Consider the following 57,671-nt stretch of genomic DNA (forward strand, 5'->3'; position numbering starts at 1 on the left):
TGGAAGCCGACCGGGACCGTGCTGATCACCGGTGGCACCGGCGGACTCGGCGCACGGGTCGCCCGCTGGCTGGCAGGCAACGGGGCCGAACACCTCGTGCTCACCAGCCGCCGCGGCGCGGAAGCACCTGGGGCCACCGAACTCCGCGACGAGCTGATCGCACTGGGCGCCAGGGTCACCCTGGCCGCCTGCGATGTCGCGGACCGGGACGCCCTGGCCGCACTGCTGGCACAACACCCGGTCAACGCCGTGCTGCACACCGCGGGCGCGGTGGAATTCGCCGCACTCATGGACACCACCCCGGCCGCCATCGCGAACGTGTTGCGCGCCAAGGTCGACGGCGCCCGCAACCTGGACGAGCTGACCGGCGACCTGGACGCGTTCGTGCTGTTCTCCTCGATCGCGGGCACCTGGGGCAGCGGCCACCAGGGCGGTTACGCCGCGGCGAACGCCTACCTGGACGCGCTGGTGCAGCGCCGCCGTGCCCAGGGCAAGACCGGCACCGCGGTGGCCTGGGGTCCGTGGGACGGCGGCGGCATGGTCGCCGACGGCTCCGCGGCCGAACAGCTGCGACGGCTAGGCCTGCCCGCGATGGCGCCCGAGCTGGCGATCTCGGCGTTGCAGCAGGCATTGGACGCCGACGACGTCACGGTGACCGTGGCCGAGGTGGACTGGGCCCGGTTCGCACCCGGCTTCACCGCGATGCGGGAGCGCCCGCTGATCAGTGAGATCCCCGAGGTCAAACTGTTGCTGGCGGCCGAAAAGGTGGTTGCCGAGGCGCCGGTGGACCGGTTCGCTGGACGCACCGCCGCCGAACGCGAACGCGCCTTGCTGGACCTAGTGCGCACCGAGGTCGCCGCGGTGCTCGGCCACGCCACCACCGAGGCCATCGAACCCGGACTCGCCTTCCGGGAACTGGGTTTCGACTCGCTGACCGCGGTCGAACTGCGCAACCGCTTGGCCACCGCCACCGGCCTCACCCTGCCCACCACGCTGGTCTTCGACCACCCCAACCCGGCCGCACTGGCCCGTCAGCTCGACGCGGAACTCACCGGTGACTCGCCAGTCGAGGACCGGCCGACCGCGATGTCCACTGTGGACGACGAGCCGATCGCGATTGTCGGCATGGCCTGCCGCTTCCCCGGCGGCGTCGACTCGCCGGAAGCCCTGTGGCAGCTGGTCGACGGGGGCGTGGACGCGATCACCACGTTCCCCGAGGACCGCGGCTGGGACCTGGACCAGCTGCTCGGCACCGCCGGACGGCCGGGACTCTCCGCCACCGACTCGGGTGGGTTCGTCACCGACGCCACCGAGTTCGACGCGGCCTTCTTCGGCATCTCCCCGCGCGAGGCCACCGCGATGGACCCGCAGCAGCGCCTGCTCCTAGAGGCCTCCTGGACCGCGGTGGAGCGGGCGGGCATCGACCCGGGTTCGCTGCGTGGTGGCCAGACCGGCGTGTTCGTCGGCGTGTCCGCACAGGGCTACGGCGCGGACCTGGTGAACGCGGGCACCGGCGCCGAGGGCTACTTCCTCACCGGCAGCGCCACCGCGGTCGCCTCCGGCCGGGTCTCCTACGTGCTCGGCCTGGAAGGCCCCGCGGTCACCGTGGACACCGCCTGCTCCTCCTCGCTGGTCGCCCTGCACCTGGCCGCGCAGTCCCTGCGACAGGGCGAGTGCACCCTCGCGTTGGCCGGTGGCGTCACGGTGATGTCCAGCCCGGCCGCGTTCGTCGAATTCTCCCGCCAGCGCGGACTCGCCGAGGACGGGCGGTGCAAACCGTTCGCCGCGGCCGCCGACGGCACCGGCTGGTCCGAGGGCGTGGGCATGCTGCTCGTCGAGCGGCTCTCCGACGCCCAGCGCAACGGGCACCCGATCCTGGCCGTGGTCAAGGGCAGCGCGATCAACCAGGACGGCGCGTCCAACGGCCTCACCGCCCCGAACGGCCCGTCCCAGCAGCGGGTGATCCGCCAGGCCCTTGCCAACGCCGGACTGTCCACTTCGGACATCGACGTGGTGGAGGCGCACGGCACCGGCACCCGGCTCGGCGACCCGATCGAAGCCCAGGCCGTCCTCGCCACCTACGGACAGGACCGGGAAACCCCGCTGTGGCTGGGCTCGCTCAAGTCCAACATCGGACACACCCAGGCCGCCGCCGGTGTCGCCGGGATCATCAAGATGGTCATGGCCATGCGTAACGGGATCCTGCCGCGCACGCTGCACGTGGACGAGCCCTCACCGCACGTGGACTGGTCCGCCGGTGCGGTCTCGCTGCTCACCGAGGCCCAGCCGTGGCCGGAAGGCATCCGCCGCGCGGCCGTGTCCAGCTTCGGGGTGAGCGGCACCAACGCGCACACCATCATCGAGCAGGCCCCGGCCACCGAACCGGTGCCAGCCACCGAGGGTGAGCTGCCCTGGCTGCTCTCCGCCCGCACCCCGCAGGCACTGGCCGACTCGGCCGCCCAGCTGCTGTCCTTTGTGGACAACGGCGTCAGCTCGGCCGACCTCGGCGCGGCCCTGGCGACCAGCCGGGGCGTGTTCGAGCACCGGGCTGCCGTGCTCGGCGACCGGGACACCCAGCTGGACGGCCTGCGCGCACTGGCCCGCGGTGACCTGGCCGCCGAGCTGGTCACCGGCAGCGCGCGCAACGACAAGCTGGCCTTCCTGTTCAGCGGACAGGGCGCGCAGCGGGTCGGCGCCGGCTTCGAGCTGTACCGGGAGTTCCCGGTCTTCGCCGCCGCCTTTGACGCGGTGGCCGCCGAGCTGGACCAGCACCTGGACCAGCCGGTGCAGCGGATCGCCTTCGACGGCGGCGAGCTGATCAACGAGACCGGCTACACCCAGCCGGTGCTGTTCGCCCTGGAAGTCGCGCTGTTCCGCCTGGTCGAGTCCTGGGGCCTGCACCCGGACTTCCTGGCCGGGCACTCCATCGGCGAACTCGCCGCCGCGCACGTCGCCGGGGTCCTCGACCTCGCCGACGCCGCCACACTGGTCGCCGCGCGCGGCCGGTTGATGCAGGAACTGCCCGCCGGTGGCGCGATGGTCGCCGTGCAGGCCGGTGCGGAGGAAGTGCTGCCACTGCTGGCCGGTCGGGAAGACCTGGTCGGCATCGCGGCGATCAACGGACCGGCCGCGGTGGTCGTCTCCGGGGACGAGGACGCGGTGGCCGATGTCGCCGACCTGCTGGCCGCCCAGGGTCGCAAGACCCGCAGGCTCACCGTCAGCCACGCCTTCCACTCACCGCGGATGGCCCCGATGCTGGCCGAATTCCAGGCCATCGCGGAAGAACTGACCTACCACGAGCCGGTCATCCCGATCGTCTCCACCGTGACCGGCGCGCTCGCCGGACCCGAACTGACCACACCCGAATACTGGGTGCGGCACGTGCGGGACGCGGTGCGCTTCCTGGACGGCATGCGCGCACTGGCCGCGGCCGGGGTCGGCGTGTTCGTCGAACTCGGCCCGGACGGGGTGCTCTCCGCGATGGGCCAGGACTGCCTGGCCGAGGCCGAACCCGTGCTGGTCCCAGTGCTGCGCAAGGACCGCGGCGAACTGGCCGCCGCGCACACCGCACTGGCCACCGCGCACGTGCACGGAAACGCCCCGGACTGGGCCGCGGTGTTCGACGGGCAAGGCGGCGCACACGTCGACCTGCCCAGCTACCCGTTCCAGCGCAACCGGTACTGGCTGGCCGCCGCGGCCACCGCCGACGTCAGCGCGGCCGGACTGTCCGATGTGGACCACCCGCTGCTCGGCGCCGCGATCGCGCTGCCGGACTCCGGCGGCCTGCTGCTCACCGGACGGCTCTCCCGCCGGGCCCAGCCCTGGCTGGCCGACCACGTGGTGCACGGATCCGTTGTGGTGCCAGGCACCGCGTTCGTCGAACTGGCCATCGCCGCGGGCGACCAGGTCGGCTGCGACCGCCTGCTCGACCTGACCCTGGAAGCCCCACTGGTATTGCCCGAACAGGGCGGCGTGCGGGTGCAACTCACCGTCGGCGCGGCCGATGAGTCCGGGCAGCGCACGCTGGTCGTGCACTCCCGCCTGGACGAGGACGGCGCCGACTGGGTCCGGCACGCCGGTGGTCTGCTCGGCACCGGAACCACGCCCGCCCCGTCGCTGACCTGGCCGCCTGCCGGGGAATCCGTTGCGGTGGACGAGTTGTACCCGGGCATGAGCGAACGCGGCCTGGACTACGGGCCGATGTTCCAGGGGCTGCACGCGGCCTGGCGGGACGGCGACACCGTGTACGCCGAGGTCGCCCTGCCCAGCCCGGTCACCGGCTTCGGCCTGCACCCGGCACTGCTGGACGCGGCCCTGCACAGCCTCGGCCTGGGTGTGCTGCCCGAAGGCGGCTGGCTGCCCTTCGCCTGGGAAGGCGTGACCCTGCACGGGGCTGGGGCCTCGGCGCTGCGGGTCAAGGTGACCCCGGCGGGCCGGGAGACGGTGACCATCGAGGCCACCGACACCGCGGGCAACCCGGTGGTCACGGTCGACTCGCTCACCCTGCGACCCGTTGCGGCCGAGCAGATCCAGGCCGCCGGACGCACCCAGAAGGACCTGTTCCGGCTCGACTGGACCCCGGTGCCGGCCACCGCCCCTGGCAACTCGGTCACGCTGGTTCCCTGCCCTGAAGGCGAAACCGGCCCGGTCGTGCACGAAGTGCTCGCCCTGCTGCAGAATTGGCTCGCCGAACGGTCCGAGGAGCAGCGCCTGGTCCTGGTGACCCGCATCGGCGACCTGGCGGGTGCGGCCGCGGCCGGACTCGTCCGTTCGGCCGAATCGGAGAACCCCGGGCGATTCCAGGTCATCGAGACCGACGGCTCGGCCGAGCTGTACGCCGACGAGCCGTGGCTACGGATCCAGGACGGCAAGCTCTACGCCGCCCGCCTGGCCAAGGCCCTGGCTGGCGGTGTTGCGCCGCAGTGGGATCCGGCGCGGTCCGTGCTGATCACCGGTGCCAGTGGCAGCCTCGGCTCGCTGCTGGCCCGGCACGTGGTCACCGCACACGGCGTCCGCAACCTGGTCCTCGCCAGCCGACGCGGCCTGGACGCGCCGGGCGCGGCCGAACTGCGGGACGAGCTGATCACCTTGGGCGCCAACGTCACGGTGAGCGCCTGCGACGTCGCCGACCGTGACGCAGTGGCCGGGTTGATCACCGCACACCCACTCACCGCGGTGATCCACACCGCCGGGGTGCTCGACGACGGTGTGCTCACCGCGCTCACCCCGGCCAGGGTGGACGCGGTGCTGCGACCCAAGGTGGACGCGGCCCGGCACCTGGCCGAACTGACCGGACCCGAGGTCGACCTGGTGTTGTTCTCCTCCGCCTCGGCCACCCTCGGCCAGGCCGGTCAGGGCAGCTACGCCGCGGCGAATGCCTACCTGGACGCCCTCGCCCAGCAGCGCCGCGACCAGGGCAAGCCCGGGGTGTCGCTGGCCTGGGGACCGTGGGCCGGGGGAGGCATGGCCGCCGGGCTCGCCGAGGCGGACAAGCAGCGGATGGCCCGGACAGGGGTGACCCCCCTGACTTCGGAACTGGGGTTGCAACTCTTCGACGCGGCCCGCACCGTTGAGGCAGCAACGGTCGTGCCGATGCGCTGGGACACCACGGTGTTCCAGGGCGCGGCGCCGGCCCTGCTGCGCGGTCTGGTCCGGACCCCGGTCCGGCGGACCCTGGAAGCCGTATCCGCAACGGCGACCACGGGACCGTCGTTGCGGGACCGGCTGGCCACAGCCTCGGCCGTCGAACGCGGCCGGGTGCTGCTGGACCTGGTGCGCACCCACACGGCGGCCGTGCTGGGACACAGCGCCGCCGACGCCGTCGACGCCACCCGGGGATTCCTCGAACTCGGCTTCGACTCGCTGACCGCGGTCGAACTGCGCAACCGGCTCAACGCCGCCTCCGGGCTGCGCCTGCCGGCCACGCTGATCTTCGACTATCCGTCGCCGAAGGCCCTCGCCCAGCACCTGGACGAGGAGCTGGCCCCCGTGAGCGGGGGAGTCACCGAGGGAGCACCAGCGCCGGTGCTCGCCGAACTCGACCGGCTGGCCGCCGCCCTGGAGGCGCTGCCGGCCGACGAGGCCACCCGGATCAAGGCCACCGCCCGGTTGCAGGCGGTGCTGGCGAAATGGAACGAGACACCCGGTGTCGACCAGCACGCGGACAACGCGCTGGAGACCGCGACCGCGGACGAGCTTTTTGATGTGCTCGACCGCGAACTCGGTCTGCTGTAACGCAACAACAACCCGTATCGGCTTTGGGGGCTGAGGGCAGTGTCGAACGAAAACGAGCAGAAGCTCCTGGACTACCTCCGGCGGGCCACCGTGGACCTGCGCGACGCGCGGCGCCGGGTGGCCGAGCTGGAATCCAGTGACCAGGAGCCGATCGCGATCATCGGCATGGCCTGCCGGTTCCCCGGCGGGGTCACCAGCCCCGAGCAACTCTGGGACCTGGTCGCGGCGGGCGGGGACGGCATCTCGCCGTTCCCCGTCAACCGCGGCTGGGACCTGGATTCGTTGTACGACCCCGATCCGGACCGCTCCGGCACCGCGTATGTGCGCGAAAGCGGGTTCCTGCATGAAGCCGACGAGTTCGACCCGGACTTCTTCGGCATCTCCCCGCGGGAAGCCCTGGCCATGGACCCGCAGCAGCGGCTGCTGCTGGAGACCTCCTGGGAGGCGTTCGAGCGGGCCGGGATCAACCCGGAATCCTTGCGTGGCAGCAAAACCGGCGTGTACGCGGGCCTGATGTACCACGACTACGCGCCCCGCATGCACGAGGTCCCGCCGGGCGTGGAGGGCTACCTCGCCACCGGCAGCTCCGGCAGCGTGGTCTCCGGCCGGGTCTCCTACACCCTTGGCCTGGAAGGGCCTTCGGTCACCATCGACACCGCCTGCTCCTCCTCGCTGGTCGCACTGCACCTCGCGGTCCGCTCGCTGCGCAAGGGCGAGACCAGCCTCGCCCTAGCAGGTGGCGTCGCGGTGATGGCCACCCCGGCCGCGTTCGTGGAGTTCTCCCGGCAGCGCGGCCTGGCCCCCGACGGCCGGTGCAAGTCCTTCGCCGCCGCCGCGGACGGCACGTCCTGGTCCGAGGGCGCGGGCATGATCCTCCTGGAGAAGCTCTCCGACGCCCAGCGCAACGGCCACCCGATCCTGGCCGTGGTGCGCGGTACCGCGGTCAACCAGGACGGCGCGAGCAGCGGACTGACCGCCCCCAACGGTCCCTCCCAGCAACGGGTGATCCGCCAGGCACTGGCCGACGCCGGACTCACCGCCGCCGACGTGGACGCGGTCGAGGCACACGGCACCGGCACCAAACTCGGCGATCCCATTGAGGCACAAGCTCTGCTGGCCACCTACGGCCAGGAGCACAACGACGAACTGCCGCTGTGGCTGGGCTCGCTCAAGTCCAACATCGGGCACACCCAGGCCGCGGCAGGCGCCGGCGGCATCATCAAGATGGTCATGGCCATGCGGCATGGCCTGCTGCCCAAAACCCTCCATGTCGACGAGCCCTCACCGCAGATCGACTGGTCCGCCGGCGCGGTGTCACTGCTCACCGAGGCCCAGCCGTGGCCGGAGACCGGACGGCCGCGCCGGTCCGCGGTGTCCAGCTTCGGCGTCTCCGGCACCAACGCGCACGCCGTGATCGAAGCCGCCCCGGAACTCGAACCCGTTGAGCACTCAGCGGATCCGCAGGTGCTGCCCTGGCTGCTGTCCGCGCGCACCCCCGAGGCGCTGCGCGAGACCGCGCACCGACTCAAGTCCACTGTGGACAGTGAGTCGGACCTCTCGGTGCTCGATACCGCCTACTCGCTGGCCACCGGCCGAGGTGCCTTCGAGCACCGCGCCGTGGTCATCGCGGCCGAACGGGACGGCTTCAGCGCCGCACTGGAAGCCTTAGCTGAGGGGGGTAGTGCAGCAAACCTGGTGCAGGGCAACGCCCGTCCTAGCGACAAGGTCGCCTTCGTCTTCCCCGGCCAGGGCTCGCAGTGGGCAGGGATGGCCCTGGAACTGCTCGATTCCTCGCCGGTGTTCGCCGCCCGGATGACCGAATGCGCCGACGCGCTGGCCGAGTTCACCGACTGGTCCCTGCTGGAGGTGTTGCGCGGCAAGGACGGCGTACCCACCCTCGATCGGGTCGACGTGGTGCAGCCCGCACTGTGGGCGATGATGGTCTCCCTCGCCGCGGTGTGGGGCTCCTTCGGCGTCAACCCCTCCGCCGTGGTCGGCCACTCCCAGGGCGAGATCGCCGCCGCTGCCGTCTCCGGCGCACTGTCCCTTCAGGACGCCGCCCGGGTGGTGGCGTTGCGCAGCAAGGCGATCCGGGCGCTGGCCGGTAAGGGCGGCATGATGTCCCTGCCGCTGCCGCGCACCGAGGTCGAAACCCGCATTGCCTGCTGGGACGGCCGGATCTCGGTCGCCGCGGTCAACGGACCCGCCTCCGTGGTGGTCGCCGGTGAGCCCGGCGCGCTGGACGAACTCCTCGCCGAATGCGAGACCGAGGGCATCCGGGCCCGCAAGATCCCGGTCGACTACGCCTCGCACTCCGCCTACGTGGAAGAGATCCGGGACGACATCCACCAGGTGCTGGCCCCGATCCAGCCGCGGTCCGCCGAGATCCCGTTCCACTCCACGGTCACCGGCGAGCTGCTCGACACCGCCGCGCTGGATGCCGAGTACTGGTACACCAACCTGCGGCAGACCGTGCGGTTCGAGGACACCGTGCGCGGCCTGGTCGAGCAGGGCTACCGGTTCTTCATCGAGATGAGCCCGCACCCGGTGCTCACCGTGGGCGTGCAGGACACCGTGGACGCCGCGGGCGGCGAGGCCATCGTGGTCGGCTCACTGCGCCGTGAGGAAGGCGGCCTCACCCGCTGCCTCACCTCGCTGGCCGAAGCCTATGTCGGCGGCCTGGAACTGGACTGGCAGGTCGTCTTCGCCAACTCCGGCGCCCGCCGCCGCGAACTGCCCACCTATCCGTTCCAGCGCAGGCGGTTCTGGCTCGAACCCCTGGCACCCGCCGCTGCCGCCGACCCCGCCGACGCCGGATTCTGGGCCGCGGTGGACCGCGCCGACCTGGACGCGGTCACCACCACCCTCGCCGTGGACGGCAACACCCCGCTGCACGAAGTCCTGCCCGCGATGACCAGCTGGCGCCGCCAGCGCAAGGAACTCGCCGCCGTGGACGGCTGGCGCTACCGGGTCGGCTGGACCCCGCTCAGCACCCCTACCGCCCCTAGCCTCACCGGAAACTGGCTGCTCGCGCACTCGGGTTCAGTGCCGGGCGGACTGGTCGCGGCACTCACCGCGCACGGCGCGCAGGTCACCGAGATCGCCATCCACGGCGACCGCGGCACCATCGCGGAAACCCTAGCCACCGCGGGCATCGCCGAGGCCACCGGACTGATCTCGGTGCTGGCCCTGGACGAGACCGCGCACCCCGAGCACCCCGAGCTGAGCGCCGGTCTGGCCCGCACGCTGCACCTCACCCAGGCCCTCGGTGACACTGGAGCCACCGCTGCGCTGTGGTGCCTGACCCGCGGCGCGGTCGGCATCGGCGGCACGGACACGCTCAGCAGCCCGGTGCAGGCCCAGGTCTGGGGCTTCGGACGCGTTGTCGCACTGGAACACCCGGCCCGCTGGGGCGGCCTGCTCGACCTGCCCGAGACCCTCGACGAGCGCACCGGCACCCACCTGGCCGCCGCGCTGACCGGCACCGAGGATCAGGTCGCGATCCGCCCGGCCGGGCTCTTCGGCCGCCGCCTCACCCCGGCCCCGCTCACCGCCCAGTCCGCCCGCAGCTGGCAGCCCGGATCGGCCGCGCTGGTCACCGGCGCCGCCGAACCCCTTGGCGCGGAAGCCGCCCGCTGGCTCGCCAGCCAGGGCGTCACCACACTCGTCCTGCCCGGCGCGGCCCCCGGCCTGGCCGGGGAACTGGCCGAACTGGGTGCGACCGCGCTGGTCACCGACCTGGATCAGCTTGCGGAAGTGCTCGCCGAGCACCCGGTGAGCACCGTGCTGCACGCCCCGCCGGTGGTCACACCGTCCGAAGTGGACAGTGTGGACCTGGCGGGGTTCGCCGCCGTGGTCGCGGCCAAGACCGCCGACCTGCTCGCAGTCGAAGCCCTCGCCATCGAGGCCGAGACGGTCATCTTCTTCTCCTCGGTCGCCGCGGTCTGGGGCGGTGGCAACCAGGGTGCCTACGCCGCCGGGTCCGCCTACCTGGACGCGCTGGCCGAGTACCGGCGCGGCAACGGCCTGCCCGCCAACGTGATCGCCTGGAGCCCGTGGGACGGCGGCACCACCGTCGACGCCCTGGGCGAGCAGCTGCGCCGCCGTGGGGTGCGCGCACTGGCCCCGGCCGCCGCGCTGACCGCGTTGCGCCAGGTGCTCGACCACGACGAGACCGCGGTGACCATCGCCGACATCGACTGGTCCCGCTTCCACCCCGGCTTCACCGCCGCCCGCCCCAGCCCGCTGCTGTCCGCACTGCCCCAGGTCGCCGAACTCCTGGCCGAGGCAGCAGCGGCTGAGCAGACCGGATCCCCGCTGGCCCAGCGCCTGGCCGGACTGTCCGAAGTGGACCAGGCACAGGCCGTGCTCGACCTGGTCCGCGCCCAGCTCGCCGCCGTGCTCGAACACCCCTCGCCGGACTCGGTGGACGTCAACCGCGCCTTCCGCGAACTGGGCTTCGACTCGCTCACCGCGGTCGACCTGCGCAACCGCCTCAACACCGCCACCGGTCTGAAGCTCCCGGCCACCCTGGTCTTCGACTACCCGACGGCCACGGTGCTCGCCGAGTTCCTGCGCGGCGAGATCATCGGGGTCAGCGCCGAGGCCGCGGCCAGCACGGTCGTGGTCAACGACGACGACCCGATCGCCATCGTCGGCATGGCCTGCCGCTTCCCCGGCGGCGTGGACAGCCCGGAAGCGTTGTGGCGCCTGGTCGCCGAGGGCGTGGACGCCATCTCCGGCTTCCCGGCCAACCGCGGCTGGGACCTGGACGGCCTCTACGACCCCGACCCGGAACGCACCGGCCGCTCCTACACCCGCGAGGGCGGCTTCCTGCACCAGGCCGACGAGTTCGACCCAGCTTTCTTCGGCATCTCCCCGCGCGAGGCCACCGCGATGGACCCACAGCACCGGCTGCTGCTGGAAACCTCCTGGGAGGCGTTCGAGCGGGCCGGCATCAACCCGGACTCGTTGCGCGGCAAGCAGGTCGGCGTGTTCGCCGGCACCAACGGCCAGCACTACGCGCCGCTGCTGCTGGACGGACCGGACAACTTCGACGGCTACCTGGCCATCGGCAACGGCGCGAGCATCCTCTCCGGCCGCATCTCCTACACCCTCGGCCTTGAGGGCCCGGCGATGACCGTCGACACCGCCTGCTCGGCCTCCCTGGTCGCGCTGCACCTGGGCGCGCAGGCACTGCGCAACGGCGAATGCTCCCTCGCGCTGGCTGGCGGGGTCACGATCATGTCCACCCCGGACATGTTCTTCGAGTTCAGCAGGCAGCGCGGACTGGCCCGGGACGGCCGGTCCAAGGCCTTCGCGGCCGCCGCGGACGGCTTCGCCCTCGCCGAGGGCGCGGGCATGCTGGTGCTCGAACGACTTTCCGACGCCCGCCGCAACGGACACCCGGTGCTGGCCCTGGTTCGTGGCAGCGCGGTGAACCAGGACGGCGCCTCCAACGGTCTGACCGCGCCGAACGGCCCCGCCCAGCAACGGGTCATCCGGCAGGCGCTGGCCAGCGCCGGGCTGTCCGCCCAGCAGGTCGAGGTGGTCGAAGCACACGGCACCGGCACCACGCTCGGCGACCCGATCGAGGCCCAGGCCGTGCTCGCCACCTACGGTCAGGACCGGGAAACCCCGCTGTGGCTGGGCTCGCTCAAGTCCAACATCGGGCACACCCAGGCCGCCGCCGGCATCGCGGGCGTGATGAAGATGGTCCTGGCCATGCGGCACGGCGTGTTGCCCAAGACCCTGCACGTGGACGCGCCGTCCCCGCAGATCGACTGGTCCGCCGGTGCGGTCTCGCTGCTCACCGAGGCCCAGGACTGGCCAGCCACCGGCGAACCACGGCGCGCGGGCGTGTCCAGCTTCGGCATGAGCGGCACCAACGCGCACGCCATCCTGGAAGAAGCCCCCGCCGAGGACCCGGCCACACACTCCACAGTGGACGGTCCGCAGTCCTGGCCACTGGCCGCCCGTACCCCGGAAGCCCTGCGCGGCCAGGCCGAACGCCTGCTCGACTTCCTGGACAACCACCCCGGCTCTCCGCCGGTCGACGTGGCCCGCTCGCTGGTCGAGCAGCGCGGCGGGTTCGAGCACCGCGCCGTGCTGGTGGCCACCGAACGCGCCGACTTCCGCGCCGCGCTCGCCGCCCTGGCCCAGGACGAGCCCTCCGGCGCCCTGGTCCAGGGCCTGGCGGGCGCACCAGGCAAGGTCGCGTTCGTCTTCCCCGGTCAGGGCTCGCAGTGGCTTGGCATGGCCCTGGACCTGGCCGACGCCGAACCGGTGTTCGCCGAACGACTGGCCGACTGCGCGGGCGCGCTGGCCGAGTTCACCGACTGGGACCTCTTCGAGGTGTTGCGCGGCAACGGTCCCGGCTTTGACCGGGTCGACGTCGTGCAGCCCGCGCTGTGGGCGGTCATGGTCTCCCTGGCCGCGTTGTGGCGCTCCTACGGCGTCGAACCCGCCGCGGTGATCGGCCACTCGCAGGGTGAGATCGCCGCCGCCGCGGTCTCCGGCGCGCTGTCGTTGCGGGGCGCGGCCAAGGTGGTCGCGTTGCGCAGCAAGGCGATCCGGGCACTGGCGGGCAAGGGCGGCATGATGTCCGTGCCACTGCCGCTCACCGTGGTCGAAGACCGGCTGACCCGCTGGGACGGCCGGATCTCGGTGGCCGCGATCAACGGCCCGACCGCGATCGTGGTCGCCGGTGACCCCGCAGCCCTGGACGAGCTGTTCACCCAGTGCGAGACCGAGGGCATCCGGGCCCGCAAGATCCCGGTGGACTACGCCTCGCACTCCGCACACGTCGAGCAGATCCGGGACGAACTGCTGACCGTCCTCAGTGGACTCTCGCCGCGAAGCTCGGAGATTCCGTTCCACTCCACGGTGACCGGCGAACTGATCGACACCAGCGCGCTGGACGCCGAGTACTGGTACACCAACCTGCGCCAGACCGTCCGGTTCGAGGAGGTCGTGCGCGGACTCGCCGCACAGGGTGTCACCGCATTCGTGGAAACCAGCCCGCATCCGGTGCTCACCTTCGGCTTCAACGAGATCCTCGGTGAGCAGGGCGTGGCCACCGGTTCGCTGCGCCGCGAGGACGGTGGCCTGGACCGGTTCCTGCTGTCCCTGGCCGAACTCCAGGTCCGCGGCCACCGGGTCGACCTCACCCCGCGGATCGGCGACGGCCGCCTGCTCACCCTGCCCACCTACGCCTTCCAGCGGCAGCGGTACTGGCCGCGACCGGGTACCGGCCGGGCCGGTGACGCCGGGTCGATCGGCCTGCACAACGCCGACCACCCGCTGCTCGGCGCGGCCGTCGCGCTCGCCGACAGCGACGGCTTCCTGTTCACCGGCAGGCTCTCGCTGCAAACCCACCCGTGGCTGGCCGACCACGCCGTATCCGGCACGATCCTGTTGCCCGGCACCGCCTTTGTCGAACTCGCCGGACACGCCGGGGACGCGGTCGGCTGCCACCGCCTGGACGAACTGACCCTGGAAGCCCCACTGCTGCTGCCCGCCACCGGCGGCGTGGCCGTGCAACTCGTGCTCAGCGCCCCGGACCACGCGGGCACCCGCACCCTCACCCTGCACTCCCGCCCGGACTCCGCCGACCCGGACCAGCCCTGGACCCGGCACGCCAGCGGCCTGCTCTCCACCACCGCCAGCCCGGCCGAGGGCCTCACCACCTGGCCGCCCACCGGTGCCACCCCGATCCCGGTCGAGGACATCTACCAGCGGTTCGCCGATCGCGGCTACGAGTACGGCCCCGCCTTCCAGGGCCTGCGCGCGGCCTGGCGCACCGGAACCGAGGTCTACGCCGAAGTCGCGCTGCCGCAAGCCGAGGACGCGGGCCGCTACGGCCTGCACCCGGCGCTGCTGGACGCGGCCGTGCAAGCCATCGGCCTCGGTGACTTCTTGCCCGACCCGGAAACCCCGCGGCTCCCGTTCGCCTGGAACGGCTTCACCCTGCACGCCGAGGGCGCCACCGCACTCCGGGTCCGGCTGGCCGCCGCCGGGGACGACGCGATCACCATCACCGTCGCCGACCCCACCGGCGCCCCGGTCGCCGGGGTGGAATCCCTGCGACTGCGCCAGGTCAGCGCCGATGCCCTGGCCACCCGCGACACCAGCCTGGACCACCTGTTCCGGCTGGAATGGACAGTCCTCAGTGGACTCACCGTGCCCGATGAACCAAGTCCGGTAGCGGTGCTGGGCCGGGACGACCTCAAGGTCGGCTCCGCCCTGGCCAGCAGCGGCAGCACCCTCACCAGCCACGCCACCCTGGCCGACCTGGCCGCGGCCGCACCCGAACTCACCCTGGTCGCCTTCCCCGCGGTCAACGGCCCGCGCACCGAGGCCACCCACGCGGCCACCCGCCGCGCCCTGGAACTCGTGCAGGGCTGGCTGGCCCAGGACGCCCTCGCCGACGCCCGCCTGGTCGTGGTGACCAGGGGCGCGGTGGCCGCCCAGCCCGGCGAGGACGTCACCGACCTGGCAGGCGCCGCGGTGTGGGGACTGCTCCGTTCGGCCCAGTCCGAACATCCCGGCCGCTTCCAGTTGCTGGACCTGGACGAGGCCGACGACTCCTACGCCGCGCTGCCCGCCGCCCTGCACTCCGGTGAACCCCAGCTCGCCCTGCGTGCCGGGCACACCCACGCCTTCCGGCTGGCCAGGGCCACCAGCACCGACGCGCTGATCGCACCGTCCGAAGTGGACGCCTGGCGACTCGACGTGGCCGGTGAGGGCACCCTGGAGAACCTGGCCCTGCTGCCCTGCCCCGAGGTCCTCGAACCCCTGGGCGAAGGCCAGGTCCGGATCGCCATCCACGCCGCGGGCCTGAACTTCCGCGATGTGCTGATCGGCCTGGGCATGTACCCGGACAAGGCGTTGATGGGCACCGAGGGTGCCGGAGTGATCACCGAAGTCGGCCCCGGCGTCACCGACCTCCAGCCAGGAGACCGGGTGATGGGCCTGCTGGCCGGAGCCTTCGGCCCCTACGTGGTCGCCGACCAGCGCCTGGTCACCAAGATCCCGGCGGACTGGACCTTCGAGACCGCCGCCTCCGTGCCGGTGGTCTTCCTCACCGCCTACTACGCCCTGCACGACCTCGCCGGTCTCAAGTCCGGCGAGAAGGTGCTCGTGCACGCCGCCGCCGGTGGTGTCGGCATGGCCGCCGTGCAACTCGCCAAACACTGGGGGGCCGAGGTCTTCGGCACCGCCAGCACCGGCAAGTGGGACACCCTGCGCGCCCTCGGCCTGGCCGAGGACCACATCGCCAACTCCCGCACCCTCGACTTCGAGGCCGAGTTCAGCGGCGTCACCAGCGGTAGGGGTGTCGACGTGGTGCTGGACTCGCTGGCCCGCGAGTTCGTGGACGCCTCCCTGCGGCTACTGCCCGGCGGCGGCCGGTTCGTGGAAATGGGCAAGACCGACGTCCGCGACGCAGGCCAGGTCGCCCTCGACCACCCCGGTGTGACCTATCGCGCCTTCGACCTCACCGACGCCGGCGAGGACCGGATCGCGGCGATCTTCGCCGCGCTGCGACCCCTGTTCGAGCAGGGGGTGCTGCGACCGCTGCCGGTGCGCACCTGGGACCTGCGCCGGGCCAAGGACGCCTACCGCTTCCTCAGCCAGGCCAAGCACGTCGGCAAACTGGTGCTCACCATCCCGCGCGGCCTGCGCACCGAGGGCACCGTGCTGATCACCGGCGGTACCGGCACGCTGGGCGCGCTGCTGGCCCGGCACCTGGTCACCCGGCACGGCGTCAAGCACCTGCTGCTCACCAGCCGTCGCGGCCTGAACACACCCGGTGCCACCGAACTGGCCGCCGAGATCGAAGAACTTGGCGCATCCGTTCGCATCGAAAACTGTGATGCCGCCGACCGGAAGTCGTTGGCAGCACTGCTGAACAGCGTCTCGGCCGAACACCCGCTCACCGGTGTGATCCACGCCGCAGGGGTGCTGGACGACGGCGTGGTGTCCGCGCTCACCCCCGAACGGCTGGCGAAGGTGTTGCGGCCCAAGGTGGACGCCGCGATCAACCTGCACGAGCTGACCTCGGGCCTGGACGCCTTCGTGCTGTTCTCCTCCGCCTCGGCCACCTTCGGCGGCGCCGGTCAGGCCAACTACGCCGCGGCCAACGCCTTCCTGGACGGCCTGGCCGTCCACCGGCGCGCGCAAGGGGTACCCGGACAGGCCCTGGCCTGGGGTTTGTGGGCGCAGTCCAGTGGCATGACCGGCCATCTGGACGAGGCCGAACTGGGGCGGATGGCCCGATCGGGCATGACCCCCCTGTCTTCAGAACAGGGGTTGGCGCTGCTCGACGCCGGACTTAACTTTGACGAGGCGGTGCTGGTGCCGATGGGCCTGGACACCGCGGTCCTGCGAACGGCGGGATCCGTGCCTGCCCTGCTCACAGGGCTGGTGCGGAACCCGGCACGGAGGACCGCGGAGGCCGGATCGGCGACCGCCGGAGTGTCTGCCTTGGTGCAGCGGCTGACCGGGCTCCCCGCGGCGGAGCGGGACCGGGCACTGCTGGACCTGGTGCGGGGCAACGTCGCCACCGTGCTTGGACACGCCGGGCCGGACGCGGTGAGCGCTGACCGGGCTTTCAAGGAGCTTGGTTTTGACTCGCTCACCGCGGTCGAACTGCGAAACCGGTTGAACGCGGCCACAGGGCTGCGGTTGCCGGCCACGCTGGTCTTCGACTACCCGACCCCACTCGCGCTCGCGGAACTCCTGCGAGCCGAACTCCTGCCCGACGAGCCGGCCGCGGCCCCGCTGCTGGCCGAACTCGAACGGCTGGAGGCGGCACTGGCCATGGTGGCGCCCGCGGACATCTCCGCGATCGCCCCCCGGCTGAAGGCGCTGGCGGCCAGGTGGGTCACCGGGCCGGAAGAGGACACGGAGGCAATCGAGTCCGCCTCCGATGACGACCTGTTCGACTTCATCGACAAGGAGTTCGGACAGTCCGATTAGGACGGACTCGCGGAGTACAAAAACTGGGGATGGGCTTGATGTCGAACGAAGAGAAGCTCCGCGAGTACCTCAAGCGGGTCACCACCGACCTGCACCGCACCACCAAGAAGCTCCGAGAGGTCGAGGAGGCCGGGCACGAGCCCGTCGCCATCATCGGCATGAGCTGCCGCCTGCCCGGCGGGGTCGACAGTCCGGAATCCCTGTGGGACCTCGTCTCCACTGGCGGTGACGCGGTCGGCGGGTTTCCCGCCGACCGCGGGTGGGACCTCGAAGGGCGCTACGACGCCGACCCGGACAACCTGGGCACCTACTACGCCCGCGAGGCCGGGTTCGTCTACGACGCGGGCAAGTTCGACGCCGGCTTCTTCGGCATCTCCCCGCGCGAAGCCCTCGCCATGGACCCGCAGCAGCGGCTGATCCTGGAAGCCTCCTGGGAAGCCTTCGAGCGCTCCGGCATCGACCCGAACTCCTTGCGCGGCAGCCGGACCGGGGTGTTCAGCGGAGCGTGGTTCTCCGGTTACACCCCGGGTCTGGACCAGTCCCCGCAGCACCTGGAAGGCCACCTGCTCTCCGGCGCGGCCACCAGCTTCGTCTCCGGCCGCGTCGCCTACACCCTCGGCCTGGAGGGCCCCGCCCTCACCGTGGACACCGCGTGCTCCTCCTCGCTGGTCGCCCTGCACCTGGCGGTGAAGGCGTTGCGCAACAACGAATGCGGGCTCGCGCTCACCGGCGGCGTCACCGTGATGTCCAGCCTCAACTCACTCGTCGAGTTCTCCCGCCAGGGCGGACTGGCCGCCGACGGCCGCTGCAAGCCCTTCTCCGCCGCGGCCGACGGCTTCGGTTTCGCCGAGGGCGTGGGCATGCTGGTCCTCGAACGGCTCTCCGACGCCCAGCGCAACGGCCACCAGATCCTCGCGGTGATCCGCGGCACCGCGGTCAACCAGGACGGCGCCTCCAACGGCCTCACCGCACCCAACGGCCCGTCCCAGCGCCGGGTCATCGCCGAGGCGCTCGGCGACGCCCGCCTCACCCCGGCCCAGGTCGACGTGGTCGAGGCACACGGCACCGGCACCTCACTCGGCGACCCGATCGAGGCGCAGGCCCTCCTGGCAACCTACGGCCAGGACCGCGACCGCCCGCTGTGGCTGGGCTCGGTCAAGTCCAACATCGGGCACACCCAGGCCGCCGCCGGTGTCGCCGGTGTGATCAAGATGGTGATGGCCATGCGCAACGGGGTGCTGCCGCAGACCCTGCACGTGGACGAGCCCTCGCCGCACGTGGACTGGTCCGCCGGATCCGTCTCGCTGCTCACCGAACGCCTGGACTGGCCGGAGACCGGGCAGCCGCGCCGCGCCGGGGTGTCCTCCTTCGGCATGAGCGGCACCAACGCGCACACCATCCTGGAACAGGCCCCGGCCACCGAACCCGTCGAGACCGAACCGGTCGCGACCACGGTCTCGCCCATCCTGCTCGCCGCCCGCGGCGCCGACGCCCTGCGCGGTCAGGCCGAGCGCCTGCTGTCCTTTGTGGACAACAACCCCGAACACTCCCTGAACGACCTCGGTTTCTCCCTCGCCACTACCCGCAGCCGGTTCGACCACCGCGCCCTGCTGGCCACCGGCGACCGGGACGCGCTGCGCGCCGGACTCGGCGCCCTCGCCGCGAACATGCCCGATGCCGCACTGGTGCAGGGTGTGTCCGGAGTGGACGGCCGAGTCGTTTTCGTCTTCCCCGGCCAGGGCTCGCAGTGGCAGGGCATGGCCCTGGAACTCCTCGACACCGCCCCGGTCTTCGCCGACCGGCTCACCGAATGCGGCCAGGCCCTGGCCGAGTTCACCGACTGGGACCTCCTGGAAGTACTGCGCGGCAACGGCCCCGGCTTCGACCGGGTCGACGTGGTGCAGCCCGCGCTGTGGGCGGTCATGGTCTCCCTGGCCGCGTTGTGGCGCTCCTACGGCGTCGAGCCCGCCGCGGTGGTGGGCCATTCCCAGGGCGAGATCGCCGCCGCCGCCGTCTCCGGCGCGCTCTCACTCCGCGACGCGGCCAAGGTGGTTGCCCTGCGCAGCAAGGCGATCCGCGCGCTGGCCGGTAAGGGCGGCATGATGTCGGTCGCACTCTCCGGGGACCAGGCCGCCGAACGACTGGCCCGCTGGGACGGCAGGATCTCGGTTGCCGCGCACAACGGCCCCGCCTCGGTGGTCGTCGCCGGTGACCCGGACGCCCTGGACGAGCTGTTCGCCGACTGCGAGGCCGGCGACATCCGGGTGCGCAAGATCCCGGTGGACTACGCCTCGCACTCCGCGCACGTGGAAGCCATCCGCACCGAACTCCTGAACGTCCTCAGTGGACTTCAGCCGCGGACCGCGGACATCCCCTTCTACTCCACCGTCACCGCCGCCGTGATCGACACCGCGCGGCTGGACGCCGAGTACTGGTACACCAACCTGCGCCAGACCGTGCGCTTCGCCGAGACCACCCGGCTGCTCGCCCAGGACGGCTTCCGCTTCTTCATCGAGACCAGCCCGCACCCGGTGCTCACCTTCGGCGTCCAGGAAACCCTCGCCGATCTCGACGCCGTCGCGGTTGGCTCCCTGCACCGCGACCAGGGCGGCCTGGACCGGTTCCTGCTCTCCCTCGGCGAGGCCGAGACCCGCGGCCTGCCGGTCGACCTGAGCCCCGCCTTCCCCGGCGCGCGGCGGATCGACCTGCCCACCTACGCCTTCCAGGGCCGCTGGTACTGGCTCGAACCCGAGCACACCGCCGTCGCCGCCGACCCGGCCGACGCCGAGTTCTGGACCGCGGTGGAGAACGAGGACCTCGACCAGCTCGCCAGCACCCTGGGCACCGGCACCGAGCCACTCAGCGGCGTGCTGCCCGCCCTGACCGCCTGGCGCAGGCAGCGTCGCGAGCAGTCCACTGTGGATGGTTGGCGCTACCGGGTCAGCTGGCAGCAGCTCGCCGAACCGGCCGCCGCGCCACTGACCGGCACCTGGCTCCTTGTTCTCCCGGAACAGCACCACCCCCTGACCACCGCGGTTTCGACCGCACTGCGCGCTCGTGGCGCCGACGTCGCCGAGCTGGTGCTCGACCGCGTTGACCGCGCCGGGCTCGCCCAGCAGCTCGCCACGCTCCCGGTGGCGCCCAGCGGAGTGCTCTCCCTGCTGGGCCTGGACACCTCGGCCCACCCCGAGGTGTCCAGGGGGCTGCGACTGACCCTCACCCTCACCCAGGCCCTCGGCGACGCCCAGATCGACGCTCCACTGTGGACAGTCACCAGTGGCGCGGTGGGCACCGGACCGGCCGACCCGGTCCGCGAGCCGGTGGCCGCCCAGGTCTGGGGCTTCGGCCGGGTCGCCGCACTCGAACACGCCCGCCGCTGGGGCGGCCTGATCGACCTGCCCGGCAACCCCGGCGATCAGTCCCTCAACCGCCTCACCGCGCTGCTGGCCGGTGCGGGGGAGGAGGACCAGCTCGCGGTGCGCGCCAACGGCATCCTCGCCCGCCGCCTGGCGCACGCCCCCCGTGGCACGACCAAACGCGCGTGGCAGCCCACCGGGACCGTGCTGGTCACCGGCGGCACCGGCGCGATCGGCGCCCAGGTGGCCCGCTGGCTGGCCCGCAACGGCGCGGATCACCTGGTCCTCACCAGCCGCCGCGGCCCGGAAGCCCCCGGTGCGCTCGACCTCGCCGCCGAACTCGGTGAGCTGGGCGCCAAAGCCTCCATCGAAGCCTGCGACATCAGCGACCGCGAGGCCGTGCGCGACCTCCTCGCCAGGCACCCGGTCACCGCGATTATGCACGTGGCCGGGGTGCCGCAGGCCACCGCGGTCACCGACACCACCCAGGACGAACTGGCCGAGGTCACCGCGGTGAAGATCGCCGGGGCCGCGCACCTGGCCGAGTTCGCCGGTGACCTGGACGCGTTTGTGCTGTTCTCCTCCAACTCCGGGGTCTGGGGCAGCGCCGGGCACACCGGTTACGCCGCGGGCAACGCCTACCTGGACGCGCTCGCCCAGCACCGCCGCGCGCACGGCAAGCCCGCGCTCGCGGTGGCCTGGGGCGCCTGGGCCGACGGCGGGATGGCCGAGGGTGACGCGGGGGAGCAGTTGCGCCGCCGCGGCATCCTGGAAATGCGCCCCGACCTGGCCATCACCGCCCTGCAGCGGGCCATGGACGAGGACGAGACCACCATCGCCATCGCGGATATGGACTGGACCAAGTTCGCGCCCACCTTCACCTCGGTCCGCCCCAGCCCGTTGCTGGGCGAACTGCCCGAGGTCAAGGCCCTGCTCGCCGACACCGAACCGGAGACCGATTCCGGCCTGGCGCAACGACTCGCCACCGCCTCCCCGCTGGAGCAGCGGCGCGCCCTCGTCGACCTGGTACGCACCCAGGTGGCCGGGGTGCTCGGCCACGACAGCACCGACGCGGTGGACCCCGGCCGCGCCTTCCGTGAACTGGGCTTCGACTCGCTCACCGCGGTGGAACTGCGCAACCGGCTCACCGCCGCCACCGGCCTGCGGCTGCCCGCCACCCTGGCCTTCGACCACCCCACCCCCACCGTGCTCGCCGAGTTCCTGCGCGCCGAGCTGTTCCCCGCGGTCGAGGGCGCCGACGAGTCCGAAACGCGGATCCGGGCCGCCCTCGCCGCCCTTCCGCTGTCCCGAATCCGGGACGCCGGCCTGCTGGACGCCTTGCTGCGCCTGGCCGACGGCGGCCCCAGCGCAGTTGAGTCCACTGTGGACGACGGCGAGACCATCGACGAGATGGACGCCGACGACCTGGTGCGCCTGGCCCTGCAGGGCTCCGACTCCTGACCTGACCGAGCTTGTGGAGACCATGATGGCTACCCCGACCGACAAGGTCGTCGAGGCCCTGCGCGCCTCGCTCAAGGAGACCGAACGCCTGCGGCAGCACAACAAGCAGCTCGACGCCGCCACCCGCGAACCCCTGGCCATCATCGGCCTGAGCTGCCGCCTGCCCGGCGGCGCGGACAACCCCGAGGCGCTCTGGCGCCTGGTCACCGGCGGCGTGGACGCGGTCGGCGACCTGCCGACCAACCGCGGCTGGGACCCGGCAACCATCTACGACGCGGACGCCACCGGCCCGCAGGCCACCGAGGCCGGTTTCCTCTACGACGCCACCGAGTTCGACGCCGACTTCTTCGGCATCTCGCCTCGGGAAGCCGCCGCGATGGACCCGCAGCAGCGCCTGCTGCTGGAGGCCTCCTGGACCGCGATCGAACACGCCGGGATCGACCCGACCGCGTTGCACGGCAAGCCGGTCGGCGTGTTCGCCGGCGTCTCCGGCCAGGGCTACGGCGTTGGCCTGCAACAGGCGGGCACCGGCTCCGAGGGCTACTTCCTCACCGGCGGCGCCACCGCGGTCGCCTCCGGCCGCATCGCCTACACCCTCGGCCTGTCCGGCCCCGCGGTCACCATTGACACCGCCTGCTCCTCCTCGCTGGTCGCCTTGCACCTCGCCGCGCAGTCCCTGCGCACCGGGGAATGCGAACTGGCCCTGGTCGGCGGCGTCGCGGTGATGGCCACCCCCGGCGCGTTCACCGAGTTCTCCCGGCAGAGCGGCCTGGCCCCCGACGGCCGGTGCAAGTCCTTCTCCTCCACCGCCGACGGCGTTGGCTGGGGTGAGGGCGTCGGCGTGCTGCTGGTCGCCCGCCTGTCCGACGCGCAGCGCCTCGGCCACCGGATCCTCGCGGTGGTGCGCGGCAGCGCGATCAACCAGGACGGCGCCTCCAACGGCCTCACCGCACCCAGCGGCCCGGCCCAGCAACGGGTCATCCGCGCCGCGCTGGCCAACGCCCGACTGTCCACTTCGGACGTCGACGTGGTCGAGGCACACGGCACCGGCACCACCCTCGGCGATCCGATCGAGGCGCAGGCCCTGCTGGCAACCTACGGCCAGGACCGCGACCGTCCACTGTGGCTGGGTTCGCTCAAGTCCAACATCGGCCACACCCAGGCCGCCTCCGGCATCGCCGGGGTGATCAAGATGGTCCTCGCGCTCAACCACGGCATGCTGCCACGCACCCTGCACGTGGACGAGCCGAGCCCGCACGTGGACTGGTCAGCGGGCTCGGTCGCACTGCTCACCGAGGAACAGCCCTGGCCCGAGGGCGTGCGCCGGGCCGCGGTGTCCAGCTTCGGCGTGAGCGGCACCAACGCGCACGTCATCCTGGAACAGGCCCCCGCCGCCGCACCGGCCACCCCTGACACGCCGATCCTCGACGTGGCCCCGATCCTGCTCTCCGCCAAGGGCCCCGACGCCCTGCGCGCCCAGGCCACCGCCCTCCGCCAGCTGGACGCGCCGCTGGCAGACCTGGCCTACGCCACGCTCACCTCGCGCGCCAAGCTCAGCCACCGCGCACTCGTGCTCGCCGACACCCGCGACACCCTGCGCACCGCCCTGGACGCCCTCGCCGCCGGCGACCCCGCCCCCGGCCTGATCCAGGGTGCCGTGGCCGAGGGCCGCACCGCGTTCCTGTTCTCCGGCCAGGGTTCCCAGCGCCTGGGCATGGGCCGCGAACTGGCCGCGAAGTTCCCGGTGTTCGCCAAGGCCTTCAACGCGGTGTGCACCGAACTGGACCGGCACCTGGAGCGCCCGCTCCGTGAGGTCCTCGACACCGAGGAACTGCACGAGACCGGCTACACCCAGCCCGCCCTGTTCGCCATCGAGGTCGCGCTGTACCGCCTGGTCGAATCCTTCGGCGTCACCCCGGATGTCGTGGCGGGCCACTCGATCGGCGAGCTGGCCGCCGCGCACATCGCGGGCGTGTTCTCCCTCCCCGACGCCGCGAAGCTGGTCACCGCGCGCGGCAGGCTGATGCAGGCGTTGCCCGCCGGTGGCGCCATGGTCGCCGTGCAGGCCAAGGAGGAGGAGGTCCGGGCGACGGACGAGGTGGCCATCGCCGCGATCAACGGTCCGGACTCGGTGGTCATTTCCGGGACCGAGTCCGCCGTGCTCGCGCTGGCCGCCGAGTTCGCCGCCCAGGGCCGCAAGACCCGGCGGCTCCAGGTCAGCCACGCCTTCCACTCCCCGCTGATGGACGGCATGCTCGCCAACTTCCGCGCCGTCGCCGAGACCGTTTCCTTTGCCACCCCGGAGATCCCGCTGGTCTCCACGCTCACCGGCCAGCCGGTGTCCGCCGAACTGACCAGCCCGGACTACTGGGTGCGGCACGTGCGCGAGTCGGTTCGCTTCGCCGACGCGTTGCGCTGCCTGGCCGCGGACGAGGTGGTCACCTTCCTGGAGATCGGCCCCGGCGGCGTGCTGTCCGCACTGGGCCAGGAAACCCTGGACGCCGCCTTCCTGCCGCTGCTGCGCAAGGACCGCGCCGAGCCCGAGGCCCTGCTCACCGGCCTGGCCGAGGCCCTGGTCCGCGGCGTGGACGTCGATCTGTCCACTGTGGCCGGTGGCAGTCGGATCGACCTGCCCGGCTACCCGTTCCAGCGGCAGCACTACTGGCTGGACGGCGCGGCCCCCGCCGACGCCGCCGCACTCGGCCTGACCGCCGCCGACCACCCGCTGCTCGGCGCGGCCCTGCCGCTGCCCGGCAGCGACGGCTTCGTCTTCACCGGCAGCCTCTCCCTGCGCACCCACCCCTGGCTGGCCGATCACACCGTCCTGGACACGGTCCTGTTGCCCGGCACCGCGTTTGTCGACCTGGCCCTGCACGCCGGCCGCCAGCTCGGCGCGGACGCCGTGGCCGAACTGACCATCGAGGCCCCCGTGGTGCTGCCCGCCGACGGCGCGGTCCAGCTCCAGCTCGCGGTCACCGCCCTGGACGAGACCGGCCGCCGCGGCCTGACCCTGCACTCCCGCACCGGTGACACCTGGCTGCGGCACGCCAGCGGCCTGCTCGCCACCGACTCCGCACCCGCCCAGCCGGAAGGCGTGTGGCCGCCCGCCGATGCCGTCCCGGTGGACGTCTCCGGGCTCTACGACCGGGTCGCCGAATGGGGCTACGACTACGGCCCCACCTTCCAGGGCCTCAAAGCCGCCTGGCAGCACGGCGCCGACGTGCTCGCCGAGGTCACCCTGCCCGACAACGACGGCGCCGACTTCGGCGTGCACCCGGCCCTGCTGGACGCCGCCCTGCACGCGGTCGGCCTGGGCACCCTGATCGCCGACACCGGCCAGGCCCGGCTGCCCTTCCTGTGGAACGACGTCACCCTGCACCAGCCCGGCGCCTCCACCGTCCGGGTCCGCCTCACCCCGGTCGCCGCCGACGCCGTCTCGCTCACCCTGTCCGACACCGCGGGCAACCCGGTCGCCTCGATCGGCTCGCTGGTCCTGCGCCCGGTCTCCGCCGAACAGCTCCAGACCGCCAGGGACAGCCAGGACTCACTGTTCCGCGTTGACTGGACCGAACTGTCCACAGTGGAGTCCGAGCTGACCGACGCGGTGGTGGTGCACAGCACCGAGTCCGACGTCCGGGCCGCCACCGCGCACATGCTCCAGGCCGCCCAGGACTTCCTGGCCAACCCGGAACTCGCGCTGGACCGCCTCATCGTGGTCACCACCAACGCGGACACCGACCTGGCCGCCGCCGCGGTACACGGCCTGATCCGCGCCGCCCAGGCCGAGGAGCCCGGCCGGTTCGTGCTGGTCGACACCGACGACCAGGCCCTGCTCGGCGCCGCGGTGGCCACCGGTGAACCCGAACTCCGGATCCGCGGCGGCAAGGTCTACGCCCCGCGCCTGGCCCGCGCCACCGGCACCGCCGCCAAACTCGTCGGCCCGGTGCTGGTGACCGGCGCGACCGGCAGCCTCGGCGCACTGTTCGCCCGGCACCTGGTCACCGAACACGGCGTCCGTGACCTGGTCCTCACCAGCCGCCGCGGCCCCGACGCCCCCGGTGCCACCGAACTCCGCGACGAGCTGACCAGCCTGGGCGCCAACGTGATCATCGCCGCCTGTGACGCCGCCGACCGCGACGCCCTGGCCGCCCTGCTCACCGCGCACCCGGTCAACGCCGTGGTGCACACCGCGGGCGTGCTCGACGACGGCATGCTCACCGCGCTCACCCCCGACCGCCTGGACACCGTGCTGCGCCCCAAACTGGACGCCGCCCGCAACCTGGACGAGCTGACCGGCCCGGACACCACCCTGGTGCTGTTCTCCTCGGCCGCGGCCACCTTCGGCAACGCCGGTCAGGGCAACTACGCCGCCGCCAACGCGGTCCTGGACACCCTGGCCCGCCAGAGTTCCACCCAGGGCAGGCCCACCGTGTCACTGGCCTGGGGCCTGTGGGCACAGGGCATGGCCGACGGCGTGGACACCACCCGGCTCACCCGCGGCGGCGTCAACGCACTGTCCACAACGGACGGTCTGGCGCTGTTCGACGCGGCCCTGGGCTCCGGCGAACCGGTCCTGGTGCCGATGCGCCTGTCCACCAAGGCCACCAGCGAGGAGATCCCGCCGCTGCTGCGCGGCCTGATCAAGCCCAAACCACGCAAGGCCACCGAATCCGGCTCGGACAGCCTGCGCCAGCGGCTGGCCGGACTCGACCTGGACGACCGGGCCACCGCGCTCATCGACCTGGTGCGGGCCAAGGCCGCCGCCGTGCTCGGCCACGGCTCGGCCGGTGCGGTGCAGGAAAGCCGCGCCTTCCAGGACCTGGGCTTCGACTCGCTCACCGCGGTCGAACTGCGCAACCAGCTCACCGCGGCCACCGGCCTGCGGCTGCCCGCCACCCTGGTTTTCGACTACCCCACCCCGGTCGCACTCGCCGGCTACCTCCTGGAGGAACTGCCGGTCGACCAGGCCACCACCCCGGTGCTGGCCGAACTGGACCGCCTCGCGGCCAGTCTGACCGCGCTCACCGGGGACACCCGCGCCGAAGCCGTCGCGAGACTCCGGGCCCTGCTGTCCACAGTGGACGAACAGCCCGACCAGACCCCCGCCGCCCAGCTCGACTCGGCCACCGACGACGAACTCTTCGCCCTCGTCGACTCCGAGCTTGGCGTGCACTGACCACCGACCACGACGAATACCGAGGGGGCGGCATGTCGCCGACGACTGAGGACAAGCTCCGCGACTACCTGAAGCGGGTCATCGCGGACCTCCAGCAGACCAAGGCGCGCCTGCACGAGGTGGAGGCCGAGGACCGCGAGCCGATCGCGATCGTCGGCATGGCCTGCCGCTACCCCGGCGGGGTCAGCTCGCCCGAGGACCTGTGGCGGCTGGTCGACAGTGGCGGCGACGCCATCTCCGGCTTCCCGGCCAACCGCGGCTGGGACCTCAACGGCCTCTACCACCCCGACCCCGAACACCCCGGCACCTCCTATGTGCGGGAGAGCGGGTTCCTGCACACCGCCGACGAGTTCGACCCCGGCTTCTTCGGCATCTCCCCGCGTGAGGCCCTGGCCATGGACCCGCAGCAGCGGCTGCTGCTGGAAACCGCCTGGGAGACCTTCGAACGCGCGGGCATCGACCCGGCCACGGTGCGCGGCAGCAAGACCGGCGTGTTCGCGGGCCTGATGTACCACGACTACGCGGCCCGCCTGCACAGCGTGCCCGCCGGGGTCGAGGGCTACCTCAGCACCGGCAACTCCGGCAGCGTGGTCTCCGGCCGGGTGTCCTACACCCTTGGCCTGGAAGGGCCTTCGGTCACCATCGACACGGCGTGCTCCTCCTCGCTGGTCGCCCTGCACCTGGCCGTGCAGTCGCTGCGCAACGGCGAATGCACCCTCGCGCTGGCCGGCGGCGTGGCGATCATGTCCACCCCTGGCGCCTTCGTCGAGTTCTCCCGCCAGCGCGGCCTCGCCCCCGACGGCCGCTCGAAGTCCTTCGCCGCGGCCGCCGACGGCACCTCCTGGTCTGAGGGCGTCGGCATGCTCCTGGTCGAACGCCTCTCCGACGCCCAGCGCAACGGGCACCCGATCCTCGCGGTGGTGCGCGGCAGCGCGGTCAACCAGGACGGTGCGTCCAACGGCCTCACCGCCCCCAACGGCCCGTCCCAGCGCAGGGTGATCCGCGCCGCGCTGGCCAACGCCCAGCTCACCGCCGAGGACGTGGACGCGGTCGAGGCGCACGGCACCGGCACCGTGCTCGGCGACCCGATCGAAGCCCAGGCCCTGCTGGCCACCTACGGCAAGGAGAAGTCGGCCGAGCAGCCGCTCTGGCTCGGCTCGCTCAAGTCCAACCTGGGCCACACCCAGGCCGCGGCCGGTGTCGGCGGCATCATCAAGATGGTCATGGCACTGCGCAACGGCGTGCTGCCGCAGACCCTGCACGTGGACGAGCCCACCCCGCACGTGGACTGGTCCGCCGGTGCCGTCTCGCTGCTCACCGAGGCCCAGCCGTGGCCGGACACCGGTCGCCCGCGCCGCGCCGCCGTGTCCAGCTTCGGCGTCTCCGGCACCAACGCGCACACCATCCTGGAACAGGCCCCTGCCGCCGAATTCGCCGAGCCCGCAACAACTCCGGCGGTGCTGCCGATCGCACTGTCCGCCCGCGGCCCCGAGGCCCTGCGTGCCCAGGCCGCCAACCTGCTCGGCTTCCTCGACCGGAACCCGGACCTGCCGCTCGCCGACCTCGGCCGCGCCCTCGCCCTGGGCCGCAGCGCTTTCGAGCACCGCGCCGTCGCCCTCACCCGTGACCCGGCCGACCTGCGTGGCGCGCTCACCGCCCTGTCCACCGGGACACCCGCCGCGAACCTGGTCACCGGCGAGAGCATCGGCACCGGCAAGGTCGTCTTCGTCTTCCCCGGCCAAGGCTCGCAGTGGCAGGGCATGGCCGTCGAACTCCTGGAAACCTCCCCGGTTTTCGCCGCCCGCCTCACCGAATGCGCCGAGGCCCTGCGCGAGTTCACCGACTGGGACCTCCTCGACGTCCTGCGCACCGGTGACTTCGAGCAGGTCGACGTGGTGCAGCCCGCACTGTGGGCGGTCATGGTGTCCCTGGCCGCGCTGTGGCGGGCCAACGGCGTCGAACCCGCCGCGGTGATCGGCCACTCCCAGGGCGAGATCGCCGCCGCCGCCGTCTCCGGCGCGCTGTCGCTCCGTGACGCCGCCAAGGTGGTCGCCCTGCGCAGCAAGGCGATCCGCGCTCTCGCGGGCAAGGGCGGCATGATGTCGGTCTCGCTGCCGGTCGCCGACGTGGAAGCCCGCCTGATCCGCTGGGACGGCCGGATCTCGATCGCCGCGGTCAACGGCAGCGCCTCCGTGGTGGTCGCCGGTGACCCGGACGCCCTGGAAGAGCTGTTCATCGACTGCGAGACCGCGGAAATCCGGGTGCGCAAGATCCCGGTGGACTACGCCTCGCACTCCGCGCACGTGGAAAGCATCCACGACGAACTGCGCACCGTCCTCAGTGGACTGCAGCCGAAGGCCGCCGAGATCCCGTTCTACTCCACCGTCTTCGCCGAACGGTTCGACACCACCGGCCTGGACGCCGAGTACTGGTACACGAATCTGCGCCAGACCGTGCGCTTCGAGGAAACCGTGCGACTGCTGGGCGAGGCCGGGTTCCGGTTCTTCGTCGAGGCCAGCCCGCACCCGGTGCTCACCTTCGGCATCCAGGAAACCGTGGAGGCCGTCGCGGTCGGCTCACTACGCCGCGACGAAGGTGGCCTGGACCGCTTCCTGACCTCGCTGTCCGAGGGCCAGGTTCGCGGCCTGCCCGTGCGCTGGGACACCCTGTGGGGCGGCAGCGCGCACCTCGACCTGCCCACCTATGCCTTCCAGCGCAAGCGGTTCTGGCTGGAGGACGGCACCCCCGCCGTCGAGCACACCGCCGACCCGGCCGACGCCGAGTTCTGGGCCGCGGTCGAGACCGAGGACCTCGGCACCCTGGCCGCCACCCTGGGCGCCGAGGCCGACACCCTCACCGGCGTGCTGCCGGTGCTCGCCGCCTGGCGCCGCCAGCGCCGCGAACAGTCCACTGTGGACGGCTGGCGGTACCGGGTGGAATGGCGGCCGGTCACCCCGCCCGCGGCCACCCTCACCGGCGACTGGCTGGTCATCCAGCCCGAAGGCCACACCAAAACCGTGCTGCCCGGCGCGCACATCCTGGAAATCGGCGGCTCCCTGGACCGCGCCACCCTCGCGGACCGCTTGACCGCACTCGACTTCGCCCCAGCCGGAGTGCTGTCCCTGCTCGCCCTGGACGAATCCCCCCTGGCCGAACACCCGCTCCCGGCCGGACTCGCCGGGACCGTGGTGCTCACCCAGGCCCTCGGCGACGCCGGGATCAGCGCCCCGCTGTGGTGCGCCACCCGCGGCGCCATCTCCACCTCCGCCACCGACCGCGTCCGCAGCGCCACCCAAGCCCAGGTCTGGGGCCTCGGCCGGGTAATCGCCCTGGAACACCCCGAACGCTGGGGCGGCCTGGTCGACCTGCCCGACCGCCTCGACGACACCACCACCGCCCGCCTGCACGCCGTGCTCGCCGCGGCCGATGAAGATCAGGTCGCCCTCCGCGCCGCCGGGGTCTTCGCCCGCCGCCTCGGCCACGCCCCGCTCGGCTCGGCCGCCCCGGTCCGCACCTGGCAGCCCACCGGCACCGCACTGGTCACCGACGGCTCCGGCGCACTCGGCTCACTGGTCGCGCAGTGGCTGTCCCGCAACGGCATCGAGCACCTGGTGCTCGCCGGAACGCACGACGACAGCGCGGAAATCCTGCGCGCCCAACTGGAAGCCGACGGCACCCGGGTCACCCTGGCCGCCTGCGAGGTCGGCGACCGGGCCGCACTGCGTGCCGTGCTGGCCGAACACAACCCGGCCACCGTGGTGCACGCCCCGCCGGTCGTCCCGCTGAACCCCTTGGCGGACACCGATCTGGCGTCCTTCGCCGCCGTGGTCAACGCCAAGACCGCCGCCGCCGCACACCTGGACGCCCTGCTCGACGACACCGTCGAGACCGTGGTGTTCTGCTCCTCGGTCGCCGGGATCTGGGGCGGCGGCAACCAGGGCGCCTACGCCGCTGGCACCGCCTACCTGGACGCGCTCGCCGAGGCCCGCCGCGGCCGGGGCCTGCCCGGCACCGCCATCGCGTGGAGCCCATGGGACGGCGGCGACACCACCACCGAGGACAGCTACGGCGAGTTCCTGCGCCGCCGCGGCGTCACCGCGATGGACCCGGAACTCGCGCTCTCCGCACTGCGCCAGGCCATCGAGCACGACGAGCCGGTGCTCACCGTCGCCGACATCGACTGGGCCCGGTTCGTGCCCGGCTTCACCGCCGCCCGGCCAAGTCACCTCTTCGACGAACTGCCCGAGGCCCAGGCCCGCACCGAGGCCGAACCGGCCGCGGCGGTGGAAACCTCCCCGCTGGTGCGGCGCCTGTCCGGACTGTCCGAAGTGGACCAGTCCAAGCTGGTCCTGGACCTGGTCCGCACCCAGCTCGCCGCGGTCCTGGAACACGCCTCCCCGGACGCCGTCGACGTCAACCGGGCCTTCCGCGAACTCGGCTTCGACTCGCTCACCGCGGTCGACCTGCGCAACCGCCTCAACACCGCGACCGGCCTGAAGCTCCCGGCCACCCTGGTCTTCGACTACCCGACCGCGACCGTGCTCGCCGAACACCTGCGCGGCGAACTCGTCGGCCACGCCGCGCAGATCGCCGGACCGGTGTACACCGCGGCCGCCGACGACGAGCCGATCGCCATCATCGGCATGGCCTGCCGCTTCCCCGGCGGCGTCACCAGCCCGGAAGCGTTGTGGCGCCTCATCGAAGCCGGCGGCGACGCGATCACCGGCTTCCCCACCGACCGAGGCTGGGACCTCGGCGCCCTGATCGACCCCAACGGCCGCACCGGATCCAGCTACGTCGGCCACGGCGGCTTCCTGCACGACGCGAGCGAGTTCGACCCGGCCTTCTTCGGCATCTCCCCGCGCGAGGCCCTGGCCATGGACCCGCAGCACCGCCTGCTGCTGGAAACCTCCTGGGAGACCTTCGAGCGTGCGGGCATCGACCCGGATTCCCTGCGTGGCAGCCGGACCGGGGTGTTCGCCGGGACCAACGGCCAGCACTACGCCCCGCTGCTGGCCGGTGCCCCGGAGAACCTGTCCGGCTACCTGGCCACCGGCAACGGCGCCAGCGTGCTCTCCGGCCGGATCTCCTACACCTTCGGCCTGGAAGGCCCTGCGGTCACCGTCGACACCGCCTGCTCCTCCTCACTGGTCGCCCTGCACTGGGCGGTCCAGTCCCTGCGCAACGGCGAATGCTCACTGGCACTGGCCGGTGGCGTGACGATCATGTCCACCCCGGACATGTTCTTCGAGTTCAGCCGCCAGAACGGCCTGGCCCGCGACGGCCGCTCCAAGGCCTTCGCCGCCGCCGCGGACGGCTTCGCCCTCGCCGAAGGCGTGGGAATGCTGCTGGTCGAACGCCTCTCCGACGCCCGCCGCAACGGCCACCCGGTGCTGGCCATCGTCAAGGGCAGCGCGGTCAACCAGGACGGCGCGTCCAACGGCCTCACCGCCCCGAATGGCCCGTCCCAGCAACGCGTCATCCGCCAGGCCCTGGCCAACGCCGGACTGTCCACTTCGGACGTCGACCTGGTCGAGGCGCATGGCACCGGCACCACCCTCGGCGACCCGATCGAAGCCCAGGCACTCATCGCCACCTACGGCCAGGACCGGGAAACCCCACTGTGGCTGGGTTCGCTGAAGTCCAACATCGGCCACACCCAGGCCGCCGCCGGGGTCGCGGGTGTGATGAAGACCGTGCTGGCCATGCACCATGGCCTGCTGCCCAAGACCCTGCACATCGACGCGCCCAGCCCGCAGATCGACTGGTCCGCCGGATCCGTCTCGCTGCTCACCGAGGCCCAGCCCTGGCCCGAGGGCGTGCGCCGCGCGGCCGTGTCCAGCTTCGGCATCAGCGGCACCAACGCGCACGTCATCATCGAAGCGGCCCCCGCCGAAGAACCGGTCGAAACCTCCACTGTGGACACTCCGGCGCCGGTCCGGCTCACCGCCCGCACCCCCGAAGCCCTGCGGGGCCAGGCCCGCGCGCTCGCCGCGCACCTGGCGTCCCACCCGCAGACCCACCTGCCCGACCTGGCGCACTCCCTGCTCAGCACCCGCGGCGCCTTCGACCAGCGCGCCCTGCTGGTCGCCAGCACCACCGCCGAACTGAGCACCGGCCTGGACGCGCTCGCCACCGGCGAACCGTGGCCCGGCCTCACCACCGGCGTGGCCGCGGCGGGCGAGCAGGTCGCCTTCGTCTTCCCCGGCCAGGGCTCGCAGTGGCTCGGCATGGCCGTGGAACTCTTCGAGACCAACCAGGTCTTCGCCGACCGCCTCACCGACTGCGCCCAGGCCCTGGCCGAGTTCACCGACTGGGACCTCCTGGAAGTGCTGCGCGGCAACGGCCCCGGCTTCGACCGCGTCGACGTCGTGCAGCCCGCGCTGTGGGCCGTCATGGTCTCCCTCGCCGCGCTGTGGCGCAGCTTCGGGGTTGAGCCCTCGGTGGTCGTCGGCCACTCCCAGGGCGAGATCGCCGCCGCCGCCGTTTCCGGTGCACTGTCCCTTCAGGACGCCGCCCGGGTGGTCGCGTTGCGCAGCAAGGCGATCCGGGCGCTGGCAGGCAAGGGCGGCATGATGTCCGTGCCGCTGCCCCTCGCCGAGGTCGAGGACCGCCTGGCCCGCTGGGACGGCCGGATCTCGGTGGCCGCGGTCAACGGCCCGACCGCGATCGTGGTCGCTGGTGAGCCCGCCGCCCTCGACGAGCTGTTCGCCGAGTGCGAGGCCGCGAACATCCGGGCCCGCAAGATCCCGGTGGACTACGCCTCGCACTCCGCGTATGTGGCGGAGATCCGGGACGAGATCCTGCGTGTGCTGGCCCCCATCCGGCCGCGCACCTCCGACATCCCGTTCCACTCCACCGTCACCGGCGAACTGATCGACACCGCCGAGCTGGACGCCGGGTACTGGTACACCAACCTGCGCCAGACCGTCCGATTCGCCGAGGTCACCCGTACCCTCGCTGAGCAGGGCTACCGCTACTTCGTCGAAGCCAGCCCGCACCCGGTGCTCGTCGTCGGACTGCAGGAGACCCTGGAGGAGACCGGCAGCAACGCCATCGCCCTCGGCTCGCTGCGCCGCGAGGAAGGCGGCCTCGGCCGGTTCCTGCTCTCCCTCGGCGAGGCCGCCGTGCGCGGACTGCCGGTCGATTTCAGCCAGGTGCTCACCGGCGCCCGCCGGATCGACCTGCCCACCTACGCCTTCCAGCGCGAGCGCTACTGGCTGGACACCCCGCGCGGCACCGGATCCGACGCCGCCGAACTCGGCCTCACCGCCGCCGAACACCCGCTGCTCGGCGCCGCGATCACCCGCCCCGACAGCGAGGAACTGCTGTTCACCGGCAGGATCTCGGTGCGCACCCACCCCTGGCTGGCCGACCACGCGGTGCTCGGCTCGATCCTGCTGCCCGGCACCGCCTTCGTCGAACTCGCCCTGCATGCCGCCGTGGCCGCCGGTTGCGACCGGGTGGAGGAACTCACCCTGGCCGCACCGCTGGTGCTGCCCGAGGACGCCGCGGTCAACCTGCATCTCACCGTCGGCGCACCCGAACCGACCGGCGCCCGCACCCTGACCGTGCATTCCCAGACCGGCGCGGACGAGCCCTGGCAGCTGCACGCCACCGGCACCCTGCTGCCCGGCCTGGGCACCCCGGTCGCGGTCGGCGCCTGGCCGCCCGCCGGTGCCGAACCCGTTGCCCTGGACGGACTCTACGACCGGCTCAGCGAGGCGGGCTACGACTACGGCCCCAGCTTCCAGGGCCTGCGCACCGCCTGGACCAAGGGCGGCGAGGTCTTCGCCGAGGTCACCCTGCCCGAGGACCACCAGGACACCGGCTTCGCCCTGCACCCGGCCCTGCTGGACGCGGCCGTGCAGGCCATCGGCCTCGGCGGCTTCTTCAGCGCCGACCAGGCCCGGCTCCCGTTCGCCTGGACCGGGGTCAGCCTGCACGCCACCGGCGCGGCCAGCCTGCGCGTCCGACTGTCCAAGGTGGACGGTGACGGCATCGCACTCGCGGTCACCGACCCCGGCGGCAACCCGGTCGCCACGGTCGACTCCCTGGTGCTGCGGGCCCTGTCCGCGGACGCCCTCGGCGGCGGCCACCACGACTCGCTGTTCCAGTTCGACTGGGCCACCGTGCCCGCGCCCAGCACCCCGCTCGGCCGGGCCGCGGTCATCGGCGACGCCCTCGGGGTCGCCGCCGGCCTGCGCACCGCGGGCGTCCGGGTGGACAGCCACGCCACACTGGCAGAACTGACCGAGGTGCCAGAGCTGGTATTCCTGCCACTGCCCACAGTGGACGGACCACTGGCCAAGGCCGCGCACACCGCCACCCTTATCGCTCTTGAGGCGGTACAGGGGTGGCTCGCGGGGGAGCGGTTCGTCCACTCGCGACTGGTCCTGGTGACCCAGGGCGCGGCCGGGCAGGTCACCGATCCGGCTGGTTCCGCGGTCTGGGGCCTGGTCCGCTCGGCCCAGGCCGAGGAACCCGGCCGGTTCCTGCTCATCGACCTCGACGACCAGGACGCCTCCGCCCGCCAGCTCGCCGCCGCCGCGCAGACCGGCGAACCGCAACTGGCCATCCGCCAGGGCAAGCTCACCGCACCCCGCCTGGCCCGGGTGCCCAACACCGCCACCGACCGTTCGGTCGGGAGCGGATCCGCGCTGGTCACCGGCGGTACCGGCACCCTGGGCGCACTGGTCGCCCGGCACCTGGTCACCGGCCGCGGCGTGCGCGACCTGGTGCTCACCAGCCGCCGCGGCCTGGCCGCCCCCGGCGCCGCCGAGCTGCGGGACGAACTCACCGCACTCGGCGCTCGGGTCCGGATCGAGGCCTGCGACGCCGCCGACCGGGACGCCCTGGCCGCACTGCTCGACACCCTTGATCACCCCCTGTCGATCGTGGTGCACGCGGCAGGGGTGCTCGACGACGGCGTACTGGCCGCGCTCACCCCGGACCGGCTGGCCAAGGTGTTGCGGCCCAAGGTGGACGCCGCGGTCAACCTGCACGAACTGACCGGCGACGTGACCGAGTTCATCCTGTTCTCCAGTGCCGCCAGCACCTTCGGCGGCGCGGGCCAGGGCAACTACGCCGCGGCCAACGCCTTCCTGGACGGACTCGCCGCCTACCGCCGTGAACTGGGCAAACCGGCCGTGTCCCTGGCCTGGGGCCTGTGGGCGCAGACCAGCGGCATGACCGGCCACCTGGACGAGGCCGAGCTGGGGCGGCTGGCCAGGGCGGGCATGGCACCCCTGTCTTCAGAACAGGGGTTGGCACTACTGGACGTGGCCAGCACAGTGGAATCGGCGGTGCTGGTGCCCATCAGGTTGGACACCACGGCGCTGCGGGCACAGGCCGAGGTGCCCGCCCTGCTGCGAGGGCTCGTCCGCAAGCCCGGTCGTCGAACGGCGACCGGCGCGGCCCCGGACGCCACGGCGCTCACGCAGCGACTGCACGGCCGCACCGGCGCCCAGCGGCGCGAGGTGCTGCTGGACCTGGTCCGCGGGCAGGTTGCCGCGGTGCTGGGGCACTCCTCGCCGGAAGCGGTGGAGGAGAGCAAGGGCTTCCTGGAACTCGGGTTCGACTCGCTCACCGCGGTCGAGCTGCGGAACCGGCTGAACGCGGCCACCGGCCTGCGCTTGGCCGCGACGCTGGTCTTCGACCACCCGACTCCGGAAGCGCTGGCCGCGCACCTGGACGACACCGTGCCCCAGGACACGGCCCCGGCGGGTGGCAGCCCGCTGCTGGCCGAACTGGACCGGCTGGAGGCCAGCCTGTCGGTGATCGTGCCCGACGACCTGTCCGGGATCGCCCCGGACGAGGAGTCCCGCGCACGCATCACCCTCCGGCTGAAGTCCCTGCTGGACCGGTGGACCGAGGCAAACGGCGCAACCGCGGCGGAGGACCTGGAAACGGCGACCGACGACGACCTGTTCGACCTCATTGGCAAGGAGTTCGGGATCTCGTAAGGGATTCCAGAACTGGGGAGAAGGGAACCACAGTGTCCAATGAGGACAAGCTCAGGCACTTCCTCAAGCAGGTGACCGCCGATCTGCGGCAGACCCGGCAGGAACTGGCCGAGGTCCGCGAGGCCGAGCGGGAGCCGATCGCCATCATCGGCATGAGCTGCCGCTACCCCGGTGGCATCGGCTCGCCTGAGCAACTGTGGGACCTGCTGGCCGCGGGCGGGGACGCCGTCACCGGGTTCCCGGCCGACCGCGGCTGGCCCGACCTGCTCGACGACGACCCGTCCGCCACCGGCCGCACCTACACCGGCCACGGCGCGTTCCTGGACGGCGTGGCCGAGTTCGACCCGGCCTTCTTCGGCATCTCCCCGCGCGAAGCCCTGGCCATGGACCCCCAGCAACGCCTGCTGCTGGAAACCTCCTGGGAAGCCTTCGAACGAGCGGGCATCGACCCGACCACGTTGCGCGGCAGCAAAACCGGCGTGTTCGCCGGCGTGATCTACAACGACTACGCCGCCCGCCTGCACGAGGTCCCCGAGGGCGTCGAGGGCTACCTCGGCACCGGCAACTCCGGCAGCGTCGCCTCCGGCCGCATCGCCTACACCCTCGGCCTGGAAGGCCCCGCGCTCACCATCGACACGGCGTGTTCGTCCTCCCTGGTCGCGCTACACCTTGCCGCACAAGCACTCCGCAAGGGCGAATGCACCCTGGCCCTGGCCGGCGGCGTCACCACCATGGCCACCCCGCAGATCTTCGTCGAGTTCAGCCGCCAGCGCGGCCTGGCCACCGACGGCCGCTGCAAAGCCTTCGCCGACGCCGCCGACGGCACCGGCTGGGGCGAAGGCGCCGGCCTGCTCCTGGTGGAGAAACTCTCCGACGCCCAACGCAACGGCCACCCGATCCTGGCCGTGCTCAAGGGCAGCGCGGTCAACCAGGACGGCGCCTCCAGCGGCCTCACCGCCCCGAACGGCCCGTCCCAGCAACGCGTGATCCGCGCCGCCCTGGCCGACGCCCGCCTCACGCCCGCCCAGGTCGACGTGGTCGAGGCGCACGGCACCGGCACCCGCCTCGGCGACCCGATCGAAGCCCAGGCGGTACTCGCCGCCTACGGCCAGGACCGGGAAACCCCGCTGTGGCTGGGCTCGGTGAAGTCCAACATCGGCCACACCCAGGCCGCAGCCGGGGTCGCGGGCGTGATCAAGATGGTCATGGCGATGCGGCACGGGGTGCTGCCCAGGACGCTGCACGTGGACGAGCCGTCGCGGCAGGTTGACTGGTCGGTGGGCGCGGTGTCGCTGCTGACCGAGAACCAGGAGTGGGCGGCGGAGGTGCGGCGGGCCGGGGTGTCCAGCTTCGGCGTGAGCGGCACCAACGCGCACGTGATCCTGGAACAGGCCCCAGCACCCACGGAACCCGAGGCAGCCACCACCGCCGCACCCGTGACAGTTGCCGGGACCGCAGCCACGACCGCCGCCGCCAGGACGGCTGCCACCGCCATCGCCGCTGGGACCGCTGCCACCGCGCTCGGATCCCCCGCCGTCCTCCCCTACCTCCTCTCCGGCAAAACCGCCGCCGCCCTGCGCGCCCAGGCCAGCCGCCTCCGCGACCACCTCGCCACCCACACCCCCGCCCCGCTCGACCTCGCGCACACCCTCACCACCCGCGCCGCCTTCGAGCACCGCGCCGTCCTGCTCGGTGACCCCGCCACCGCCCTGCACGCCCTCGCCACCGACGAGATCACCCCCACCGTCGTCCGCGGCAGCACCACCCGCCCCGGCAAGGTCGTCTTCGTCTTCCCCGGCCAGGGCTCCCAATGGCGTGGCATGGCCGTCGAACTCCTCGACTCCGCCCCGGTTTTCGCCGCCCGCATCACCGAATGCGCCGACGCGCTCGCCGAGTTCACCGACTGGAACCTCCTGGACGTCCTGCGCGACAACGACTACGAGCGGGTCGACATCGTGCAGCCCGCGCTCTGGGCGGTGATGGTCTCCCTCGCCGCACTCTGGCAGTCCCACGGCGTCGAACCGGCCGGAGTGATCGGCCACTCACAGGGCGAGATCGCCGCCGCCGCCGTCTCCGGCGCCCTCTCGCTCCGCGACGCCGCCAAGGTGGTCGCGCTGCGCAGCAAGGCAATCCGGGCCCTAGCAGGCAAGGGCGGGATGATGGCCGTGCCGCTGCCGGTCACCGAAGTCGAAGAACGGCTGACCCGCTGGGACGGCCGGATCTCGGTCGCCGCGGTCAACGGCGCCTCCTCGGTCGTGGTCGCCGGAGACCCGGACGCCCTGGACGAACTCTTCGCCGACTGCGCCGACACCGACGTCAAGGCCCGCCGCATCCCGGTCGACTACGCCTCACACTCCGCGCACGTCGAAGAGATCCGCGCGGAACTCCTCACCGTCCTCAGTGGACTCTCGCCGCAGCCATCCCGGATCCCCTTCCACTCCACCGTCACCGCCGGGCTGATCGACACCACCGCCCTGGACGCCGGGTACTGGTACACCAACCTGCGCCAGACCGTCCGGTTCGAGGAGACCGTGCGCGGACTGCTCGCCACCGGGCACCGCGGCTTCGTCGAAGTCAGCCCGCACCCGGTGCTCGTGGTCGGCATCCAGGAAACCGCCGACCGCGTCGAAACCCCGGCGGTCACCGTCGGTTCACTGCGTCGCGACGAGGGCGGGCCGCAGCGGGTGCTGACCTCGCTCGCCGAAGCCTGGACCCGCGGTCTGCCGGTCGACTTCGGGCCCGCGGTCACCGGCGGCAACCGGATCGACCTGCCCACCTACGCCTTCCAGCACCAGCGTTACTGGCTCGAACCCGCCACCGGCATCACCGCCGACGAGCAGTTCTGGACCGCGGTGGACAACCAGGACCTCACCGCACTGGCCGACCTGCTGCCCGGCCTGGCCGCGCGCCGCGCCAAGCCCGAACCCGCGCCGCAGCCAACCCCCGAACCCGGCTTCGCCGAACGACTCGCCGCACTCGACCCGGCGCAGGCCCAGCGCCGCCTGCTCGACCTGGTCCGCAGCCACGCCGCCGCCGTACTCGGCCACGCTGGGGCCGAGGACGTCGACACCGACCGCGCCTTCCTGGAATCCGGCTTCGACTCGCTCACCGCCGTCGAACTGCGCAACCGCCTGGCCGGGGCCACCGGCATCCAGCTCGCCCCCGGCCTGCTGCTCCAGCACCCCACCCCGGCCGAACTAGCCGCCCACCTGCGTGACCGCCTCGGCGCCGCCGAAGCTCCGGCCGGGAAACCCAGCACCCTGGCGAACCTCTACCAGGAGTCCGTCCGAAGTGGACGGATCACCCAATTCATGGACCTCCTGGCCGACACCGCCGGATTCCGGCCGAGCTTCGACGAGACCAGCGACCGCACCGACCTGACCCGCCCCATCCGGCTCTCCGCCGAGGGCCAGGGCCCGGTGCTCATCGGGTGCAGCGGCACCGCGGCCATCTCCGGCCCGCACGAATTCGCCCGCCTGGCCACCGCCCTGCGCGGCCGACACCCGATGGCCGCCCTGCCACTGCCCGGCTACCTCGACGGCGAACCACTGCCGAACACGCTGACCGCCGCGCTCCGGCTCCAGGCCGACGCCGTGCTGACCCAGGCCGACGGCCGCCCGTTCGTCCTCATCGGACACTCCGCGGGCGCCATCCTGGCCCACCAGCTCGCCGCGCACCTGACCGAACACGGGCACCCGCCTGCCGGACTGGTGCTGCTCGATATCTACGAACCTGACCACAACGGCCCGATCGGCCAGTGGCAGCGCGAGCTGACCGAATGGATGCTCGGCAATCAGGGCGACTACGTGCCCGCCGACGACACCCGGCTCACCGCCATGGGCGCCTACTACCGCCACCTCGCCGGGTGGCAACCGACCGACCTCGCCGTGCCCACCCTGCTGGTGCGCGCCAGCGAGCCGATGGGGGAGTGGACCGGCGAGGGCGACTGGCGTTCGCACTGGCCGTTCCCGCACACCGCGGCCGATGTGCCCGGCAACCACTTCACCATGACCCAGCACCACGCCCAGGCCACTGCCCAGTCCATTGTGGACTGGCTCGCCGAATCCGTCACCGTCGCCGGACAAGCGAAGTAGGAACAGGAACCACGATGACAGCAGACACCGGCGACAACGGCCTCTGGCTGCGCCGATTCCACCCCGTCGAGGACAGCAAGGTCCGGCTGGCCTGCTTCCCGCACGCCGGTGGCGCCGCGAGCTTCTTCTACCCGTTCTCCGCCGCGCTCACCCCCTCCATCGAGGTGCTGGCCGTGCAGTACCCGGGACGGCAGGACCGGCGCGCCGACCCGCGGATCGAGAACGTGCAGGAGTTCGCCAGGGAGATCGTCAAACCCCTGCTCGCCTGGACCGACAAGCCGCTTGCCCTGTTCGGGCACAGCATGGGCGCGAGCATCGCCTTCGAGGTCGCCACCCTGCTGGAGCAGGAGTTCGACTTCCGGCCGGCCGCGCTGTTCGCCTCCGGCCGCCGCGCCCCGTCCCGGCACCGGGACGAGCGCGTGCACCAGCAGAGCGACGACGGCATCGTGGCCGAGCTGCAACGGCTTTCCGGCACCGACTCCGCGCTGCTCGGCGATGAGGAACTGCTGCGCATGGTGCTGCCCGCGATCCGCAGCGACTACAAGGCAGCCGAGACCTACCGGTGGCAGGGCGGGGTTCCGCTGTCCTGCCCGATCACCGCGATCGTCGGCGAAAGCGACCCGAGGGTCACCTTCGACGAGGCCACCACCTGGGGCGAGCACACCCGCGAGGACTTCGCGCTGCGCACCCTGTCCGGCGGCCACTTCTACCTCAACCACCACCAGTCGGACGTCGTCAACGAGATCTCCGACCAGCTCATCTCCTTCTGCGCCAAGGAGGCGTGATGTCCGACCGCACGCCGAGCCAACTGGGCCTGCACCTGCAGATGACCCGGGGGCTCCAGTGGCACTTCGGCACCACCGGCGACCCGTACGCGCTCATCCTGCGCGCCCAGGCCGACGACCCGACCCCCTTCCACGCCATGGTCCGCGACCGCGGCGTGCTGCACCAGAGCCTGCTCGGCGCGTACGTCACCGCCGATCACGACCTGGGCCGCACCATCCTCACCGACCCGCGACTGGGCCTGCGCAAGGCCGACGGCGAACCACCCGCGCCGCAGGTGCTGTCCCTGGACGAGACCTTCCTCGGCCTGGGCGCGGCCGAACACGCCCGGATCACCGAGCGGGCCGCGAACCTGCTCAGCGAACAGGCCGTGCACATCCACGAACCGCACGTGCGCCGCCTGGCCGAGGCCCGGATCTCCGGCCACAGTGGACAGTTCGACCTGGTGACCGACTTCGCCGCGCCACTGGCCGTGGACCTCACCGCCGACCTGCTCGGCATCCCCGAGCCGGACCGCGCGCACTTCGAGAGCCTCTGCGCCGACCTGCGGCCCACCCTGGACTCGCTGGTCTGCCCGCAGCCACTCGGCCCGACCAGGGCCCTGCTGGCCGCGCTGGCCAACGTGACGAAGCTGTTGTCCGACATGGGTTGCACCGTGCCCGAGGCCCGGCACGCCGCGGTGATCACCGCCACCGCCGGGGTCGAGATCGGCACCACCCTGGTGGTCAACGCGGTCGCCGCGCTGCTGGCCCGCCCCGAGCAGTGGGCGAAGCTGGCCGGCGACCCCGGCCTGGCCGCCGACGCCATCGCGGAAACCCTGCGCTACGACGCCCCGGTCCAGCTGCACACCCGGGTCGCCCTGGCCGACATGGAGTTCGCGGGCACCGAGATCCCCAAGGACAGCCAGCTGGTGGTCCTTTCCGGTGCGGCAGGCCGGGATCCGGGACTGTACGCCGACGCCGACGAGTTCGAGCTGACCCGCAACCCCGGCCCGGCCCCACTGGCCTTCACCGGCGGATTCCACAGTGGACTCCTCGCCCCACTGCTGCGCGTGCACGCCGAGACCGCCCTGCGCGTCCTCGCCGAAAACACCCCCCGGCTCCGCCAAACCGGCAAACTGGTCCGCCGCCGCCGCTCCCCGGTCCTCCGCGGCCCCCTGCACCTCCCCGTCACCTCCTAAGCCACCCCCCACCCGCCGACTTGGCCCAAGTCGTACGCCAAGTTGGCCCAACCGGGCGTACCAGTTGGGCCAAGTCGGCGGGCTCGTCGCCCGCTTCCCGGAAGGAGCCGCCGATGCGTGTGCTCATGACCTCCTTCGCGCACAACACCCACTTCTTCAGCATGGTGCCGCTGGCCTGGGCGCTGCGCACCGCGGGCCACGAGGTCCGCATCGCCAGCCAGCCCGCGCTCACCGACGCGATCACGCACGCCGGACTCACCGCGGTCCCGGTCGGCGAGGACCACGTCATCCACCAGACCCGCGAGCAGAACACCAGCCAGAAACAGGCCGACCACCCGGAGATCAACTTCTCCGAGACCCGGCCGGACATCCTCACCTGGGACTACATGCTCGGCATGTACACCATGATGACGCCGATGTTCTACTCGTTGGCCAACAACGACTCCATGGTCGACGAGCTGGTCGCCTTCGCCCGCGCCTGGCAGCCCGACCTGGTCATCTGGGAGCCCTTCACCTGGGCCGGATCCATCGCCGCACGGGCCAGCGGGGCCGCGCACGCCCGGCTGCTCTGGGGCCCGGATGTGCTGACCCGCACCAGGAACCGCTTCCTGGAACTGCACGACCAGCAGCCCCCGGCCCACCAGGACGACCCGCTGGCCGAATGGCTGGGCTGGACCATGGAACGGCTCGGCCTGAGCTTCGACGAGGAACTGGTCAGCGGTCAGTGGACCATCGACCAGACCCCGGCCAGCACCCGGCTGCCGGTCGGCCAGCCCATCGTGCCCATGGGTTACGTGCCCTACAACGGGCCCGCCGTGGTGCCGGACTGGTTGCGCGCCAAGCCCGAGCGGCCCAGGGTGTGCATCACCCTCGGCGTGTCCGCGCGGGAAAGCCTGGGCGGTGACTCGGTCTCCTTCACCGACCTCATCGAGGCCATGGCCGACCTGGACATCGAGATCATCGCCACCATGAACGCCGCCCAGCAGGCCGAACTCGCCGAGTCGACCACGGTGCCGGACAACCTGAAGCTGGTGGAGTTCGTGCCGCTGCACGCGCTGATGCCCACCTGCTCGGCGATCATCCACCACGGCGGCGCCGGCACCGCGGCCACCGCGATGCTCTACGGCGTGCCGCAGCTGCTGCTGCCGGAGATGTTCGACGCCGTGCTCAAGGCCCAGCAGCTGGAGAGCATCAACGCCGGGCTGTACCTGCGCCCGGCCGAACTGACCGCACAAGCCTTGCGGGACAAGCTTGTCCGCCTGCTCACCGACCCCGCCTTCGCCGCCGGCGCGGCCGGGCTGCGCGGCGAGGTGCTGGCCGACCCCAAGCCCAACGAGATCGTCCCGGAGCTGGAGCGCCTGGTCGCCCGGCACCGCGCCCCGGTCCCCACAGCGTAAGGACATCCCATGTACGACACCGAGTTGGCCGACGTTTACGACGCCATCTACCGCGGCCGCGGCAAGGACTACCCGGCCGAGGCCGCCCAGGTGCACGAGCTGATCACCGACCGCAAGGCCGATGCCACCGACCTGCTCGACGTGGCCTCCGGCACCGGCGCGCACTTCGGCCCGTTCACCGAGCTGTTCGAGCACGTCGAGGGCCTGGAGCTGTCCGAGGCGATGGTCCGGATCTCCGGCGACCGCCACCCCGCGGTCACCGTGCACCAGGGCGACATGCGCGAGTTCGACCTCGGCCGCACCTTCCACGCGGTCACCTGCATGTTCAGCTCCATCGGCTACATGAGCGACCAGTCCGACCTGGACCGCGCGCTGGCCGCCTTCGCCAAGCACCTGGAGCCCGGCGGCGTCATCGTGATCGAGCCCTGGTGGACGCCGGAGAAGTTCCTGCCCGGCTATGTCGGCGGCGACGTGGTCAAGGTCGACGGCCGCACCATCGCCCGGGTCTCGCACTCCCGCCTGGAGGGCACGCACACCCACATGGACGTGCACTACACGGTCGCCGACGCCGAGAACGGCATCCGGCACTTCACCGACACGCACGTCATCACCCTGTTCACCCGCGAGCAGTACGAGACCGCCTTCGAGCGGGCCGGCTGCGCCGTGGACTACATCGAGGGCGGCCCGTCCGGCCGCGGTCTGTTCGTGGGAGTCGTGAAGTGAGTCGTAGCAAGAAGCTGGTCGCCGCGCTGGCCCTGGTCACCGCCACCACCCTGGTGGCGAGCACCGGAGCCAGCGCGGCACCGGCCGGCGCCCGCACGGGAGTGCATCCGCTGGTCGCCCAGATGACCCTGGACGAGAAGCTCTCGTTCGTGCACTGGACGGTGGCCTTCACCGGCCCGTTCAGCGTCGGCTCGCTGCCGGGCGTGCCGCGACTGGGCATCCCGGAGGTCCGCTCGGCCGACGGCCCCGCAGGCATCCGGCTGAACAACCAGCCCGCCACCGCCATGCCCGCGCCGGTCGCGCTCGCCGCCACCTTCGATGACGAGCTGGCCCGCAAGTACGGCGAGGTCATGGGCCGCGATGGCCGTGCCCTGCAACAGGATGTGGTCTTCGGCCCGATGATGAACATCATCCGGGTGCCGCAGGCCGGGCGGAACTTCGAGACCTTCAGTGAGGACCCGCTGGTCTCCGCGCGCACCGCGGCCGCGCAGATCAAGGGCATCCAGAGCCAGGGCCTGATCGCCACCGCCAAGCACTACGCGGCGAACAACCAGGAGCAGAACCGGCAAAACGTCAACGTCACCGTTGACGAGCAGACCCTGCGCGAGATCGAGCTGCCCGCCTTCGAGGCCTCGGTCAAGGCCGGGGTCAGCTCGGTGATGTGCGCCTACAACAAGGTCAACGGCACCCCGTCCTGCGGACACCAGGAGCTGCTGACCTCGATCCTGCGCGAGCAGTGGGGTTTCCAGGGCTGGGTGATGTCGGACTGGCTGGCCACGCACAGCACCGACTCGATCAGCAAGGGCCTGGACCAGGAACTGGGCATCGACTGGAGCCAGGGCGTCGAACACGGCATCCCCGGCGGCCTGCACTTCGGCAAGAAGCTCAAGGAAGCCGTGCAGGGCGGTCAGATCCCGATGTCCACAGTGGACCGGGCAGTCAGCCGCATCGTCGGCCAGCTGGACCGGCACGGTCTCATTGGCGCCAACCCGCGCCCCCGGCCCACCCGGGACCTGGCCACCGCCAACGCGGTCACCCAGCAGGTCGCAGAGGCCGGCGGGGTGTTGCTGCGCAACCAGAACCAGGCCCTGCCGCTACTGGCGGGCGAGGGCGCCAGCATCGCGGTGATCGGCCCGCGCGCCAAGGACCCCAAGGTCACCGGCCTGGGCAGCGCGCACGTGGTGCCGGACAAGGCCAACGCGCCCCTGGACACCATCAAGGCCCGTGCAGGCGCGGGCGCCACGGTGACCTACTCCGCCGGTGAGGAACTCGTCGGCTCGCCCATCCCGGCCGGCACGCTGACCCCGGCCTTCCCGACCGGCACCGTGCTCCAGCCGGGCACCGCTGGCCAGTTCTACGACGGCACGCTGACCGCTCCGGTGACTGGGGACTACCGGATCGCGATCGAGGCCACCGGCGGTTTCGCCACCGTGCAGATCGGCAACCAGACCCCGATCGAGGCAGGCGAGGTCTACGGCAAGATCACCAGCGCCGTGGTGCACCTGACCGCGGGCACGCACAAGATCACCATGTCCGGCTCCGCGCCGGTGGCTTCCTCGTTGTCGGTCAAGCTGTCCTGGGTCACCCCGGAGGCCGCCGAGGCCGCCATCGTGACCGCGGTCCAGGCCGCCAAAACCGCCCGCACCGCGGTCGTCTTCGCCTACGACGACGGCATGGAGGGCTACGACCGGGCCAACCTGGGCCTGCCCGGCCGCCAGAACAAGCTGATCACCGAGGTGGCCAAGGCCAACTCCAACACCGTGGTCGTGCTCAACACCGGCTCCTCGATCACCATGCCCTGGCTGGACAAAACCGCCGCGGTGCTGGACATGTGGTATCCGGGCCAGACCGGCGCCGAGGCCACCACCGCGTTGTTGTTCGGGGACACCAACCCCAGCGGAAAGCTGACCCAGACCTTCCCGGTGGACGAGAACACCCACCCGGTGGCCAACAACCCGGAGCGCTACCCCGGGATCGGCAACGAACAGAAGTACACCGAAGGCATCCAGGTCGGCTATCGCTGGTACGACAAGCAGAAGGTCAAACCGCTGTTCCCGTTCGGGCACGGCCTGTCCTACACCAGCTTCACCTACACCGACCTGTCCGCCAAGACCGTCGCGGACGGCATCGAGGTCAGCTTCTCCCTGCGCAACACCGGGATCCGCAAGGGCAAGGAGGTGCCGCAGGTCTACCTGGGCGCCAGCCCGCTGGTGACCGCGGCGCAGGCGGACAAGGCGCTGGCCGGCTACACCAAGGTGGAGCTGTTGCCCGGTGAGACCAAGCGGGTGACGGTGAAGGTGGACGCGCAGCGGCTGAAGTACTGGAACGCCACGACCGATCGGTGGGTCACTGGGGCAGGAACCCGGTCGATCCAGGTCGGGCCGTCCTCGGCGCAACTGCCGCTGAAGACCACGGTTGTCGTGCTGCCATAAGGTTTTCGCTGTGCCAAGGGCCCGGGTGCGCAGTACCCGGGCCCTTGGCGTGTCCGGCGGTTTACCAGCGCAGGCCGAGTTCCCAGGAGGGGGATTCGAAGCTGGCCGTGGCGGTCAGCGTGTAGAAGCTGGCGGGCAGCACGCAGGTCCAGGACCGCGGCGGATCGTTGGCGTAGGCGCCGCCCTTGCAGTTGCCGATGGTGAAGCTGAACCAGGTTTCCTGGGCGCCTGGCCGCAGGATCGCGTCGATGTCGATGGAGATGGTGCCGCCGGGGAAGAAACCCGAAGGCAGGCTGCAGCTCCGGGACGCACTCGGTTCGCAGCGCTTGGTCGGGTTCGCGGCACTGGCCGTGCCTGCTCCGACGAGCACCCCGGCCAGGACTGTCGCGGCCACCGTCGCGGTGGACAAGAGCTTCTTCATCGGCTCCCCAGTGATCTTGGGCCCCGCACGGTGCGGAGATCGCCGGGATCGTAGGCAGGCGGATCAGGCGATCGCCGCCCTTTCATCCTGGGCTGAAGCGGCCAGCTACTTTCGGACAGCACAAAGCCCGGGTGCCAGCACGCACCCGGGCTCCCACACCCCCGCATCCCCTACCGGCCAAAGACCTCCCGCACCCCGGTGATCACCGCGGTGACCTCCTCCTCGGACATGTGCGGCCCGATCGGCAGGCTCAGCACCCGCTCGGCCACCTGCTCGGCCACCGGCAGCTCCCCCCAGGAGCCGGCCGCGTAGGCGGGGGAGCGGTGCACCGGCACCGGGTAGTGGATCAACGTGCCGATCCCCAGCCCGGCCAGCCGTTCCTGCACCGCGTCCCGCTCGGCGCAGCGCACCACGAACAGGTGCCACACCGGCTCGGCCCACACCGGCACCACCGGCAGCACCAGGTCCTCGATGTCGGCCAGTTCGCGCAGGTAGCGGTCGGCGATTTCCTTCCGCCGGTCGTTCCACCGGTCCAGCGCGGGCAGCTTGACCCGCAGCATCGCCGCCTGCAGCTCGTCCAGGCGCGAGTTGGTGGCCTGGATCTCGTGCTGGTACTTCACCCGCGACCCGTAGTTGCGCAGCAGCCGCAGCTTGTCCGCCAGCTCCGCCGAGGAGGTCACCACCGCCCCGCCGTCACCCAGCGCACCCAGGTTCTTGCCGGGGTAGAAGCTGAACGCGGCCGCGACGGACCCCGCCCCGACCCGGCGGCCCTTGTAACGCGCGCCGTGTGCCTGGGCCGCGTCCTCCACCACGTGCAACCCGTGCTCGGCCGCGATCGCCTCCAGGGCGTCCAGGTCGGCGGGCTGCCCGTACAGGTGCACCGGCATGATCGCCTTGGTGCGCGGGGTGATCGCGGCCTCGACCTGCTTGGGGTCGATCAGCAGCGTGTCCTCGTCCGGCTCCACCGGCACCGGCGTGGCGCCTGCGGCCGAGACCGCGAGCCAGCTCGCGATGAAGGTGGCGCTGGGCACGATGACCTCATCGCCGGGACCGATGTCCAGGGCCCGCAGGATGAGTTCCAGTGCGTCACAGCCGCTGCCCACGGCCACGCAGTGCCCGGCCTCGCAGTAGGCGGCGAACTCGGCCTCGAAGGCGGCGAGTTCGGGGCCGAGCAGGAACCAGCCGGAGTCGACGACCCGGCGGTAGGCGGCATCCAGTTCGGCGCGCAGTTCCACATGCGGCGCCTTCAGGTCGAGAAAGGGAACAGGCATCAGAGTTTCCTGGCGTCGCGCTGGAAGTCGGCGTACTCGCGGTAGTAGTCGGCCTCATCGTAGTGCGTTGAGGCGAGTACCAGACCGACCGCGCCGGGGGAGAAGTTAATCAGGTTCCGCCACACCATCGGACCGACGTAGAGACCGCGACTGGGATTGTCCAGGTGGAAACGGTCCCGGTACTGGCCGTCGTCGACGGTGATGTCGAACTTGCCGTGCACCGCGATGATCAGCTGCTCCAGGTTGCGGTGCCCGTGCGCGCCACGGATCGTGGTCGCGGGCAGGTCATACAGGTAGTAGACGCGCTTGATGTCGAATTTGATCTCCTTGCCCGCCTCGACCACGCACAGGTTGCCGCGCGGGTCGTTGTGCTCGGGCAGGTCGACCATCCGGCAGGGCTCGACCTTGCCGACGAGAATTCCTTCATCATTTCGGTAGGCGGGCATGAAAAACCCCCAGGGTCTTCGCCGCACAATGCGACGGCGAATGAACGGCGAATTGGTTCCGGAAAATCGTATGCTCGCGAACACCCCTACTTTTAACCCCTAGAAGCCCCTAAGAACTCATTCGCCGTTCCACTTTCGCAGGGGTGTCGTGGCTCATGATCGAGTCGAGAGGTGGCGGTGGATCGCAACCGGACACAGGGGGCGGGGCATGTGGGCATTGCCCACTTACCCCGTCAGCGGTAGGCTGACGTCGGAGAGGAGGGCGTGATGACCATGCTTGACGACTTCCGGCCGGTCGCGGAAGTCACCGCGGATGAACGGGCACGCGTTCCGGTGGGCAAGGCGGGTGCGCACAAGAACGACCGCTACGCCGTCGCGGTGAACAGTGAGGGCGCGATCCTGCTGACTCCGTTGGCCAGCATTCCGAAGCGGGAACTGCTGGTCTGGGAAAACGATGAGCTGAGGGCCTCGTTGTTCCGGGGGCTCGCTGACGCTGCTGAAGGCAAGGCGCGGTCGCTGGACTGGGTCACGGCCGATGACGACGAGGATGCCGACGAAGCGTGACTGCCCCACCGTTCCAGCTGTTGTACACCGCTGAAGCTGAGCAGGTTCTGGATGATCTGCTTGCCAAGAAGCAGTACGAGGCAAAGCTGAAGAAGGTCCGTAAGGCACTCCGACTGCTCGCGCAGGCAGGCCCTCGACATCCTGGCCTGCACTCGCACGACTACAAGTCGGTCCCCGGACCCGGTGGCGCCACGCTGTGGGAGTCCTATGTGGAGAACAGGACTCCCTCAGCCTGGCGCATCTGGTGGATCTACGGACCTGACGACGGTCAGATCACCATCGTCACGATCGGCCCGCATCCCTGATCACTTGATGACTACGCGCTCACTGCCGTGTCCGGACTGTGCAACCCGGACGGCAGATCAGCCCGCCTGGTCACGTTCAGCTTCTTGTACACCCGGGTCAGGTGCTGCTCCACCGTGCTGATCGTGATGCACAGCTTGCTCGCGATCTGCCGGTTGGTGTGCCCCTGCGCGGCCAGCGCCGCCACCCGCTGCTCGGCGTCGGACAACGCGGTCACCTTGTCCGCGTCCACCTCCACCGGAGCCGGCGGGGCCTCGGCCTCGACGCTGGCCTGACCCGGCACCAGTTCCTCGCACAGCGGCGCCGCCTGGCATTCCCGCGCCAGGTGCCAGGCCCGGCGCAAGGTCATCCGCGCCTGGGTGGAGTCCACCTCGACCTGGGCCTGGCTCAGCTCGCCCAGCGCCCTGGCCAGCTGCAACCGGTCGCCGCCCGCCCTGGACAGCTCGACGGCCTCGGTGAGCAGGGCCAGTCGCCGGTGCGGTTCGCTGATCGCGGCCAGCAGTCGCAGCGTGACGCCGCGGATCCGCGGCCGGTTGGTGCAGTCCATCGCGAGCTGTTCGTCCAGCAACGCCCTGGCCTCATGGTGCTTGCCCAGCCGGATCAGCACCTCGGCGGCGTCACTGCGCCAGGGCACGAACGAGGGCCGGTCCATGCCCCATTCGGCCATCAGTTCCCCGCACAGCCGGAAGTCGCCCAGTGCCGCGTACAACCGGTCCGCGGCCAGGTGGCACCGTCCGCGCGCGGACAGGTATTGCAGTCCGAAGGTGGATTCCAGCATGGCGTCCGGGGTGGGCAGGTTGAGCAGTTCCTCGGCCTCGGCCAGTTTGCCCAGCTCGGTCAGCGCCACGATCAGGCACCCCAGGGGACCCCCTACCGCGACCCCCCAGGTGTGCGGGGTGGTGTGCCGCAGCGCGGTGCGGGCGTGCTGCTCGGCGCCGGACAGATCGCCTTGGCGCAGTGCCAGCGCGGCCCGCACGGAGGCGAACATGGCGTGCCAGCCCGGCGCGTTGCGCTCGGCGGACTCGGCCAGCAGCGCGTCCGCCCAGGGCAGTGCCCGGTCCAGCCGGTCGGCGAAGTAGAGCACCATCAGCGCGGAGACCAGCGCGTCGAAGGTCTTCTCGGACAGCCGGGAGCCCTGCAGCACCTGCTCGGCGTCCATGATCGCGGTCTCTTCCGGACCGACCGCGATCACCTTGCGCAGCGCCAGCCCGGTCTGTAGCCGCGGATCGCGCACCGCGCCGGATTCCGGGGCCAGTTCGGCCGCGGGCAGCTGGGACAGCAGCGGCGGATGCATGCTGAACATCCACTCGCGGGTGATCGCCAGCTCCAGCGCGGTCTGCTTGTCGGTCTGCCCGACCGTCTCGCTGAGCTGCACCATCGCCTCGGCGGCTTCGGCGTTGCGGCCGTGCAGCAGCAGGCAGCGCACCGAGGTCAGCGCGTCCCTGGTGTTCAGCGTGCCCTTGCGCAGCGCCTCGGTCAGCTCGGCCAGGTGCCGGGCCACCACCGCCGGGTTCGCCCGCCGGGCCAGTCCGACCAGCATCATCCGGATGGTTGCCCTGGTCTGGTCGTCGGTGCTGCTGCGGTGCGCCAGCTCCAGGCATTCCACCGCGTACTCGACCCGGTCCTCGGTGAGCGCGTGCTCGCCGGCGGTCCACAGCACCTGCACCGCCCACTGTCCGCCGATCCGGCCTGCGGCCAGGAGGTGCTCGGCGATCGGGGGCGGCGGCGCGCCTTCCAGGTGCAGTCGTTCCGCGGCCCGCAGGTGCAGGTCAGCCCGGGAGTCCGGGGACACGTCGGCCAGCACCGCGGCGCCCACCGCGGGGTGGCGGAATCCGCCGCGCCGGGCCAGTCCGGCCTCGACCAGCGTGTCCACGCCCTGGGTCACCGCTTCGGGGGTCAGCTCCAGCAGTCCGCTCAGCGGCTCGGCCCCGGTGCTGCCCAGTACCGCGACGCCCTGCGCCACCCGCAGCAGCAGCGGGTTGCCGCGGTGCAGGCAGGCCAGCACGGCCTGACCGAACGCCTCGCCGACGGTCAGCCCGCCGTGCGCCTGCGCGGAATGCTGATCCTCCACCAAAGCCCGGACCAGCAACGGGTTCCCGCCGGTCAGCTCGTGGCAGTCGGCGGCCAGGTGCGCCGCGCCCGCCAGCTGCTGCGCCAGCATCTCGGCCACTCCGCGCACCGACAGCGGGGTCAGCCGGATCCGCCGGAAGTGCGGTTGCCGCAACAGTTCCGTGCGGAAGGCAGGGTGCGCCGGGCTCGCCCCGGTCAGCTCGGTGAACAGCACCAGCACCCGGTGCGCGCGCAGCCTGCGGGCCAGGTCCACCAGCACCCGCACCGAGGCCACGTCCGCGTGGTCCACATCGTCGACGGTGAGCACCAGCACCGATTCCGCCGACAGCGCCAGCAGGGTGTCGGCCAGGTCGTGCGCGATCCGCGCCTGGACCCGCTCGGTCACCTCGTTGTCGGGTTCGGTGCGGGTCGCGGTGGCCTGGCCCTCGTCCAGCAGGGCCAGCACCCTGGCCAGGGTCTCCGGCGCCAGTGCCGCGCCCCGCAGCAACTGGCGCAACACACCCAGGGGCATGTTCCGTTCCGCGCGCGTCCCGGTGGCGGTCAGCACGAGGGCGCCCGCCCCGCGTGCGTGCTCGCCGAAGACGTGCAGCAACTCGGTCTTGCCGCTGGCCACCGGTCCCGTGACCATCGCCACCCGGCCGTACGCCGCCGAGGCGTCGGCCAGTAATCGTCGCAGGAAGTCAAGCTGCCCGTCCCGCTCGGCCAAAGCCATGCAGGATTCACCCCATCCCCAGTCCCCAGTGATAGCCCGTTTGGGTGACGGGCTACTCAGCCGGTACGCGGGACGAGAGCTGCGCCACTCCGCCCACGACCGAAATTCACCATAACAGGCAGTTTCTGCCAGGTTCGACCCTAAGCCCGTGACGTGAATCCCACGCTAAGTCGGCATCGAATATTCGGTACGTCAGGGCCACGTCAAGTGTGTCGGCGGCTGTCAGCGCGGCTGGGCGAGAAGCCGGCAGAGCAGTGCGTCCGGGGTCCGCGCCGAGCCCACTCGGCCGGTCCAGGCCACCCCGGCCAGGTGCTCGCCGTCGGCGCACTGCCCCTTGTGCCGCCCGTGCGCGAACTCCCCGCCGCCCGCACTGGCCCGGTTGTCGCCCCGGTTGAACCAGACGGTCCGGTCCGGCCCACCCAGCGCGCGCCCGGCCGGCGCGCACAGCAGCGCGGAGACCGCGGCGCCGCGCACGCTGTAGCCGATCGCCAGCTGCTGCGGCGGGCACTGGAACTTGGTGTAGCCGCTTGCCCAGTCCGCGGTCACGAACCGTTCGTCGGTGATCGCCTGGTGCGTGCCCGGCGTCGGCAGGCCGCCTCCGGTGTCGGTGCACAGGCCGCGGTTGCCGGTGTGGCTCAGCCCGATCAGCCGCTGCCCGTCCGGGCACACCGCCTTGCGCGCGCCCGGATCCCAGTCCGGCAGTCCACGCATCCGCGCTGACTGCACCAGGTCGCCGTGGTCGATGGCCAGCTGCCGCCATTGTGGCGCAACGGGAACCGGCCCGGTCTTGCCCGCCGCGGCGATCAGCCGCCGCCACGCCGGGGCCCGCCAGTCGTCGCCGTCGTCGAGGAACATCCGCCGCCCGGCGGCGTCCCAGTGCGCCAGGGCCCAGCCGTTGCCACGCCGGTTCTCATGCCAGCCGACCAGCGGCCAGTAGGCGAAATCCGCGTCCGCCTTGATCATCTCGTCCACGAAGTTCTCGAACCAGGCCCGCGGTTTGGCCCCGTTCTCCTCGCGTCCGCCCACGCCGAACTCGCTGATCCACACCGGCGCGGTGAAGTGCTGCCCCTGCTCGGTGACGAAGAACGCCTGCCGCCGCAGCACCTCGGTGAGTTCGGCCCGGCTCAGGTCCTGGTATCTCGGGTCGCTGGTCTCGCCGATCCCGGTGGCGCCACTGTGATTCGGCCCGGTGTAGCCGTAGAAGTGCGCCGCGTACACCAGCTTCCCGGACCGCACCAACGTGTTGGACAGTAGCCGCATGGGTTCCAGGGTCGGCCGCCCGTGCGGGAAGCCGTTGACCGGGATGCCGTACCAGTTGATGCCCTCGATCACGATCAGCAGCTCGGGGTTGGCCTCGTTGAGGATCCGGTCCCCGGCCCGCTGCGCCGCGGCGTGCCAGTCCCGCGGATCGCCCAGTCCCCAGTTCGGATCGTCGAGGATGTCGCGCCGCACCTCGTTGTAGAGGTCCGCGCCGACCACCCGGGAGTTGGATCGGTAGCGGCGCGCCATGAACAGCCAGTCCTCCTCCCACTGCTGCGCCGTCTGCGCGGTGTTCCAGCGCTCGTTGCCGTCCACGCCACAGCACCAGCGGGCGGTCGCGGTGTGATTGTTGAGGAACACGGCGAACTTCGCCGTGGTCAGCGCGGTCACCACTGCGTCATAGATCTGCAATGGGGTCTTCCCGCGCAACTCAGGGTTGGCCGCCACCGCCCGGTCGGGCACCGGCGCGCTCTCCCGGATCATTTGATTGGCGAACGGCAGCCGGATGCTGTTGAGCCCCAACGCCTGGAAGCTGCCGATCAGCTCGGCCAGCGGCGCCCGGTCCAGTCCGAGCGGGATGCCCGAACTCATCTCGCCCGCGTGGTGGTTGGCCGGATCGTTGCTGTCCCCGCTGCCGTTCCAGGTGCCGCTCGCGCCGTGCCAGTTCCCGGCCCGCAGCCGGAACCGGTTTCCGTCGGCGTCCACGACGTACCGCCCGCGGGTGCTCAACGGCCCGCGCCACTCCTCGGCAACCGGTTGCCCGGCCGCTGGAACTGTCAGCAGCGAGGCCAGAACTGCCGCCACCACAAGTGCCGAACTGGGCAGATGCCACTTCATACGGTCATGGTGGCGATGCACACAGTGGCCGCGGAACCGACGAACGGCGGCCAGGTGTATGAATGAGTCTGGGGTGGGGACCCGCGCGAACGAGGGACTTGTGGTGATCTTCTGGGACCGGGTCGACGGCACGATCATCGGATACTGTGGGGCTGACCAGGTTGAATGGCTACGCCAGCGGCTGACCGAGTTCGCCGCCCTGATCGACTGGCGGACCGCCCAGTACACCACCGACTACCCCCTCGGCGCCGAACTCGGACTGCCTCTGCCCGCCGGTCCCAGCGGTGAGCCCGCCCTGGAGTTCCTGCTCCGGATGAACCTGGACGAGGACCTGCCCGAGGAAGCCAGACTGCTGTGGGAGCCCGACTTCCTGGCCTGGCTGCGCGAGGGCGTCGACCACGCCGTGCAGGTGCTGCCCACCGATGGTTCGCCGATCGTGCTGCACGACAACCCGGAGACGTTGCGGCACTGGAACGCCGTGCTGTTCAACCTCCGGGTGGCCTACGCGGTGACCTGGGTGCCCGAGGTCCTGCTGCACGACGAACTGCCCGAGCCACCCGCCGACCTGCGCCCCCGCTACGACCACGCCCGCTGGCTCTGGGAAGCCGTGCACAGCCTCGCCAACTTCGCCGACGCCTAACCCGAGTGTTGGCCGTTCTCGTACGCCAAGTTGGCCAAACTCGTACGCCAAGTTGGCCCAAGTGGTACGCCAGGTTGGCCCAAGTCGTACGCGATCGGCTCCGGCGGGTCAGCGGTAGGAGTTGATCAGCCGCTGCATGTGCCGACCAGCCGTCTCCAGCGGCTGCACATCCTGTTTCACCTGCGCTGACACCTCGGCCCCGCTCAACGAGTTCAGCACCGTCGCCGCCAGCTCGCGCGCGAGTCCCTCCGCGAACCCGTTCGACTTCAGCTTTTCGAAAATGATGCTTTCCCAATGGGCGAAGGTCTCGACACAGGCCTGCTGGATCTCCGGTATCTGCCCGGCGGTCTCCAGCGCGGTCGCGGTGACCGGGCAGCCCTCGGCCCAGCCGGTGTCCCGCAGGTAGACGCCGGTCTCCGCGGCCGCCTGGTAGACCGCCTCGGCCGGATCCGGGTGCTTGGCCAGGATCCCGGTCAGCATCTCGGCGAACTCGGCGTCCGCGTGCCGGATCGCGGCCACCGCCAGCTCCTGCTTCCCGCCGGGGAAGAAGTGGTACACCGAGCCCAGCGTCGCACTCGCCTCCCTGGCGATCTGCTTGATGCCGGTGGCCGCGTAGCCCTGCCGCTGCATCAGCTTGGACGTGGTGTGCACGATCCGGTCCCGGGTGCCCAGTGCCTCAGTCACCAGCCCAGCTTACTAAGTAGAGCGTTCGTTCTAGTCTGTGCTACGGTCGGCTCACTAAGTAGAACGTTCGTTTTAGAGAGGGGTACACCTGTGGGGAAGGCAGTGACGATCATCGGACTCGGGCCGATGGGGCAGGCGATGGCGGCGACCTACCTGGACCGCGGCTATCAGGTGACCGTCTGGAACCGCACCGCGAGCAAGGCGGACGCGCTGGTCACCAAGGGCGCGGTGCGCGCGGACACGGTGGCCGAGGCGCTGGGCGCCGGCGGGCCGATCATCCTCAGCCTCACCGACGTCGAGATCATGTACACGATCCTGGAGCCCGCGGTCGCCGCGCTCAAGGGACGCACCCTGGTCAACCTCAGCTCGGACACCCCGTCACGCTCGCGCGCGGCGGCCGAGTGGGCCATCGGCCACGGGGCGGACTACCTCAGCGGTGGCGTGCAGGTCCCGCCCACCATGATCGGCTCCCCGGAGTCCGGCACCTATTACAGCGGCCCGCGCGCGGTCTTCGAGGCCCACCGGGAAACCCTGGAGGTCATCACCAGCGCTGACCACCGGGGCGAGGACCAGGGTCTGGCCGCGCTGTACTACCAGCTCGGCATGACCATCTTCTGGACGAACAACCTCGCCTACCTCCAGGCCCTGGCGATGGCCGAGGCCAACGGCATCAGCGCGGCGG

19 protein-coding genes and 2 pseudogenes (2 of these 21 cut by a window edge) are annotated in these 57,671 nt (G+C 71.7%); 15 read left to right on the top strand and 6 right to left on the bottom strand.

What is annotated here, in order from left to right; translation table 11 throughout:
* The 11 genes and pseudogenes from ACTOWY_RS31570 to ACTOWY_RS31620 form a co-directional block, all read left to right on the top strand.
* Positions 1-6,234, top strand: the 3' portion of a protein-coding gene (locus ACTOWY_RS31570; protein ID WP_441313257.1) for a type I polyketide synthase. The gene continues 7,692 nt to the left of window position 1, outside the view; the window shows 6,234 of its 13,926 coding nt (coding positions 7,693-13,926); its start codon lies beyond the left edge, outside the window; the stop codon is at positions 6,232-6,234.
* A gap of 63 nt (positions 6,235-6,297) precedes the next feature.
* Positions 6,298-17,214, top strand: a pseudogene (locus ACTOWY_RS31575) (type I polyketide synthase); the annotation flags it as partial.
* A 38-nt stretch (positions 17,215-17,252) separates the two neighbouring features.
* Complete coding sequence (locus ACTOWY_RS31580) at positions 17,253-22,031, top strand: type I polyketide synthase (protein ID WP_441313258.1); 4,779 nt, start codon at positions 17,253-17,255, stop codon at positions 22,029-22,031.
* A 13-nt stretch (positions 22,032-22,044) separates the two neighbouring features.
* Positions 22,045-27,207, top strand: a complete 5,163-nt coding sequence (locus ACTOWY_RS31585; RefSeq protein ID WP_441313259.1) for an SDR family NAD(P)-dependent oxidoreductase — start codon at positions 22,045-22,047, stop codon at positions 27,205-27,207.
* A 32-nt stretch (positions 27,208-27,239) separates the two neighbouring features.
* Positions 27,240-37,172 (top strand): type I polyketide synthase, encoded by a 9,933-nt coding sequence (locus ACTOWY_RS31590; RefSeq protein WP_441313260.1) that lies wholly within the window; start codon positions 27,240-27,242, stop codon positions 37,170-37,172.
* Between the two features lie 32 nt (positions 37,173-37,204).
* Positions 37,205-41,266: pseudogene (locus tag ACTOWY_RS31595) on the top strand (type I polyketide synthase); the annotation flags it as partial.
* A 14-nt stretch (positions 41,267-41,280) separates the two neighbouring features.
* A complete protein-coding gene (locus ACTOWY_RS31600) occupies positions 41,281-42,051 on the top strand; it encodes a thioesterase II family protein (protein WP_441313261.1) in 771 nt (256 codons plus the stop codon).
* Positions 42,051-43,229, top strand: a complete 1,179-nt coding sequence (locus ACTOWY_RS31605) for a cytochrome P450 family protein (protein ID WP_441313262.1) — start codon at positions 42,051-42,053, stop codon at positions 43,227-43,229. The genes ACTOWY_RS31600 and ACTOWY_RS31605 overlap by 1 nt, the downstream gene beginning before the upstream one ends.
* A gap of 113 nt (positions 43,230-43,342) precedes the next feature.
* On the top strand, positions 43,343-44,626 hold the full coding sequence (locus ACTOWY_RS31610) for an activator-dependent family glycosyltransferase (RefSeq protein ID WP_247758469.1): 1,284 nt from the start codon (positions 43,343-43,345) through the stop codon (positions 44,624-44,626).
* Between the two features lie 9 nt (positions 44,627-44,635).
* Complete coding sequence (locus ACTOWY_RS31615) at positions 44,636-45,349, top strand: class I SAM-dependent DNA methyltransferase (protein ID WP_441313263.1); 714 nt, start codon at positions 44,636-44,638, stop codon at positions 45,347-45,349.
* Positions 45,346-47,781 (top strand): beta-glucosidase, encoded by a 2,436-nt coding sequence (locus tag ACTOWY_RS31620; protein ID WP_441313264.1) that lies wholly within the window; start codon positions 45,346-45,348, stop codon positions 47,779-47,781. The genes ACTOWY_RS31615 and ACTOWY_RS31620 overlap by 4 nt, the downstream gene beginning before the upstream one ends.
* 61 nt (positions 47,782-47,842) lie before the next feature.
* Here the strand turns inward: ACTOWY_RS31620 and ACTOWY_RS31625 are convergent, their stop codons facing one another.
* From ACTOWY_RS31625 to ACTOWY_RS31635, 3 genes are all read right to left on the bottom strand, one after another.
* A complete protein-coding gene (locus ACTOWY_RS31625) occupies positions 47,843-48,202 on the bottom strand; it encodes a hypothetical protein (protein ID WP_441313265.1) in 360 nt (119 codons plus the stop codon).
* Positions 48,203-48,372: 170 nt separating this feature from the next.
* Positions 48,373-49,473: a DegT/DnrJ/EryC1/StrS family aminotransferase gene (locus ACTOWY_RS31630; protein ID WP_441313266.1), complete on the bottom strand. Its 1,101-nt coding sequence runs from the start codon at positions 49,471-49,473 to the stop codon at positions 48,373-48,375.
* Positions 49,473-49,919 (bottom strand): sugar 3,4-ketoisomerase, encoded by a 447-nt coding sequence (locus tag ACTOWY_RS31635; protein ID WP_185003012.1) that lies wholly within the window; start codon positions 49,917-49,919, stop codon positions 49,473-49,475. Before ACTOWY_RS31635 ends, ACTOWY_RS31630 begins: the two co-directional genes overlap by 1 nt.
* 267 nt (positions 49,920-50,186) lie before the next feature.
* On the opposite strand from ACTOWY_RS31635, the gene ACTOWY_RS31640 reads away from it, so the two are divergent.
* Positions 50,187-50,483: a hypothetical protein gene (locus ACTOWY_RS31640; RefSeq protein ID WP_441313267.1), complete on the top strand. Its 297-nt coding sequence runs from the start codon at positions 50,187-50,189 to the stop codon at positions 50,481-50,483.
* On the top strand, positions 50,480-50,788 hold the full coding sequence (locus ACTOWY_RS31645) for a hypothetical protein (protein WP_441313268.1): 309 nt from the start codon (positions 50,480-50,482) through the stop codon (positions 50,786-50,788). Before ACTOWY_RS31640 ends, ACTOWY_RS31645 begins: the two co-directional genes overlap by 4 nt.
* Before the next feature lie 11 nt (positions 50,789-50,799).
* On the opposite strand, the gene ACTOWY_RS31650 is transcribed toward ACTOWY_RS31645, so the two are convergent.
* A complete protein-coding gene (locus tag ACTOWY_RS31650) occupies positions 50,800-53,568 on the bottom strand; it encodes an AAA family ATPase (protein ID WP_441313269.1) in 2,769 nt (922 codons plus the stop codon).
* A gap of 222 nt (positions 53,569-53,790) precedes the next feature.
* Positions 53,791-55,665 carry a glycoside hydrolase family 5 protein gene (locus ACTOWY_RS31655; RefSeq protein WP_441313270.1) on the bottom strand — a complete coding sequence of 625 codons (1,875 nt, stop codon included), beginning with the start codon at positions 55,663-55,665 and terminating at the stop codon, positions 53,791-53,793.
* A gap of 103 nt (positions 55,666-55,768) precedes the next feature.
* Between ACTOWY_RS31655 and ACTOWY_RS31660 the strand changes: the two genes are divergently transcribed.
* A complete protein-coding gene (locus ACTOWY_RS31660) occupies positions 55,769-56,305 on the top strand; it encodes a DUF2017 family protein (RefSeq protein WP_441313271.1) in 537 nt (178 codons plus the stop codon).
* A 108-nt stretch (positions 56,306-56,413) separates the two neighbouring features.
* Here the strand turns inward: ACTOWY_RS31660 and ACTOWY_RS31665 are convergent, their stop codons facing one another.
* Positions 56,414-56,989: a TetR/AcrR family transcriptional regulator gene (locus tag ACTOWY_RS31665; RefSeq protein WP_441313272.1), complete on the bottom strand. Its 576-nt coding sequence runs from the start codon at positions 56,987-56,989 to the stop codon at positions 56,414-56,416.
* A 102-nt stretch (positions 56,990-57,091) separates the two neighbouring features.
* Here ACTOWY_RS31665 and ACTOWY_RS31670 point away from each other — a divergent pair, with 102 nt between their 5' ends.
* Positions 57,092-57,671, top strand: the 5' portion of a protein-coding gene (locus tag ACTOWY_RS31670; RefSeq protein WP_441313273.1) for an NAD(P)-dependent oxidoreductase. It continues 278 nt past the right edge of the window; the window shows 580 of its 858 coding nt (coding positions 1-580); it begins with the start codon at positions 57,092-57,094; its stop codon lies off the right edge, out of view.

Origin of the sequence: Crossiella sp. CA198, from assembly GCF_052078295.1 — a bacterium.
Lineage (GTDB): Bacteria > Actinomycetota > Actinomycetes > Mycobacteriales > Pseudonocardiaceae > Crossiella.

Excerpts from the sequence above, each read along its gene's own strand:
- ACTOWY_RS31580 (WP_441313258.1), top strand. The coding sequence starts at position 17,253 with ATGTCGAACGAAGAGAAGCTCCGCGAGTACCTCAAGCGGGTCACCACC.
- ACTOWY_RS31590 (WP_441313260.1), top strand. The coding sequence starts at position 27,240 with ATGTCGCCGACGACTGAGGACAAGCTCCGCGACTACCTGAAGCGGGTC.
- ACTOWY_RS31600 (WP_441313261.1), top strand. The coding sequence starts at position 41,281 with ATGACAGCAGACACCGGCGACAACGGCCTCTGGCTGCGCCGATTCCAC.
- ACTOWY_RS31605 (WP_441313262.1), top strand. The coding sequence starts at position 42,051 with ATGTCCGACCGCACGCCGAGCCAACTGGGCCTGCACCTGCAGATGACC.
- ACTOWY_RS31610 (WP_247758469.1), top strand. The coding sequence starts at position 43,343 with ATGCGTGTGCTCATGACCTCCTTCGCGCACAACACCCACTTCTTCAGC.
- ACTOWY_RS31615 (WP_441313263.1), top strand. The coding sequence starts at position 44,636 with ATGTACGACACCGAGTTGGCCGACGTTTACGACGCCATCTACCGCGGC.
- ACTOWY_RS31625 (WP_441313265.1), bottom strand. The coding sequence starts at position 48,202 with ATGAAGAAGCTCTTGTCCACCGCGACGGTGGCCGCGACAGTCCTGGCC.
- ACTOWY_RS31630 (WP_441313266.1), bottom strand. The coding sequence starts at position 49,473 with ATGCCTGTTCCCTTTCTCGACCTGAAGGCGCCGCATGTGGAACTGCGC.
- ACTOWY_RS31635 (WP_185003012.1), bottom strand. The coding sequence starts at position 49,919 with ATGCCCGCCTACCGAAATGATGAAGGAATTCTCGTCGGCAAGGTCGAG.
- ACTOWY_RS31640 (WP_441313267.1), top strand. The coding sequence starts at position 50,187 with ATGACCATGCTTGACGACTTCCGGCCGGTCGCGGAAGTCACCGCGGAT.
- ACTOWY_RS31650 (WP_441313269.1), bottom strand. The coding sequence starts at position 53,568 with ATGGCTTTGGCCGAGCGGGACGGGCAGCTTGACTTCCTGCGACGATTA.
- ACTOWY_RS31655 (WP_441313270.1), bottom strand. The coding sequence starts at position 55,665 with ATGAAGTGGCATCTGCCCAGTTCGGCACTTGTGGTGGCGGCAGTTCTG.